Raw genomic sequence first — 57671 nt, 5'->3', positions numbered from 1 at the left:
ACAAACTGCTGCTGGCCTTCATCCAGGCGCCAGACCATCCCCTGTTCTCCGGTGATGTATAGACCGTCTTTCCCCGAGTTGATGGAATAGAAATGCAATTCGTACGGGTTGTCTATTCGATGCGCCCAAGGCTGCCAGGTGTTACCGCCATCCACTGTCTTCAATAAACGATTGAAAATACCTACGACGTAACCCACTTGATCGCTTTCAAAATATACGTCCATCAGCGATTGCGTACCGCCGAACTCGATCAGCAACTCTTCTCGCGCCACAAACATCTCAGCGTCCGGATCGGCTTCGGCCTGCCGCGAGTAGTAATCGAGAACGAGCTTCGAAGCCTGATGACCATCCAGCTGCAAAATCCAATTCATACCACCATCTTCAGTTTTCAGTACCACACCGCCATGCCCTACTGCCCAGCCACGCTCGGCACTGGCAAAAGAGACTGCAACGAGATCGCTACTGACTGGAACATTGGCCTGCGTCCAGCTGACGCCAGAATCGTCAGACACCAGAATGTGGCCCCGCTGCCCTACCGCAACCAGCCGCCCATCACCGGCCTTGGTAACTGCGGTAAGCGGACTCTTGGTTGCTTTCACGCTCTTTATTGCAGGTGTCGACAGAGGGCTTTCAAAAGCAAAGCTTGAAAGACTCATTAGAAAAATGGCCAGCAACAAGCAGCACCGCAACCAGACAGCGACGCCCGTTTTCTGAAGGGAGCAGAGGGAGAAAGCACTGGCTCGGGTGGCCGGGCGTTCCAGACCCGAGGAAAGCATGGATAGCAGCTCGCGACTCATCATTAGGGACCCTGTTTATTTTTGTTGTGCGATTATTAAAAAACCAACCTGACGGTTTTTAATAAAGTACTAGCTCTTAGATATCCGTGCAAGCCCTGATCATCCAATCAGTCGCCTCATGAATGCAATGGGAACCATGGACGAAATCTGGTGACGCAGGCGAAATGTAGCAGCGGTTCCCCGGTTCGACGTACAGTGCTGAAAACCGAACCCGAATGTATTCCAGATCACCATTGGCCAGTCCAGCACTCGTCGCGACCTTTGGATGGGCGCGCATACAACCTGGTTTCGGTGAAACGTCCTCCTCCTTCAATCAGGTGTCACGAGCAATGCTGGCTCAACCCGCCTCCTGCAAACGCCGGCAGGTTTGATTCAACCCTTTGAACATAAGAGCATAGGCGGCACGCAGAAAGGCTTCAGCCTCTTCGGCATGGCCTGGCTTGGCAGTAAATTCACCGCGGTAATTGAGGCGACAACGGTTACCGGGCAAAACGTCTATCCAGCCATTCGCCTGGTAATAAAGCAAACCAGCGGGACGATCCCCCACGATAGAGAGCTTGTAGTTAAGGCTATCCGGGTCCAGATAATCCAGGCGCTCGCTAACCGCTAACGGAAAGCCCTGGTTGTAAATATGACGGATCTGACCGATACCCTCCCCTTCGATCTCAACCCGTTCAATCATTACGGTCTCGTCGTCGGTGGGCCACCAGCCCTCGATGTTTGCGAAGTCAGCCAGCAACGCCCAGACCATGGCGGCGGGCGCGTCTAGATCGTGATGTGTTTCTACCTGCTGCATGAAATTCTCCGTGAGTGAAAAAAAGCAAAGCAAAATGGATAATCGATGTCGTGGACCCGTTCGGACCCGTCTGATGCCCGACATGGAGCAACTATCCCCCCACGTCGCGGCACATAGCTTTTATGTGTCGGCTCAGGCCGGGCCGCCTACCATCGAGCCAGCGTTGTCGATGACGAACTGTGCACCCGATACATGTTTTGATTCCTCCGAGGCGAGAAACAGAACCATCTGCGCGACGTCCTCAGGCTTGCCCATACCGCTGGCGTCTTCGATCACGGTGAGCGCCAAAGGCGTGGCGATTGGTCCAGGCAACACAGCGTTGCACCGGATTGGGTATCCCTTCTGTCGACAATGCACGGCTACAGTATGGGTCAGTGCCAGCACGGCGCCCTTGGCTGCCGCATAGGACGGCACCAGAGGATAGCCGCGAATAGCCGTTAACGAAGACATGTTGACAATCGAGCCGCCTCGCTCACGCATGGCCTCGATCGCGTAGCGGCAACCAAGAAAAGTACCGTCGTTATGCACCGCATTCGTTCGCTGATAGAGCTCCAACGAAGTAGACTCAATGTCCGCGACCTGTACAGTACCGGCGTTATTCACCAGAACATCCAACCCGCCATAGTGTTCTGTAATGGCGTGCATCACTCGCTTCCAGTCGCTCTCGGAGGTCACGTCGTGGTGCAGAAACAGACCATGCAAGGTATCCGCCAGTATCTGGCCAGGCTCGTCGTCGATGTCGGTTATTATTACTCGGGCGCCCTCAGCGGCAAACAGTTCGGCATCAGCACGCCCCAGCCCAGAGGCGCCGCCTGTAATCAACACAACCCTATCTTTCATACGCATAAGAACCTCATCTTCAAAGGTATTGCATGAAAGGGCGAAGCGCCCGTAAGCGCCTCGCCCGGCATTCAGCGAACTCCGCTGCCTGCCATGGATTGCGGATTGAAATGGGCATCGGGCCGACCGTCGGTAATGACCCAGCCAGTACCCATGGTGGGATTTTGCGAGCGGTGATAGGCACCGCTAGAGAGATCGTAGGTCACGGTTTCGTCAGTGGCGTGGCCGGTAGCTTCATAGAAAGTGATCGGCAAGTTGTGCGTTACCCGATACACGCTGCCCGTGGCGTCATAGTTGTCGCTGATGCCAGTGCCATAAAGATCCTCGTCGAGATAAAGCATACGCCGTGGGTAGATGTGACGGTTCCCTTCCTTGAGAGTGGCCTCCACAACCCAAACGCGATGTGTTTCCCAACGCATGCAGTCGGGGTTGAGGTGGTTGGGCGTTTCGGCAACCTCGTCCGGGCAGATGTTGCGGTCATGCAGCTTGTAGGTGTTATAGGGAATGAACATCTCCTTCTTGCCCTTGAGCTCGAAGTTGTAGCGATCCAGCGCGCCATAGAAGATGGCCATCTCGTCGACTACGGCCACTCCCGCCCCGGTGGGGCTGGGGGTATCGTATGCAATATCGGGAGCCAGCTTCACGCGGCGCTGACCAGGCAAGTACTGCCAGGCCCGCCGGCCGGTATCAACCATGTCAATGGAGTCGCGCACAACGATCTTCTCGCCGTTCTTGCGCGCCGGATCGTGGAAGTCGTTGCGGATCATCTCGTAAACATCTGATTCACCGATCGGCTCGGTACGCTCGGGATCGAAGATAGGGTACTGGATTTCCATGCTGGCAACGCCGGTCACATTCCGGCGACCGCTGGAGTCCACCACACTGCCGGTAAACAGCGGCGTTTCGAAGGAGAACTGATCGAACTTCAACAAGCGGTTCCACATCACTTCGTTGCCGGTCTTCGGGAAGGGAAACGGCGTGCCGCCATAACAACCCGAAAGGCCCAGTTCATCGTTGACCGTCTTGCACTCAGTCAGGTTCTTTTGAGCATTTTCCAGATAGTAATCCGGATACGCGGCCGAGCGGTGGGTAGGGTAAATGTCCATGCGAAAGGAGGGATACTTGCGCAGCATTTCTTTCATGCCTTCGCTCAGCTGGTCAGCGTACTCATCCATGTTGTCGGCGCTAACCGAAAACAACGGTTCTTCCTCCGCGAAGGGATCGGGGCGGTAGCCTGGTTTCTCCGGATCGTAGGTAGATGGCGGAGAGATTGAGCCGGTATATGCCGGGATGCTGCCGTCAGCATTGGCTTGCTTCTCCGCCCCCCAAGGGGTGAACTTGGTGCCGATCTGGTCAATCTCTTCCTGGGTAGCCGCGGCTTGGGCGGAGAGCGCAAAGCTCCCCGAAATAACGATAGCGGTGACGCTGCGCGCAAGACATTTCATTGGTTAAACTCCACTCTTGTTGTTGTATTCACGGGACTATCCGCGTGTGCTTCAGACTTGAAAGATCAGGACGCAACCCTGATCATCAACTTGCCCTCATTGCGACCTTCGAACAGCAAATTGAAAGCATCCAGGGTGCTTTCCAACCCGTCGATGATCTGCTCTTTGAAATGCAGTCGCCCCTCTCCGACCCACTCACGCATTTGCGCAATGCCCTGGGGAAACTGATCGAGATAATCGGAAACCAGGTAGCCTTCGATCGTCGCGCTGCGTGCCAGGATCTGCCAGAAGTTATAGGGCCCCGGTACCGGTTCGGCGGTGTTGTAGCTGGAAATGGCGCCACAAAAAACGATGCGAGCATCCTTGTTCAGGTTCAGCAGCGTAGCGTCGAGTATTTCACCGCCAACATTGTCGAAGTACACGTCCACACCCTCGGGGCAGGCCCGGCCAATCGAGGCCACCATATCGGGATCCGTGCGGTAATTGATCGCCGCATCGAAACCCAGCTCCTCGACAATCCAGCTACATTTTTCATCGCTACCGGCGATGCCAACCGCACGGCAACCCTTAATCTTGGCGATCTGCCCCACCAGTGAGCCCACCGCTCCGGCCGCGGCACTGACCAGCACGGTTTCACCCGGTTTTGGCTTACCGACTTCCAGCAAACCAAAATAGGGCGTCAAACCAACCGCTCCGTAGATGCTGAGGTAGTAGTGCTCCTCGTCGCCAGGCTGCAGCTCCACCGGAGAAAAGTAACCAGCGTCAGCGACCGAGTACTCTTCCCAACCGCCGACACCTACTGCAATTTGGCCAGGCCGGAAACTGGGGGAGCGGCTTTCCACCACCTCGCCAATCACAGTGCTGCGTACCGGGTCGCCGATGCGAATGGGTGGCAGATAGCTGGGCCGTTCCGACATCCAGTCCCGGATCGCCGGATCGATGGAAAAGAAGTGGTTGCGCACCATGATTTGTCCGTCAGCGAGGTCGCCAAGCGGCTGTTCGCGCAGGACTACATCCTCATGCGTTGCGATTCCCTGAGGACGGCGCTCAAGGATCAGTCGCCGCTGGGTAGTGGGTTGAGACATGACAAATTTCTCTTGTTATTGTAATGAATGAGGCTCGGACACTGGATACCGGGCCATCGCTCTGGCTGACGACGGATCCACTCGAGCACGGTCTCGTCGCGATATTGTTCTGAAGCCGCATGAGCTTCAGACGTTAATTAAAAACCAACAGGACCGTTTTTAATTAACCTATACCTGTATTGCGGTTCCTTCAAGTATCTTTCTTGTTATTCCATATTTATCGGCAGACAAACGGTGCCTATGCCGTTCCTATCCAGCCCTGCTAGCCAACTGAAGCCGACGCCGCCTGCGGTTGGTTGCTGTGCTGCTGCGCCGTCGCTTGCCCGAGAATGAGGTCCGCTGCGCGCCAACCCAGCGCCATGGCCGGCCCGTTGGTGTTGGCCGAAACCAGGTCCGGCATTACTGAACAGTCTGCAGCCCGCAGCCCCTGGACACCGCGGACGCGCAGTTGCTCGTCTACAGCGGACCCAGGATCCCGCCCCATGCGGCAGCTTCCCACGGCATGGGTGCCACACAACGAGGCGGTGCGAAAGTAATGCAGGATCTCTTCATCAGACTGGCACTGCGCGCCTGGCACCAGCTCTTCGCCGACGTATTTCGACAGTGCCGGCTGGCGCATGTAGCGACGCATATAATGCACCAGCGCAACTGCGGCCCGACGGTCCACTTCGGTGGACAGCCAGTTCGGCGCGATCGCCAGAGGTGCATCAGGATCGGCGGACTGAATCAAGACCGTTCCCTCACTTTCAAGATTCAGCAGTTGTCCGTAGATGGTGATGCCGGGCTTGTCCTCGACTCCGTCCGGCACCGGGAAGTTGTCTTCGCTGCGGGGATAGGTAAAGGCGCTGAGATACAACTGTGCATCGGGCCGCGCCAGGTTGGGCTGAGTACGGAAGAAGGCGCCGACCTCGAAGGGTCCGGTCGCCATCGGCCCCCTGTGGGTGGTGTAGTACTGAAGCAGGCTCCCAGCCAGGCCGACGCCTTGGAAGCGGTGGTTCAACCCCTTCGTCTCCAGCAGACGATACGGCAGCAGGAATCCCAGATGATCGCGGAGATGCTGACCAACGGCACGATTGGTCGCCACCGTGGTGATACCTAGGGGGCCGAGATGATCGGGATCCCCGATACCTGACAGCTGCAGAATTTTAGGCGTCAGGATAGTCCCGGCGCAGAGAATAACCTCACCACGGCAAGCGAACTCGCGTGGCTGTCCGCTCACCTTTGCCCGCACGCCCGAGGCTCGCGAGCCCTCGAACAGCACCTGCTCAACCTTCGCGCCTGTCTGCACCAGCAAATTCTTGCGTGACAGCACTGGATGCAGAAAGGCGGTGGCGGCGCTGACCCGACGGCCATCCTTGATCGTGTGGCTGTAGTAGCCAACCCCTTCCTGGCTCTCGCGATTGAAGTCTTCTACTCGCGGCAACCCCATCTGCTCTCCAGCACTCACCATGGCTTCGCTGGCCGCATACCGGAATTTTCCCGTACTGATATGTACTGGCCCACCCGCGCCGCGCAACTCGTCAGCGCCCAGCTCATGGTCCTCGATGGCCCGAAAAGCTTCTTTCATGGCCGTCCAGCCCCATTCCGGCCCGGCCTTTTGCTCCCAGCGCTGATAATCCTCAGGCTGGCCGCGCACGTAAATCATGCCATTGATGGAACTGGAGCCGCCGATCACCTTGCCGCGCACCCACATTTCGGCAGATTCGGTGTCGGGAAAGCGCGACTGCTGCACAGGAAAATGCCAAGCGTGCCTGGGGTCGCTTACCAGTTTGGCGATGCCCTTGGGCATCTTGATCAGTGGGCTTTTGTCCCAATCACCAGCCTCCAGAAGCAACACTCGCTTCGATGGATCCGTCGACAATCGGTTGGCCAGTACACAACCGGTGGAGCCGGCTCCCACAATGATGTAGTCGTAAGTGTTCATGATCGTGTCCCTAAAAGGGGCTCATGCCGCCGTCGGCGGTGTAGAGAGAGCCAGTGACGTATGAAGCCTGCGGCGAGAGCAGGAAGGCGATCACACTAGCGATCTCCTCCGGCTCGGCATAACGGCCCAGCGGAGTGGCTGCCCGATTGGCCGCCTCAGTGGCTGCAGCGTTGCCAGAGTCGCGTTCGATGCGCCGCATCATCTCGGTATTGATCGCCCCCGGCAGTACGGCATTGACCCGCACGCCAACGCCGGCGGCTTCCGCTGCTGCTGTGCGGGTCAGGCCAATAACGGCGTGTTTGGACATGACGTAGGCGCCGTGGGTTGGCGCACCCATGACTCCAGCCAGGGACGACAAATTAACGATTGCCCCACTGCCCTGCTGACGCATCACCTGCAATACGTGTTTAAGACCCAGAAAAACACCGCGAACATTCACCGCGTAAACTCGGTCGAGCACCTCTACCGATTGCTCCTCGATCAGCGCGGGAGCGCCCTCAATACCGGCGTTATTGGCAAAGCCATCGATTTTCCCGAAACGCTCGAGCGTCGCAGCGACATAGCGTTTCACCTCCTCCTCGCGGGACACATCCGCGGCGACCAGGAGCGTGCGAGCCGGGTCCAGCTCTGCGCTCATTGCGGCCTTTTCCAGGTCGGCCTGCTCCAGATCCACCAGTACAATCCGATGCCCCAACCCGTACAAGTGCCGTACCAGGGCCAGACCTATCCCTCCAGCTGCGCCGGTTATCACCGTTACAGGAGCATCAGACATGAGCGGGTTCTTGCGCGGCAGCCCGAATTTCGTCAATCGTCGGTGCCGGCTCCGAGGCGTCCCGCACCATGACCATCAACTTCCCCTTGTTGGCACCGGTGAACAGACGGGAAAATGCATCCAGGGTATTTTCCAGTCCTTCGACAATATCCTCGACAAACACCAGGCGGCCGTCAGCAATCCAACCGCTCATTTCCTCGATGCCTTCGCCAAACCGATCCTTGAACTCAGGAGAAATAAAGCCCCGCACAGTGAGACTGCGAGCAAGTACCTGCCAGTAGTTGAACGGCCCAGGCACAGGCTGCTCGGTATTGTATTGAGCGATAGCGCCACAAAACACGACCCGACCGAAGGTGTTCATGTTCAGCAAGGCAGCGTCGAGAATCTCGCCGCCGACGTTATCGAAATAGCTGTCGACACCGTCCGGACAGGCTTCTGCAATCGCGGTGGTCAGGTCTCCGCAGTTTTTGTAATTGATCGCGCAGTCGTAACCCAGCTCCTCCACGATCCAGCGGCATTTCTCGTCGCTTCCGACCAGACCCACGGTACGACAGCCCTTGATCCGTGCGATCTGGCCAGCAAGAGAACCCACTGCGCCTGCTGCGGCACTGACTAACATCGTCTCCCCAGCCTTTGGTTTGCCAATATCCAGTACACCAAAGTAAGGCGTCAGACCCACCGCACTGAACACGCTCAAATAATGACTGAGCGGAAAACGCGGATCTGGCTCAATGCGATCCAGCTGTTCGCCATCGGTCAGACTGAAGTCCTCCCACCCATTGGCCGCAAGCCCGACGACAATATCCCCGATCTGGAAATCCGGGTGACAGCTTTCTACCACCCGGCCCAGGGTCGAACTGCGTACCGGCTCACCCAGGACGATCGGCGGCATATAGCTGGGTTTTTCGCTCATCCAGCCTCGGATTGCCGGATCCATCGACAAGTACAGGTTCTGCAGCAAAACCTGGCCCTGGCCAGGCCGGCGCAGGGGAGAACTGCGCAGACGGACATTATTTTCGCTGGGCACGCCCTCTGGGCGAGACTCCAGACAGAGCTGGCGATTGAGTAGCGTCATGGGGTAGTCCTTTTATTATTGAGTGGAAGACTTTGGTTTGCGAGGTCGTCGCGAAGCGAGAAGGGCCCGCCTGTGACCGGAACAGCCGCGCGCGCCCGCGGCAATAGCAACAGACAGGTAGCCCAGATGGTGACGACGAGTGATAACAGATAGCTCCACTGCCCCCAAGCCAGTACGGCCAGGAACAGCGGCGCTGCAACGGTGGCACCGAGGCCGGTGATCTGCCCGACGAGCCCTACCGCAGCGCCCGACATGCTCGGATCCGGCAATACGCGTGGTAGCAACGAGTAGGTCATGGCGATGAACCCACCCATGGCTACCTGTTGAGCGATAGCCCCGGCCAGCGCCACTGGCAGAACGCCCCATGGCACATAGAACGCGGTGCCACCGCACACCGCAATGGCCACAATAAGCGCGCCGACGGTGCGCCCCGCCGCGCCTCGCGCAAGCAGCATGCCGGTCACCACGCTTCCGGCAATGCCGGACAGGCTCGCCACGGCCATAATCTGCGCACTCAGGGCCGGCGACACTCCATGCACCTGATTGAGATACAGCGCACCGATAACATTGGTGCCAACCCCCGCAAGGGACGCCAGGCTAAGACCGAAGCCAAAACGCAAGACGCTGCCATTACGCAGAACCACGCGGAAATTACCGGCAACCGGCGTCATGCGGATAACTGGGAGCAGCAGGCTGGCCAGACTGAAAAGCATCAGCGCCACACCGTAAATCAGAAAACCGCTCTGCCAGCGCTCGCCACCAGCAAAAAAGGAAACCAGCACTGCGCCAACCGCGAAGCCTACCGGTGCAACTGTTGACCATAGCGTCAACGCCTGCACCTGTTGCCGCCCCGAGGTCATCATCATGAGCAGGCTTTGGCCCGCCGTGAGCAGCGCCACAAGCGCCAGCCCCTGCAGTAACAACGCGCCACGGAACAGAGCAAAGTGCGCGGTCCAGGCGTTGACCAGAGCACCGAACGCCATCAACACCGCGCCGATGGCCAGCAATCGCCGCGGCCCGAGCCGGCCGATCAGCCAGCCCATCAGTACTCCAGCGAACGCCAGTGGCAGAAGCTGACCGGCAAGCGCGATGCCGACCCCCTGACTATTCACTGCGAAGTGCCGCTGAATGTCGCTGACCAGCGGTCCCATCATCCCCAGGGGCGAAGTCGCCGCCAGGCCGAACAGATACACCAGGATAATTTTCAACCACATGCTGCGCATGCTCAGGCCCTCACCAAGATTCGGGAACCATCAGAAACCGACGCGAAAACAGCACGCGGATAGCCAGCCAACTCAGGCAGCCGTCCAGCCGCCATCCACCGTCATCAGGCTGCCATGCATGAACGAAGCGCCGTCCGACGCAAGCCATAGCACCGCATTGACCACCTCATCGATCTCTCCGAGCCGCCCAGCGGGATGTAGTGCTAGCAGCTTGGGCTCCATTTCATCCAGACGCGGGTGGCTATTGAGCATGGCGGTACGGATTACCCCCGGGCAGACGGCGTTGATGCGGATGTTCTGCGCACCGTATTCGGTGGCTGCCGTTTTGGTCAGGCCGGCGACCGCATGCTTTGTAGCAACATAGGGAGCCGAGCCAGGTATGGTCGTGAGCGACAACGCCGAAGCGGTATTGACTAACACTCCGCCGCCTTGTTTAAGCATCTGCTCGATCGAATACTTCATGCATAGCCAGACGGCCTTCAAGTTGACCGCAACGATTTGGTCAAACTCGGTCTCGGTGACATCGGCGGTGAAATGATTCCCGCCGCTGATGCCAGCGTTGTTATGGACAATATCCAATCTGCCAAAGCGCCGGACGGTCTCGTTGATCAGCGCTTGCATGTGCTCGGCAGAGGTCACATCAATGGGGAAAAAAGCGGCTTCACCGCCGGCAGATTCAATCTCAGCCAGTCGCTGCTTGCCTTGTTCAACGTTGATATCGGCCAGCATCACCTTTGCACCCTCTCGGGCAAAAGCTTTCGCCGTTCCAGCGCCTATGCCGCCACTGGCGCCCGTGACCAGTACCACTTTGTCTTTGAATTGCATGCTGTGATCCTTTTGTTGTTATTGCTACAGCGGTGTGACGCAAAGGAGCTCCATGGCTCGTCGATATACTTGGTTTGTCCTCCAGCCTGGCGGTTGCGTGCTTACGCAACCGCCCTTTTCTTCAGCCCTTGGCTTGTGCCGCCATGGCCTTTTCCACTGCGGCACCGACGTCAGCACCGGTGGGATTACTTCGAAGCAGCAAGCCGCCGTTAACCTGAAGATTCTCGCCGGTCATAAAGCATTCGTCGCTAGCCAGCCACACAGCAGCGGCGGCGATGTCTGCCGTGGTACCAATGCGTCCCAGCGGATAACGCGCAGTGAAGCATTCGCGAACCCCTGGCGTCGCCATGGCCTCAGCGGTCATCGGGGTTTCGGTCAAGCCTGGGGAGATGCAGTTGGCGCGTATTCCGCGGCTGCCGAACTCGTTGGCCACACAGCGCACCACGTGGTCGATGCCGCCTTTTGTGCCGATATACGCTGCGTAGTTCTCGATTACCGCGCGAGTTGTGGCGGAGCTGATCTGAATGATCGAACCGCCTTCCGCCATTCCTTCAATCGCCTCCTGGAGAAACAGGAACGGCCCTTTGAATTGCAGCGCAATCATCTTCTCCAACTCCTGCTCCCCAGTTTCCAGGAAGCCTTGAGTCAGACCCCAGCCGACGCAGTTGACCGCCACGTCCAGCCGCCCACCCCACTCTCTGGCATGGGCCATGGCTGCTTTCAGCTCGGACTTCGAAGTGATGTCGCAGGCGACATGGGTGCCGCCGATCTCATCGGCGAAGCGAGCCAGCTCCTCTGCATTACGCCCGGAAATCACCATTCGTGCCCCTTCGTCTGCGAAACGTCGGGCGATGTCCTGGCCCATATTGTCCCGGCTATCAGCACCGAGTATCAGGGCAACCTTGTTCTCAAGTCGTTTCATCACGTGTTCTCCGAGATAACAGAATGTGTTTTTCAAGTCAGCGGTAGCGCCTTGCGATCGTGCAGCAGCCTTGCGCGCGCCACTAACAAACCGGATTGATCGTTTTTTATAGACCACTACCTAGTTGTAATAGTCGCGAGTACCGGGAGATTCACGCGTCTATGGAAAGCATAAGAGCGCCGAACATCATCCGACTTAGCGACGAAAAAAAAGTTATTCGCGCACCCTATTGTCTAGAGTGCGCCCGCAAGGATTATCTGACGCCGCCAGCGCTCATCGCTTGTGGTGAAAAGAAACTCATTGGCTTGGGTTCAATGTCATACCACCCCGAACGGCCTGTGGAATACGCTTGGCGAGCGTAAGCTCCGCTTGCAAGGTCATGGGTAATAAACTGGCCACTAATGTGCCCGTAGCCCTCATATTTGGGAAAGCTTTCCGAATGCACCACTCGGTAAACAGCACCTGTGCTGTCATAAGAAGCGCTCATCCCGACTCCCAGATAGTCCTCATCCCAATAGAATGTACGCCGGGGATAAATATGGCGCTTTCCTTCTTTCAATGTCGCTTCGACTACCCATACACGGTGCAGCTCCCAGCGCACACAATCAGGGTTGGCAAAATTCTTGGTAAATACCTCGTCGCGGCCACATTGCTCAGTGTCGTACATCTTGAACATGTTGTATGGCAGGTAGACCTCTTTCTTGCCCATCAACTCGAAATCGTATCGGTCAAAGGCACCATAAAAGACCGATGAATCGTCGACCGTTCCTATTCCTGCCCCAGCCGGAGAAGGCGTGTCATAGGCTACATCAGGAGAAAGCTTGACTCTGCGCTGCCCGGGCAGATAACTCCATGCACGACGGGCGTTGGTCAACATATTTAGAGAATCATGGATTATCAGTTTTTCACCGGATTTGCGCGTCGGAGAGTCATAATCGGCACGGAGCATCTCATTGATTTCATCCCCTTCCAGAGGTTCGGTACGGCTGGGATCCCATAAAGGATACTGGTTCCACTGGGTTTGCCCTGCTGTATCAATCACCGATCCAGAGCCGTCAACGATAGTCGTCTTCAAGTCCTGACTCATGAAAGCATGTCCTTCATACTTCATGTAGCGATTCCACATCACCTCAATACCGCTTTGTGGAACAGGAAAAGGCGTGCCGGCCCAACAACCTTGGAGCTGCAACCCGTCCGCCACGAGTGTGCAGCTGGTTGCATTCTTTTTCGCTGCATCCAGGTAATGCTGCGGGTAGCGCGCTGTGCGATGGCTCGGGTAAACATTGATCTTGAATTCGGGGTACTTTTCAAACAGAGCCACCGCAGCCGAGGTCAACTGCTCCTGATGCTCCGTGTAATTGCTCGCATCGATGGTAAACAGAACCTGTTCATCGGCGAATGGGTCCGGGCGAATACCCGGTCTGCTCGGGTCATAACTGGCCGGCGGCTCGACCCCACCCGTGTAGGCCGGAATGGTTCCTTCCGCGTTTCCGGCCTTTTCTGCGCCCCACAGGGTAAGATTGTCGCCCAGTTGCTGAGCCTGCTCCTCGGATACAGCAGCAATTACTGAACCGCTGATTGCCAGGCCCATCGCGAGAGCCAAGGATGAGTATCTTGTTTTCATATTTGCTGCCTTTTTTTCTGAGAATCGGACAGTGGGGTCAGTGTGACATTCCATCCGTTATCCATTGCAATCACTGCCGCACCATAACCGGTCAGCAGCCTGGCGCCAGGTTCTGAGGCGCTGCCAACGATCCATGCGAGCTTCTGCAGGCGCATGATCCAGATCCAGATGCGCTGTGCGTTCTCACTCACTCCGCGTCTCGTCACACTCAAATAAAAACCAACCTGATCGTTTTTATAAAACTACTATCGATTTAAATGACGCGCAAGTCTGCCGTATCGATAACGTATTCTTTCTGTAGCGCTTAACTACCGCTCATTCGAACAACGGCAAAAGTCGGGATGGCGCGAAATGGACTGGCGCCTCGAAAAAATAGGCTGATCCTGGATCAACTCCATTTGCCAGTCAGAGGATTCACCACGGTTCGCGCTTCATATACCCCGGCGCTCACTGGGTACACGTCTGACAGCTCCAGCAACAGCGCAGCCATTGCCGACGCCCCCTTGTGGGCAGCCGTCAGGTTAGGCCAAAAGCCACTAACCACCACGCATTGAATATCAGGATCTGTAGCAGAAGCTGTTATGAGCAGATCCGGAGCCTGACCTTGATCGCACCAATCCAGGCATCCGACTATTTCGTCGATCTGCTTCTGTGAGTTTGTATGTAAAAGCAGCAGATGGCGTATACAGGGATTGGAAAGTGATATCTCTGTCAGCCCCGCTTCAGGGGAGTCTGCACTGATATACGAATCGACCGTGCCCGAAGTGAAGTTCGCCTCATCCCTGCCGGCCCCCTGCTGATATATCTCGGAGGCGGCGAGATCAGCCAGCGAGTCGATTGATGGTACCCATATTTCCGGGATGCCATCGGCTGCGGGCCACGTTGAGCCAGGCAGGCCAATGGTGAGATGGTTCTGGACATACCCGCTAAAGAAACCCGCTCGAGCCAAATCGAGTGCGTGATCCTTGTGTGTGGTTGCCCAATAATCACTGAATTCGGGCCAACTCCATCCTTCCCTACGTTGCAGCAGCGTGAACACCTTTGCCATTATCATCACAACCGGGGCCTTGCGGCCCCAGCCTCCGTTGATTCAACTCTGTTGAATGTATTTGTCGAGTACGTTGTGGAAACGGCGGATTCGGACTTCCTGGTAATTACCCAGGGTTTCGCCCTTTTTCTTCGCCGCCTTGAAGCCCTGTTGCTGAGCTCGCATGTTGGACGTGTCCTGATCGTAGACATGTGCCATGCCGGCATCCATGCCATCAGCGAGCGCATAGGACTCCTCCTCTTTGACGTAGGAAACCTCGGGAGCCTCGGGACGCTCTGCACCGGGCGCCAGCGGGCGCAAAAAGAGGATCTCGAACAGACTACGATCCGGATCGCAGCCCAGCGGTCTGAAGCGATACACCATGGGCAATGACAAGCCCGGAAAGAGGATCATATTGGGGAATAGATGATATTCGATGGTATCGATGATCTCTGAGTCGGACACGTCTTCCAGATTGACCTTGTACTTCTCGCCCAACGTCTTGCGCAGGAATCGCGCCATGACGACTCGTGCCGTTTCGCCTTCCTTCACCTCCAGCTCATCAGTGACAAGCGAGCGATCACCCACCAGCATTGCGTCAACCAGCTCCTGCTCGCTTAGCGGAGTGTCCAGGTGCGGGCTGCTGACGCCGCTTGCCGCATAGAAGCGCGTCACATGATCGCTATACACGTCATATTGGACGTTGGCATCGCCAGTGCCCGGAAGTAGTTGAGGATGGGTCTCCACGACATGATAGGCCTCGAGGAACGCTTCCGCGCCCGCTTTCCAGTTACACGGCAATTCCTTCGCCACGTGAAACTCGGTAAACCGGTTTTCCATGTCCCAACCACCGAAGTGCTCAGGAATTTCTCCCAGAAAACTCTCGAGATCTTCTGCGTCATCGTCCAGGTTAACGAATATAAAACCACCCCATTGCCCTACACGGACCTCTGGCAGCTTGAGACTCTCCGGCTTGGCATGCGGGAAATCCCAGGCACAGGGAATACTTTGTATTTCACCATCAAGGGACCAGGTCCAACCATGGAAAGGGCAGCGCAACTGGTCACTGGAGCCCATGCCCTCCTCTGGTTTGAGTTTGGTGCCGCGGTGCAGACACGAGTTGTGATAAGCCTTGATCCCTTTGGGGGTATGCACCACCAGAATCGAGTAGGCACCTATCTCATAGACGTAGTAGTCACCTACTTGAGGAATATGCTCCAGGCGGCACGCCCATTGCCACACCTTGGTCCAGACATGCTCCATCTCCTTAGCAAAGAAATCCGGGGAGGTGTAGCGGGAAAAAGCAATGTCATCACTTCCGGCGTAACGGTAACTCTCCTCCTTAAGGATATCTGGCGCCGGTTTCAAATCGCTGGCAAGGAACAGCACCAGGTCAGACCTGAGGAAATCACCAGGGATGCAATTCGCCGTTCCACTTGAAGAAGTCACCACTATTCTCCAACGTCAGATTTGCAACCACCGACCTGATGCCGGCGGCGCTCTCTTGCGGAGTGATGTCTGCGGTTGGCCCGCCCATGTCAGTCTGCACATAACCGGGATGGATGGTCGCAACGAAGACGCCCTGATCTCGCAAGTCGATAGCCAGGCTACGCATGACTCTGTTCACCCCGGCCTTTGCCGCACCATAGGCGTACATGCCGCCGTACGGCCAGGTTGAGGCGGCAAGCTGACTGCTCACCGTCATGGCCTTGCCCTTCGCTGCCAACAAGTTAGGCAGTAGCGCCTGGATCAGGCGAAACGGTCCGATAGTCATAACCTCAAAAGCGGTATGCCAGTCGGCAAAATCGTCCTCGGTAAAGGTTTTACTGGTTAACGGCCCTGTCTCGCCGCCCAATACCCCCGCCACGTTCAACAATACATGGACCGGCTCATCACTGACGGCAGCGTGTACAGCCCTGGCGACCGAGGGGCCGTCAGCCATATCTATCTGGTGCACCGTCAGCCGACCCTCCGAAGCCTGTGCAATGGTTGCGAGGTCTGACGCGCTGCCTGGAGAACGACAAAACGCGTATACGCGGTCCCCGCCCGCGAGATAGTCTTTGACCAGAGCTAGCCCGATACCACGGTTGGCACCGGTAATTACGATGTTAGCCATTCAAGTACTCCTCATTTGTTATCACGCATGGAGAGCGAGAGAGCGGATAACTGAATCACACCGGGTTTCGTGGAGGCCTCAACTCTTGAGAGAATGAGGCATGACAAAATCCAACAGCTACTCCCCTGAAGTCCGTGAACGTGCTGTGCGCATGGTTCTGGAGAACTTGAAGGACTACCCCTCCGAGTGGGCAGCCATCGAATCCATTGCACCCAAGATTGGTTGTGTCCCGCAGACGCTGCATGGCTGGGTGCGCAAACACCAGACCGACAACGGCCAGCGACCCGGTCAGACGACTGAGGAACGGGACCGTATCAAGGCTTTGGAGCGCGAGAATCGTGAGCTGCGTAAAGCGAACGAGATCCTCCGCCTGGCCAGTGCTTATTTTGCCCAGGCGGAGCTCGACCGCCGCAACAAACCCTGAACGCCTTCGTTGACGAGTACCGTGACCGTTACGGGGTCGAGTCGATCTGCCGCGTGGTGCAGATCGCTCCGTCCGGTTACTACCTGCATGCAGCACGTGCCCGACAGCCTGAACGGCGAAGCACTCGCGCCCAACAGGATGAGTTGCTGTGTGAGGACATCAAGCGTGTATGGGAGGACAACATGCGCTGCTATGGCGTCGTGAAGGTCTGGAAGCAACTCAGGCGCGACAAGGTGCACGTTGCCCGTTGTACCGTTGCGCGACTGATGCGCCACTTGGGGTTGCAGGGTGTTCGGCGCGGCCAGGTAGTTCGTACCACGGTGCCTGATGGCAACGCCGTCTGTCCTCTCGACAAGGTTCAACGCCAGTTCAAAGCTGACCGTCCCAATCAGTTATGGGTTTCAGACTTTACATACGTATCAACGTGGCAGGGTTGGCTCTACGTAGCCTTCGTTATCGATGTCTTTGCGCGACGTATCGTCGGCTGGCGTGTGAGCAACAGCATGAAAACGGACTTCGTGCTTGATGCCCTGGAGCAAGCACTCTACGCCCGGCAGCCAGGCCACACGGACGGTCTGATCCACCATAGCGATAGGGGTAGTCAGTACGTCTCTATTCGTTATACGGAGCGTCTCGCTGAGGCTGGAATAGAGCCCTCTGTTGGTAGCAAAGGAGACAGCTACGACAACGCCTTGGCGGAAACCATCAATGGCTTGTACAAAGCGGAACTGATTTACCGGCAGTCTTGGAGGAGCCGCGAAGCCGTCGAAATCGCCACCTTGAAGTGGGTTCACTGGTACAACTACCAGCGGTTACTGAGCTCGATTGGATATATACCGCCGGCAGAAGCTGAGGCAAACTTCTATCAGCAAAACACCGGTCAGGCCATGGCCGCCTGACTTAAACGAAATGGCCTCCATAAAACCCGGTGTGATTCAAACTTCATTTCCGTCCCAGTCTTGTGAAGCGGATCGGACCAAGGAATAGAAATCGGTTAGCTCTTCAGTAGGTTCATATAATTCGACGAAGTGGCCTAGGGCTCGCGTGCAATCAATCATTGCATAGGCCTGCCCTGACGTTAGCTCAGCGTAGAGGGCCGTTTCATAGCCTGCTTGCTCGTATCCACTGATGGCCAGCTGTAAATCCTCGACCATGATCGCCACATGATGGATAGCGCCGTTCCCGATCGGACAGTGGTCATAAAAGACGGAGGGTCCAGGGTTATTCTGCTGGCAAAACTCGACCATCACCTCACCCCATTGACCATAGGCAGAGGTATGGTCGAGCTTGCTCGGCTCGCCTCGGTGTAGACATACTGCCAGTTCGATGTTCTCGACCACGAAGTAAGGCCCTGAGCCGAACAGCAGGTGATGGTCGTACGCACTCCTGGCGACGTCGTCCACGAAATACGCTATCTGTCTGACCGGGTGATGCCTGGGCACCCTTGGCCCGGTCTTCTTCCTCATCTGTCTCATCGGGATTATTCGATCATGCCGGCGTAGGCTTCCATGAACTGCGGGTCTACAAAGGTTGTCTTTATTGTTACCGACTGAAATTTCCAACTTTGCGCCGTTCTCACATACTCATCCGAGTAAATATTGGACAGCCATATCGGTGACGGATTGTCGGTCGTGGTAAAGGCAAACAGTCCTGAGACTTTCCCTTCCGCCCGGTCCCCTTTCAGCTCGATAAGTGGGTTCAGCATATAATGCATGGCACAAGTCCACTGCGTGGTTGCGGAGGTCATCATTGCGACTATCTCGGCGTGGCCCGTTACCAATCCCATACCCAGATCCAGTGTTCCGGTAGGTGTAAACAAGGCGGCGAACTGCTCCGCATCGCCGGGCACACCATCAACGATATTGGCAAGATAGGCGTAACGGTGACGTAGTGTGCGTATCTCTTCCAGATCGTTCAAACGTGTCAACTGAGCCTGCATGGATTGTAGATCGGTCATTTCACGTTCCTTTTTCAGACTCGGCCTTCGAGATAATCATTCAGGACTTCATGGAAGAAGCGAACCCGCGTCTCCTGGTTGCACAAGACAGTATCCTTGTACCCCTGCGACCTGATGCCCCGCTGCTGACCGTCCGCCAACAACATGTCCTGATAGACGATCTGGTCCACGATCTCCGGCACCCCCGCGCCATTATCGAAGTCACGGACGTGCAGCTCTGCTTCCTCCAGCGGTTGCATGCCGGCCATGATCGATTCGACCTCGGTTTGCCCCTCGACGGGGTAGACCATGCACCACAGGTCGAACGTGCACTTGTTGGGATCATCCGGATGAGGTTCGGTACGGAAAAAGATCAATTGATCCGGCAGAAACGAAATCGTGACGTTGGGGAATATCACCGTATGCGGACTATCGGTAAGCTCCTCATCGTTCATGTGCTCGTAATGCTTGTACCCTTTCTCTTTCCATAGCCTGCGCTTGGCCGCCTTGAGGTCTAGCCAACCCTGAATCGCCTTGGATTCGAAATCGGGGTAGCTATCAGGATCAATGCCCCACTGACGTAGCAAATCATCAAAAGGCTGTGGAGTGCCCTCGGGCAATCGATCAGAAAGGGATGGCCGCATGGGTTGCACCGTTCGGCCATGTCCCCGGGGAAACATTTCATGGCGGGCACTATCAACATCCTGATCGATGAACGGCGGCACTTGGGGGTGTGCTGTGCGAGTGTGGTAGGACTCACTGAAGTTGTCAGTGGCAAACTTCCAGTTGGTATCGAGGTTGATCTTCATCCAGAAAACACGAACTCCCGTCTCCATTGGGTAGTTCTTGTACAGCTCGGGCATTGGCTCCAGGTATTCCAGCAGAGGCGGTGCGTCATCATCCATGGTGTACCAGATGAAGCCGCCCCAGGTGTCACACCTGAGCTCATTCAGTTTCAACTTCCCACAGGGGTTTCCGCCGGGAAAATCATCGGGATCTTGTGCTGACTTCAATACCCCGTCTCTACCCCAAAGCCAGCCATGATAAGGACAATGAAAACCCGCTCCCGCATGCGAGTTATCCCAGACCAAGCGCTGACCACGATGGCCACAGCTGTTATAAAACGCCTTGAAGCTGTCGTCTTCCTGCCGGATTACGATTACTGATTCATGCATGAAATCATGGACGAGATAGTCGCCCGCCTCCTCCAACTCCGCGACGCGGCCAGCGACGTGCCAGATCTTGGTCCACATATGATCCCATTCACGCTGGGCAAACTCGCGCGAATAATACCGGTCGCCAGTCATAGGATCCCCGCGTAGCAGGCTGGCATCACGACCGTCCATAGTGAGAGGGTGAACTTTTATCAGCTCCATGGTGTACTCCATAGTTTTATTTTTGGTCTCTAGTTTAAGTTCAAAAAATCAGTATTCGCGGGCCGCGTTTGTTACGAAACAACATAAACAAAAACCAGCCGAATTCATTAACCTGCTACAGCACATATCAGCTAACGCCACCACCCGACTGAGCTGATGGCCAATATAAGCAGCTAGAGTTACAGCAAGACGGATGCGCAGCTTGCAACCATTAAATCAGCCTTGACTGTTTTTTAGCTAGCGAAAACTATGCTTGCGCTTCGGCCGGCTCCGTTAATCGCACATGTACCTGGTCGCCAATCACCTGTACCGCAAAAGTGCGCAGCGGTACTTTGCCCAAAGGGCCTCGGCCGCAGCCGGTACGCAAATCGAACATGACCCCGTGCAAAGGGCAGGAAATCATACCGTTACGAATTCTGCCGCCTTCCAGTTCCGAGGCTTGGTGGGTGCAGCGGTTTTCTACCGCCAGGAACTCACCTTTAACATTGCAAACCAGGACGCTCAGCCCTTCCAGCTCTACCGCTTTGGACTGCCCTGGAGCCAGCTCTTCGACAGAGATAACCTGGTGAAATGCATTCTCCATAACTCTACTCCCCTTCAAAAAAGCCAGCATGTGGGAAACTGTATGCGATGTCATCTGTCGAGGGCTTGCCGTTGGTAGCGACCGCCGCAATTCCCGCCTGGTAGTCTGCGAGACTGACTTGCGCGTGGACCCAGTCAACGACGAAGTGGCGACGGCTGATCAGCCATTTGCCCTCTTCGCGTATATAGGTATCCAGGTAACGACCACCCACCAGTTGATTTTCTTGGGACCCGTCCCCCTGCGGCCTGACCGAACTACCAATAACGTAGCTCTGCCCTGTGGCTTTATCACCCTGAATTTCAAATAGTTCATTGGAAGCGAAATGATGCGCGATGCTGACGGCCGGATCGTCCAGAACAATCAATTGGCAAAATTCGCTGGCGCTTCCCCTGAATAAACCGAAATCAATGGTCGCAGATTCAGCCCATACTCTGGAAAGCAACGCATGATCCTTACGATCAACCCCAATGCAATAACGAACATTCAGTTCATGCAGTTGCTGTTTGTCAATGAGCAGCGCCACTTCGCTCAGCATGGATTGGGACATGTCCATTTTCTAGGCACCCTCCCCTGCTGGGTAGGGTTTACTCAAAACTCCACCGTCTACATACATTTGATGCCCTGTCATGAAACTTGCATCATCTGAAGCAAGAAACAGTACAGCTGAGGCTATCTCGCTGACTTCAGCAATGCGCCCGAGCGGCTGCATGCCGGCGTATATTTTTTCGAGTGCCACAGGATCTTCCGCGCCGTCCAGATACTGCTGCACCAGCGGGGTGCGCGTGGCGGCCGGGTGTACCGAGTTAACCCGGATGTTGTAGCCTCTTTCACCGCAATGCAAAGCAACTGTCTTGGTGACAGAATCCATAGCCGCCTTTGCTGCGCCATAAGCAACAAAAAGTGGACCGGGACGAATGCTCTCCACACTCGATATATTGATGATGGAGCCCTTCCCTACCTTTTTCATACTTTCGACAGTGACCTTGCAACCCAGCATCGTACCCAAACCATGTACATTCATGTGATTGTGCCAGGCCTCTTCATCGACTGTCTCGATATCTGCGGGGAAGGATATTCCAGCACTGTGGACCATGATATCTACCGGCCCGAGATTCGATTCCGCCCAGCCGATCGCGTCCCGCCAATCACTCATTTTTGAAACATCCAGATGATGATAATGACAATTGCCCGTCAGACTCTGGGCCAGGCGGCGTCCTGCCTCGTCGTGTATATCGGTCACCAGCACCTTGGCTCCCTCTGCGGCAAAGAGACGAGCAATCCCCTCGCCAATACCTGACGCGGCTCCGGTGATCAGTGCTACTTTATTATTCAGTCTCATGGTTCAAACCTCGACAACACGTTGTTATTTTTACCCTCATACTTCCCTTGAGAATCGAGGGTTGGTGTTAACCAACCCCACTGATCTGCTTAGCGAACGCCGCCGCGGGAAAGGCTTGAGGGTTGATAGAAGCGAGCCGGGTGAGCCTCCTCTGCGGAAGTCACCGTCATCATGTTGCCGTCGGCCGGTGTGTAAGCCTGCCGCACATAGCCACCGCTGGCGAGGTCATGGACTACAAACTCATGCGTATTATGCCCATGGGTTTCATAGAAGGGATAATAGTGGGTACGGGTAACTCGATATATATTCCCCGCATCATCGTAGTTATCAGCCATCCCCACTGCGTAAATATCTTCGTTCCAATAAAATGTTCGACGGGGATAGATATGCCGCTTACCCTCTTTCAGTGTAGCTTCGACCACCCAGACCCTGTGCAACTCCCAGCGAACACAATCGGGATTCATATGGTTAGGTGTATAAACCTGTTCAGCCGAGCACTGGGATTCATCATGTAACTTGAATGTATTATACGGAATGAACATTTCTTTCCGGCCCATGAGCTCAAAGTTGTAGCGATCCTGGGAACCGTAAAACACTTGTGTTTCATCGGTAGTACCGATTCCTCCGCCCGCTGGACTAGGTGTGTCATAGGCAACATCAGGCGAGAGCTTGACTCTACGCTGGCCCGGCAGATAGGACCAGGCGCGTCGGCCAATATTGAGCATATCCACGTTATCGTGAATCACCAGCTTTTCACCAGCCTTACGCGCCGGCCCAGTCCAGTCGACCCTGCCATACTCCAGCATTTCCTCACTGTCGATTGGCGCTGTGCGACCCGGCTCGTAATGAGGGAAGGTTTGCCAGTATTCGAAAGCGCCCGTTTCGATAACTCGTCCTTTCGCGTCTACCAGGGTCGACGTCTGGGCTGGAGATTCGTATGCATATTGATCGTATTTCAGCGTCCGGTTCCACATAACCTCGGAACCATTTTTTGGAATCGGGAAGGGTACACCTCCATAACATTCCCCTGACAATTGCAGGAGGTTATCAGCCAACTCGCAGGTTTTAGCGTTCTTCAATGTATTATCAAGGACGTATTCTGGATAACTAGCCGTTCGATGGGTGGGATATACATCCAGGCGAAAGCTCGGGTACTGCTGCAACATCTTTTGCGTGCCTGCCGAAAGCTGATCCGCGTATTCGTCCATATTGTCAGCGGTTATGCTGAACATTGGCTTTTCGTCTGCGAAAGGATCAGGCCGTTTACCTGGTTTGGAAGGATCGTAGTCCGCTGGCGGCTCAACAGGTCCGGTATACGCAGGGATGGTTCCCGCTTCATTGCCTGCCTGAATCGCACCCCAGACAGTCAGATCGTCTCCCAACCGGGCAATTTCATCGGCATTCAATGCTGCCATTGCTCCCTGACTCAGGCCCAGGGCACCTAGTACCGCCACGCATGTCATTTTCAATTTCATAAACCAATCACCTGTAATTGTTATTTTTCATTCAAGGGTTTTAAAGCTGAAATGGCGTCGCGCTCAGTTGTTCAGCGCTCCCTGATCGATCCATTTTTCTATTACGGAGATGACGTCGTCCGCTAGCGGCCGCTGACCGAAGGGCATGCGCCCCCCTGTGCCGCCGTGCTCAAGATGGGTACCCTTGATCTTGTGCAAGAGGTAGCTGCTGTCGGGGTCCCCCGGGGCAACCAGCGTCGCTCCCGTGCCCGGCAATTCCACTCCCACAATGCTGTCATAAGCGGCCGAGGGGTAGAGCTTGAGGTTTCCTGGTTCTGTCCCCGTCATGTGACAGGTAGCGCATTGGGTCCGCAGCACTGGAATGACGGCCTGGGTAAAGCTGATCGAACCATCCTCTACCGCAGCAGACGCAGACACAGCCCCGGCCTGCAGCGTACCGATCGCCATTACAGACAACGAGATCAACAGGCCATCCATCAAACGCTTCATGCCTCTGCTCCGACCACATGGGTACCAGCCAACCAGGCAAAGGTCATAGCCACACCAATGGTGCCGCCTGCGCCAACGTAGGCTGGGCCGACCGGGGAAGCCACGCAGTTACCCGCTCCGTAGAGCCCTTCGATCGGCTTACCGTCTGCGCCCAGAACCTGGCCATGCTCATTGATCTCCGGACCACCGCTGGTATCCAGCGCACCCGGCGCAAGAATGACGGCATACAGCCTATCGTCATCGATCGGATGCATGGTGGAGTTCGGGTGATTGTTATCGGGAAAATCACTGTCCTCACGGACTGGCGAGAAGACTTTCTGCCATATCTGGTCATACTCATGCAGACCACGGTCAAAGTCCTCATCCCTGCCCGTTCTGGCAAACCCGTTATAACGGGTGATGGTCGCGCTGAGATTTTCTTCGAACGCGTCATCCAGCTTGTAGATACCGAGTTTGCCGTTAAGAGACTGCAGACGCTGACGTATCTGCTGCCCCAGGTCCTTGGTACCTCTACCCTCAATCAACCAGGCAGATTCGCGCTTGTCCATGGGAATGGGCAAGGCGCCGCCGTTGCGCTGCAGGGTCCGCTCATCAAATACCATGAACATGAACAGGTTCGGGTATTCGGCATTAACCGGATCAAAGGTGAAGTGCGCCTGGGTCCTGTCGTTGTAGTTGCGCTTTTCGTTGACGCAACGCCGGCCGTACTTGTTGACATGAATCATGGAGTCGCCCGGAGCGAATACGACGCCGTGAGCCACAGCCCGGTTCTGCAACGCCTCTTCGAGTACCACAGGTGTCCGCCATGCCGTATCCAGACGCCCCATACGGGCACCCGCCTGCTGGGCCATGCCGATGAAGTCTCCGGTGGAGCCGACCGCAGCGCACGAACCATACAGGCCCGGACTCTGGTGACGCTCGATCAGGTCGGTGTTGTGGGCATACCCACCAGTACCGAAGATGACGCCTTTATTGGCCTTGATGTTGATGCGCTTGCCTGCATGACTGACCACCAGACCCGTTGCTCGCTCACCGTCGAAGATGATCTCTTCTGCCTTGTGCTCAAGCATCACGGGGACTTCCGCATTACGCAGCCAGGTTTCAAGTTGGTAGGCCAGACTGCTACCGCCACTGTATGGACCGGCTCCCACAGCCGGCTCCAATGCCCGCCCCTTGTTCAGCTTGTTCTCGGCCAAGTGGTCGCCGTAATCCGGAGGGGTGATCTCCAGCTCCCACAATTGGAAGGGCTGGAAGGACATGGCCTCCACCTTCGCCATCCAATCCACCATACGCGTGCCATTATCGTAAAAGGTCTCGATCATTCGATAATCGTGCTCGCTCAGCCCCAGTGTCGGACCGTTGGCGTTGTAACGTTCGGGGTAGGCATAGCGGGCTATGTATTTCAGGCAATCCGTCTTGTCATCATTCAGGCCGGCTTCCGCCAGGAACTGATTGTTCGGAATCCAGGTGATGCCGCCCGATTTGCCGGTGGTGCCGCCTGCCATGGGCATCTTCTCCAGTACGATCACTTTTGCGCCGCGTGAGACGGCTGTCACCGCTGCTGTACACGCGGCGGATCCCGTACCAACGCAGATCACATCGGTTTCCAGATCCCACTGCACTTTTCTACCAGCCGAGCTTGCTGCCATGGCAACACCCGGAACGCCCAAGGCCGCTGCCGCGCCTACCGCTATACCCGCACTGGCGAGCAAACTGCGGCGAGAAAGAGACGTTTCGGTCTTATCTTTTTTATTGTTCATCACGCTCTACCTGTAACCATGAGGGCGTAGAAATATATACGCGTGGGTCGCACCAACATTGAGCATCACTTACTCAAAGTGCGGAATGACCTTGGTGGGAGGTAACAAATAGGGCTCTGAAAAATGCTTTATTTTCCAACCCATGGCAGTTCTGACGCAGCGATATTGGTGCTTGGCATATACCAGAATGTCGCTACCGTCCTTGGCGGTGCCGACCGCATGCACATAGCTCTGGCACTCCGCCTCGTCCTGCTCCAACCGATTAACTTTAAAATTGCTGCTGAAATGGGCGTTGCACTCGGTGCCAGCCAGCACACTGATAAAAAACTCGCGAATGTCCTGGTGTCCCGTCACCACCGGCAGACCCAGGCCGGACAAATCCAGAACCGCATCGTCTACAAAACAATCAACGATCGCATCCGCGTTTTTTGCTTCGTCGATATGAATGCAATACGAATGAATAAGTTCTTGCAGCGCCAGATGGTCTTCAACGCGCTGAATCCTGGCTTCAAGGCTCAACATATGACTGCTCCCCTATTTCACCTCATCGGACTGACAGCGCCAGCTAATCTGTTGGCACTATCAGTCCGAGCGGCGTTTCGCTAATGGTTATCTTGGTCCGAGAGCCTGGATCAGAACGCGGTCTTGAAGGTCAGAGACAACCAACCGCGGTCGTGCATGATCCCGCTGCCGCTGTTGTTCTCCCACACCACGTCCTCCACGCCCGGTACGGCTGCGAGTGGATTCGCTCCCTTGGTGTAGTCGCCAAAATAATCGTTGTAGGCCAGATCCACTTCGTACTTGGCATGGATATCCAGGCCTACGCCAACGCTCCAGGAACCGCCGTTTTCTGCAGTGCCGAGGGGAGTAGGCGAGTTACCAGTGATGCCTTGGCCGTAGTTGATTGGTGCAGTCATGTCTATGCCCGGGTATACCTGATACCAGGTCGGGACAAATGACACCTGAAAGCCCAGCGAATCATCGGTTGCGCATCCGCCCTTCCGTCCGGCGTCACACCCCCCATACCGCCCGCTCTCGTGGTTAAAGAACTGGCGAGTCGAGCCGTCAACGCTATCGAGCCGGCTATAAGATAGCTCTGCAGACAAACTGGCTGAATCGAACACGGACGTTTGGCCAATGAAAGCCACCATGTTGAGCAAGCCATGCCACGTATCACCTGTAGCGAGACCAGCGCTATTGGACGCCAGCGATGTGCCTTCCCGGCGGGATAACTCGGCGCCTACCGAGATAGCACCCAATAGCCGCGCATAGCTGATACCGTAAAGTTTCACATCTTCTGCGTAGGCGTTGTACATATAGGAAGAGTCGGGCGCCATCACCATGGCCGGATTGCGGTCGTCAAAATTCCGGTAGTAGAGACCGATGGTTCCGCCCAGCAATTCTGAGCGAATATGTGTGTTAATACCCCAGCTGCCTCGATCATCAGGTTTTTCACCTGGACCATGATCCAGATCGCCCACTACGGGTAGTCCAAGATAATCGGTCCCGCCAAGAAAGCTGAGGTCAGAGCCACCGAGGTAGGTCCCACCTTCCGGGAGGCGGTGCGCATCCCACTCAAGATAGTAATTGGCGGACACCGAAACATTATCCGTCAGCTGTGCCGAGGCCGAGATCTGAGTCTGTGGCAGGAACAACTCTTTCGCTTCGACGCCCGGCGTAGAAGTCGCTTTGCGCAGGTCGAGTGGACCTTGGCCATAGGCGATACTGTTGCCGAAGGTAAACATCGACTCGCCCCAGTACACATTGTGACGACCCGCACGCACATTTATCGGCACCGTACCCACATCAAGGCGAGTAAAGACGAAGGCATCCAATATCTCACCTGAGCGCTTGTAGTAGCGTTCCACGTCACTGGTAAAACGATTATTTGGGTACGCCGTGCCCAGACCGGCCGCCTGGTAGGCTGGGTTACCTTCAACATCATCGAACGCAAAGTCGTTCCAGGCTGCAGCAGAGACCCGGAAGCCATGATTCATTTTATGAACCATGTCGAATTCGCTGAGAATATCGACCCGATTGGTCACGATATCGCCCTTGTCCCAACCGTGGTTGGTCGCCTGTGAGACCCAGTTGTCTCCCAGACGGTCATCCCGACCTTCCATACGCCAGCCAATATTGTATTTAACCGTATTGTCCCAGCGCACCCGCAGATCCGGGTTCTCGGTGTCAATACTGAACGCCATCACCTGCCCGCTGGTTGATGCGAGCCCGGCGGCTAGCACTCCGGCGGCCAGACGTGACAGGGCAATTTTGTTACAGCGGTTGTTATTCTTGTTTACGCTCATTTGCATGCTCCAAGGGTTATTAATGAGTCCTTCCTGGTCCGGCTAAATAAAACCGACCAGATCGTTTTATTTAGCCGGAACGGAATTCGCCATCTGCTACAGCAGTTGCCAACTGTTTTGAATTAATGATGAATCTCTACTTCTTAGCCGGTGTCCTTACCTCGCCTATCGCCGTGAATTTTGGGCAGCCTGCTCCACAGCATCATTGATATCGGCCTGCATAGGATTTGCCCGTAACGTTAAACCTCCATTGACCTGAAGGTTTTGTCCCGTCATGAAACATGGATCGCTGGCCAGCCAGACGGCCGCGGCCGCAATATCCTCAGAGGTGCCTATTCGGCCGAGCGGATAACCCTTAAGGAAGGCGTCAAACACACCGGGAACTTCCTTTGCTGCAGCCGTCATCGGTGTATCGGTCAGACCGGGAGAAATGCTGTTGGCGCGGATACCCCGTTCACCAAATTCGTTCGCTACGCACCGCACTACATGATCGATCCCGGCCTTCGTGCCCATATAGGCCGCATGATTCTCGAACATGATAGACGCGGTTGCAGAGCTGATCTGTATGATGGACCCACCTGACTCCATCGATCTGACCGCCTGCTGAAGAAACATGAATGGACCTTTGAACTGCAGATCCTGCATGCGCTCAAGTTCCTCTTCAGTTGTCTCCAGGAAAGGTTTCAGCAAACCCCACCCGGTGGCATTTATCGCAATATCCACCTTTCCATAGCGTTCAATGGTCGTGCCGAACAGCTCTGCCAACTGTTGACTGTTCGTGATATCACATACAGCCGAAGAGCCCTCTATCGAAGCGGCGAAGCGTTCAAGCTCATCAGCATGTCGACCAGCTACCACCACATTAGCGCCAGCTTCAGACATATAACGAGCTATTACCTGCCCCATATTTCCTGGTCCAGCCGCGCCCAGCACTATGGCGACCTTACCTTTCAAAACTGCATCTGCACTCATTATTGATACTCCAAACGTAACAGTTAGCGAAGGCCACTGGGAGACAAGGCTTCAAAGCGAAAAACCAGGTCGGTACTGGCTTCAATACAATTGGGGTTTAGATGGTTCGCGAACGTAGCTGGGGTAGCCAGCGCCGCCGTGAGCGGGGTAAAACCCCGTGCTGTAACGGAGAGACAGTTCAGGTCTGGATGTAACATCTGTGCTGGGCAGTTTGGCGTGGGCCTGGAATGGCTTCGGTGGATAACAAGACAAGTGGGTGCGTCTGCGACAGAATCCGGAGCACCATCTGGGCCAGCAGGATCACGGTTCGACGAACCGCTTGGATCCAGGGTATAGGCAGCAACGCTACAATTGTCATCGACCGCTGCTTGCGCTTCCCACGGAGACAGCTTCGCACCGGATATATCAGCGGACACACTTTCGCCATTGGCGCCAGCCCCACGCGAAGCGGAGGTGAGCGACGGAGGAAACAGCTGCGTAGGAGGCATATTGATCATCTCTCCTGATTCTTGTTTTTGTAAGGAACCTGCTCGACATTTAAAAACCAACAGACTCGTTTTTTATTAAGCTACATGCTGTTTCATGAAATGACAACCTTCGTCTGGTATAAAAATTACAGCGCTACGCCAATGAAATCGCTTGTCAGTCCTCAAGCAGGTGTTATCGCTGGCTGTTCTTCGTTCCGCATAGCCACCAGTATTATCTTGCGCCCATCAGCCTGTCCTTCTCGAGCTCCGCCATCTCTCGCAAAAAATCCCAGGTCACCCGCATCCGGGCAATATCTTTCAGTTCGATGGGCATCAACATCCAGAATGTTCTGATGAAACGAATCTGTTCAGGCATGACGAGGCTCAGGCGCGGGTCGGAATCAGCAGAGAAAGCGGGCAGGATGCCGAGTCCGGCGCCGGCGGCTATGGCTTCCTGCTGCGCCAGCAAACTTGTGCTGCGTAGCCCGACCGCGCCCGAACCTGCAATTTCGTTGAGAAACAGCAGCTCCTTGCTGAATACCAGATCGTCCACATAGCTGACAAAGCGATGTGTACTCAGATCATCGCGGTTGCGAATGGGCCCATGCTTTTCCAGATAGTCCTTGCAGACATACAGGCGCAGGACGTAATCGGTCAGCTTGGTAATGATGAAAGGTCCCCGTTCGGGCCGCTCCAGGGTGATGACGATATCTGCCTCATGCCGTGATAAGCGCACCGCCCGGGGCAGCGCCAGCAAATCCAGGTGAAGGTGCGGATGGCGCTGGCTCAACTCACTGAGCTGACCGCCCAGAATCAGCGTCCCATAGCCTTCGGTTGCGCCGATACGCACCTGCCCCGAAAGGCTTTCACCCGGGTTCGGCAGGGCCTGCTCAATCCGCACGCTCGCCCCCTCCATCTGTTCAACCTGAGGCAGCAGGCTGCGTCCCGCCTCGGTCAGCGAATAACCGGTGGTGTCCCGGATGAAGAGCGCCACGCCAAGACTTTTTTCCAGCGCCTGGACGCGCCGGGACACCGTGGTGTGGTCTACCCCGAGACGACGCGCCGCAGTAGTCAGGCGCCCGGCTCTACTCAATTCGAGAAAAAAACGCAGATTATCCCAGTCCACTTTTCGTCCTGTGCAAAAACGCAGATCCATGTTGCGGATGAGCCAATTGTTTAATGTAAAAACGCACTGCTACTATCCAGTACGACCTTCCAAACGACAAGGCCCATACGGCCCAAGGCAGAAACACATGACCACCACGAATGTCCCTACCGTCAAGCTGTTGATCAACGGCGAATTTGTCGAATCGAGAACCGACCAGTGGCGCGAAGTGATCAACCCCGCGACCCAGCAAGTGCTGGCCCGTGTGCCCTTCGCCACCGCGGACGAAATCAATGCCGCAGTCGCCGGCGCCAAGGAAGCATTCAAGACCTGGCGCAAGACACCCATCGGTGCCCGGGCGCGGAGCTTCCTCAAATATCAGCAGCTGATCCGCGAGAACATGAAAGAGCTGGCCGCCATTCTCACCGCCGAGCAGGGCAAGACGTTGGCCGATGCTGAAGGCGATGTGTTCCGTGGCCTGGAAGTGGTCGAGCACGCTTCAGCCGTGGGTAATCTGCAGCTTGGTGAACTGGCCAACAACGTGGCTGGCGGTGTGGATACCTATACCCTGCTGCAACCGCTGGGCGTCTGTGCCGGCATCACGCCGTTCAACTTCCCGGCGATGATCCCGCTGTGGATGTTTCCCATGGCTATCGCCACCGGAAATACCTTTGTGCTCAAGCCCTCCGAGCAGGATCCGATGGTCACCATGCGCCTGGCAGAACTGGCGTTGGAAGCGGGCATACCGCCGGGCGTGCTGAACGTGATCCATGGCGGCGTCGACGCAGTGAACGCAGTCTGTGATCACCCGGACATCAAGGCCGTCTCCTTTGTCGGCTCAACCCATGTCGGCACTCACGTATATAACCGTTCCAGCCAGGCCGGCAAGCGCGTGCAGTGCATGATGGGCGCCAAGAACCACGCCATCGTCATGCCCGATGCCAACAAGGAGCAGACCCTGAACAATCTGGTCGGCGCTGCCTTCGGTGCTGCCGGTCAGCGCTGTATGGCCCTGCCGGTCATCATCCTGGTGGGCGAAGCCCGTAACTGGTTGCCTGAACTGGCGCGCAAGGCGCAGACGCTGAAGGTCAGTGCCGGCGTGGAGCCAGGCACAGATGTCGGCCCGGTGATTTCCACCGCGGCACTGGAGCGGGTTAACGGTCTGATTCAGAAAGGTGTGGATCAGGGTGCTGAACTGGTGCTGGATGGACGCAACCCTACCGTGCCGGGTTATGAAGACGGCAACTTTGTCGGTCCGACCATCCTCGCTGGCGTCAAGCCGGGCATGGCCGTGTATGACGAGGAAATCTTCGGGCCAGTGCTAAACGTGATGCAGGCCGATAGCCTGGACGAGGCCATCGAGATCATCAATGCCAATCCCAATGGCAACGGCACCGCTATCTTTACGCGCTCCGGCGGCATCGCCCGCCGCTTCCAGGAGGATATCGACGTTGGCCAGGTAGGCATCAACGTGCCGATCCCCGTGCCGGTCCCGCTGTTCTCCTTCAGCGGTTCACGTGGCTCCAAGCTGGGAGATCTCGGTCCTTACGGCAAGCAGGTGATCATGTTCTACACCCAGACCAAGACCGTCACCGCACGCTGGTTCGATGATGACGAGCAGGCAGCTGCGGTCAACACCACCATCACCCTGAAATGATCCATGCGGGCCGGCAGCAATGTCGGCCCGCATTGTTGGAGTAGTCCTATGAGTTTTGAAACCTTGCTGGTTGAAGTTCGTGACCGCGTCGGCCTGATAACCCTGAACCGCCCCCAGGCATTGAATGCCTTGAATACGCAAGTACTGGACGAGCTTAACCAGGCGCTGGACCAGTTCGAGAATGATCCGATGATTGGCTGCATGGTATTGACTGGGTCCAGCAAGGCCTTCGCCGCCGGTGCCGACATCAAGCAGATGGTCGATCTGCAATATCCCCAGGTATACCTGGACGACTTCTTCTCCCCCGCCGACCGCATCGCCAATCGGCGCAAGCCGCTGATCGCTGCGGTGGCCGGTTATGCCCTGGGTGGCGGCTGCGAACTGGCAATGATCTGTGACTTCATCTACGCAGCGGACAATGCACGATTTGGCCAGCCGGAGATCAACCTGGGCGTATTACCCGGCATCGGCGGAACCCAGCGCCTGACCCGTGCCCTGGGCAAGGCCAAGGCGATGGAGATGTGCATGACCGGTCGCCAGATGGACGCCGAAGAGGCCGAGCGTGCCGGTCTGGTGGCGCGGATCATTCCAGCTGATCAACTTCTGGAAGAAACGCTGAAGACCGCGCAGGTTATCGCAGCCAAATCCTTGCCTAGCGTGATGATGACCAAGGAATGCGTCAACCGCGTGTTCGAGACCAGCCTCAGCGAAGGTGTGCGTTTCGAGCGCCGGGTATTCCACTCCATCTTCGCCACGGCCGACCAGACGGAAGGCATGCAGGCCTTTGTCGAGAAGCGCAAACCGAACTTTAAGAACAATTGAGGAAACGCCGGGCAACATTGGCGGGCCGACAACAATAACGAGGTAACGTGCATGAAAATCGGATTTCTTGGTCTAGGTAATATGGGCGGGCCAATGGCTCACAATCTCATCAAGGCCGGCCATCAGCTGACCGTGTTCGATCTGTCCCAGACGGCAGTCAGCAGTCTTGTGGACGCTGGGGCCAGCGCTGCGCAAAGTATCGCCACGCTGGCCCAGAGCGATGTCGAACTCATTATCACCATGCTCCCCGCAGCCCAGCACGTGAAATCCGTTTACCTGGGTGAGGAAGGCTTGCTGGCCAACGTTGCGCCGGCGGTACGCCTGATCGACAGCTCAACCATCGATCCGATGAGCGCCCGCGAAGTTGCCACCGCCGCAGAAAAAAATGGCAACCGCATGATTGATGCACCAGTGTCCGGCGGTACTGGTGGTGCTACGGCAGGTACCCTGACCTTCATGGTGGGCGGCGAGCAGACTGATTTCGATGCAGCCCTGCCGGTATTGCAGGCAATGGGCAAGAACATCGTTCACTGTGGCCCGGCGGGCAACGGACAGGTGGCCAAGGTCGCCAATAACATGTTGCTGGCGATCTCCATGATCGGGACCGCCGAGGCCATGAATCTGGGCGTATCCCTGGGCATGGATCCCAAGGTGCTGGCGGGCATCATCAATACTTCAAGCGGTCGCTGCTGGAGCTCTGATACCTATAACCCCTACCCGGGTGTACTGGATAGCGCGCCGGCATCGCGGGGCTATACCGGCGGTTTTGGTAGCGATCTGATGCTCAAGGACCTCGGCCTGGCCACCGAGGCGGCCAAGCAGGCGCGCCAACCAGTCATCCTCGGCGGTCTGGCCCAGCAGCTTTACCAGACGTTCAGCAGCCAGGGTAATGGCGGGTTGGACTTCTCCGCGATCATCAAGCTGTATGGAGCCCGGAATGACTGATCTGCAGCAAACTGTATTGGCCGAGGTGCAGAACCAGGTCGGCCATCTGATACTCAATCGCCCTGCGGGCCTCAATGCGCTGACGCTCGAGATGATTCGGCTCCTGCAGCAGCAGCTGGACGCATGGCGCGAGGATGACAGTATCAAGGCCGTGGTTTTGCGGGCGAATGGCGAGAAAGCCTTTTGCGCCGGTGGTGACATTCGCGCCCTATACGACAGCTTCAAGGCCGGTGACGGCATGTATACCACCTTCTTCGAAGAGGAATACGCGCTGGATCAGAGTATTCACGGTTACTCGAAACCTATCCTGGCACTGATGGACGGTTTCGTTCTCGGTGGCGGCATGGGTCTGGTGCAGGGCGCTTCACACCGGGTCATAACTGAAAGCGTACGCATGGGTATGCCTGAAACCGGCATAGGCTATTTCCCTGATGTGGGCGGAAGCTATTTTCTGTCCCGCCTGCCCGGAGAGCTGGGAGCCTACCTGGGCGTCACCGGCACGCAGATTCGGGCGGCTGATGCGCTCTTCACCGGACTTGCGGATTTCTGTCTGGGTAAGGATCTGATATCTGAACTGCATTCTTCGCTGAACGGCACCACCTGGTCAGATAACCCAGGGCAAGACCTGACGGATATCCTCAAGACCCTGGCTTCCAGCGCGATGATCGGATCTGAACTCAAGGCCATCCAGCACACTATTGATCGTCACTTTGCTCATGATTCACTGGCAGACATCCGCCAGTCGCTGACGACGGAAGAATGTGAGGCCTATCAGGATTGGGCGGAAAAGACTGCTGCAGTGATTGATAGCCGCTCACCGCTGGCGATGAGCGTCACGCTGGAGATGATCCGCCGTGGTCGCGAACTGGATCTGGCAGACTGCTTCGCCATGGAGCTGCATCTGGATCGCCAATGGTTTGCCAAGGGCGACATCATGGAAGGTGTGCGAGCGCTGATCATCGATAAGGACAAGTCTCCACGCTGGAATCCGCCGACTCTCGCGGGAGTCAGCGCTGAACAGGTAGACGAATTCTTTGAAGGGTTTGCGCCTAGCTCCACCGCCAGTCGCCGCCAGGCCTGAGCCGGCCGCACAAGGGAATCGATACAATGCATGACATTGAACTGAATGAAGACCAGCGCATGGTCCGTGACATGGCCCGCCAGTTTGCGCAAAGCGAACTGGCGCCGCGTGCCGCCGAATGGGACAAGGCCGGCTGGATCGATGACGCTGTGGTGCGTCAGATGGGTGAGCTGGGGCTACTGGGGATGGTGGTGCCGGAAGAATGGGGCGGGAGCTACACTGATTACGCCGCTTACGCCCTGGCCGTGGAAGAAATTTCAGCAGGCTGCGGCGCAACGGGCGCCATTATGAGCATTCATAACTCCGTGGGGTGTGGACCGCTTCTCAAGTTCGGTACGCCGGATCAGCAGCAAACCTGGCTGCCTTCTCTCGCGGCGGGTCAGACGATTGGTTGTTTCTGTTTGACCGAACCCCAGGCCGGCTCCGAAGCGCACAACTTACGGACCCGAGCGGTCCTGGAAAATGGCGAATGGGTGATCAACGGCGCCAAGCAGTTTGTCAGCAATGCCAAGCGCGCGGGTCTGGCGATCGTTTTTGCCGTGACTGACCCTGAACTCGGCAAGAAAGGCCTCTCCGCCTTCCTGGTGCCCACCGACAACCCTGGTTTCAGGATCGAGCGCATGGAACACAAGATGGGCATCCGCGGTTCGGATACCTGCGCCGTGAGCCTGGATAATTGTCGTATCCCCGAAGCCAACATGTTGGGCCAGCGCGGCAAAGGGCTGGCCATTGCCTTGTCCAATCTGGAGGGAGGCCGCATCGGCATTGCTGCGCAGGCCCTGGGCATTGCCCGTGCCGCCTTTGAGGCCGCACTGACCTACGCGCGGGAGCGCAGCCAGTTCGGCGTGGCGCTGACAGAGCATCAAAGCATCGCCAATATGCTTGCGGACATGCATATGAAGCTGAATGCAGCGCGGCTGATGATCCTGCATGCGGCACGTTTGCGCAGCGCCGGTGAGCCCTGTCTGTCCGAAGCCTCCCAGGCCAAGCTGTTTGCCAGCGAAATGGCGGAAGAGGTGTGCTCCAAAGCGATACAGATTCATGGCGGTTACGGTTATCTGGAGGACTACCCCGTCGAGCGGCTTTATCGTGATGCACGGATTACGCAGATTTATGAAGGCACCAGCGAGATACAGCGCTTGCTGATTGCACGGGAGCTGCGCCAGTATTCCCTTTAGTCTCAAAGCTGCTCGGACGTTCGGGCAGCAACCTTTTGAAAAGTAAAAAAGACAAATTTGTTTGGTTTTGTGTGGATTTTGTACGCTGCCCGTACTAATGTATTCACATACCAATATGCCTCGCACGCGATACGCGAAAGGCAAATACAAAAACAACAATGTAGGGCTTGCTCATGAAATCTGATCTGATGAGTTCGTTTTCAGTAGCTGTGTTATCTGGCGTTCTTCTTGTCGCACTCAGCGTCGGCGCGCTGCACAGCAGTGCAAAAATGAATCCTGAAAATTCGATAGCATATACATGCAGCATCTCCTGCACATTGAACCCTGCTCATTGGTTTTAGTTTGCAATGTGTCGCAGCTTAGTGAAAATCCCGGCTGCGCACATCCAGGCCATCCAGCATCGGGGTGAGATCCGTCAGATGATGGGCGATGACGTGAATCACCCCCTTTTCCGTTTCCAGTCGGCCTTTGACCTGCATCAGCCTTGAACCAACCAGTTCCCTGCGTTGCCGCTCGCCCAGATCATGCCAGACCACTACATTGATCATGCCGTACTCATCTTCCAGGGTAACGAAGATCACGCCGCTGGCCGTGCCCGGCTTTTGCCTGCCGGTTACCAACCCTGCAACGACTACGGGCCGCCCATGCTCCATCTTTTTCATCTCCCTCGAGGAACGGCATCGCCTGTTTTTCAACTGTCTGCGCAGCAAGCTCAAGGGATGTGGGCCCAGGGTCGTACCTGTGGTGGCGTAATCGGCATGAATGTCTTCACCGACCTGAGGCAATGGCAATACGACCCCCTTCTCTTCTGTGGCGGGCTGCCCTGCAAACAGGGGTAATTGCGGCTCAACGCCGGCAACCGCCCAGCGTGCCTTGTGTCTGTGACCAGCCAGGCCGCGCAGCGCGCCCGCGTCAGCCAGCAATTCACGTGCGCGATTGTCGAGACGGCAGCGCTGGATCAGATCCGTGGTATCCGTGAAGACTCTAGCAGTGCGAGCGCAGGTAATGCGCTGAGCATCCTCTTCGCGAAAACCGCGCACCATACGCAGCCCCAGTCGTATCGCCAGTTCACCTCCCCGCCCCGGTTCGAGGGTGCAGTCCCATTCGCTGAAACGGGCATCCACAGGGAGAGTCTCGATGTCATGACGCCGCGCATCCTGGAGCAGCTGATCCGGACTGTAAAAACCCATGGGCCAGCTGTTGATCAGTGCGCAGATAAAGGCCGCCGGCTCATGGCACTTCAACCAGCAGCTGGCATAGGTCAACAGGGCAAAGCTGGCTGCATGGGATTCCGGGAAGCCGTAGTTTCCGAATCCTTTGATCTGCTCAAAGATGCGCTCGGCGAACTCCCGCGTATAACCGCGCGCAAGCATGCCTTCGGTCAGGCGTTTCTGATGCGGTTCCAGACCACCCAGGCGTTTCCAGGCTGCCATGGAACGGCGCAGCTGGTCTGCCTCGCCGGGGGTATATCCCGCCGCCACGATAGCCAGCTCCATCACCTGTTCCTGAAACAGCGGCACGCCGAGTGTGCGTTCGAATACCTGGCGCAACGCCTCGGAGGGATAGGTTACCGGTTCCTCGCCGTTTCGCCGGCGCAGATAGGGATGCACCATATCGCCGACGATCGGGCCGGGGCGAACAATTGCCACTTCAATGACCAGATCGTAAAAGGTTCTGGGTTTGAGTCGCGGCAGCATGGCCATCTGGGCCCGCGATTCGATCTGGAATACCCCGACGGTATCGGCCCGGCTGATCATCTCGTAGGTAGCCGTATCCTCGGCAGGGATGGTCGCCAGGGTCAGATCCCGTCCGCGATGCAGGCGTAGCAGATCGAAGGCCCTTCGCAGCGCGCTGAGCATGCCCAGGGCCAGAATATCCACCTTGAGCAAACCAACCGCATCCAGATCGTCCTTGTCCCACTGGATGATGGTGCGGTCATCCATGGCGGCATTTTCAACCGGTACCAGTGTTTCCAGCGGCTGTTCGGAAATAACGAAACCGCCAGGATGCTGGGACAGATGCCGTGGGAAGCCGACAAGCTCGCGCGTCAGAGTCAGCACTCTGTGCAACACAGGATTAGCCGGATCAAAACCGGCCTCGCGCAGCCGCTCCCCGGAGGGCACCTTACTGCTCCACTTGCCGCAACAATCAGCCAATGCGCTTATCTGATCGGGCGGTAGACCCAGTGCCTTGGCTACATCCCGTATAGCCCCGGCGCCGCGATAGGAGGAGGCCACCGCCGTGAGTGCAGCGCGGCGGCGCCCATAGCGATTGAATACGTACTGGATGACTTCTTCGCGCCGATCGTGCTCGAAATCCACGTCGATATCCGGCGGCTCGTTGCGTTCCCTGGATATGAACCGCTCGAACAACATGTTCATGCGAGACGGATCGATTTCTGTAATACCCAGCGCAAAACAGACGGCCGAGTTGGCAGCGGAGCCGCGACCCTGACAGAGAATATGGCGACTACGGGCGAAACGAACGATGTCGTGCACCGTCAGGAAATAACTTTCGTAGTGCATTTCAGTAATCAGTTCGAGCTCTGCCTCGATCTGTTGCAGTACCTTATCCGGCGCCCCCGCGGGCCAGCGCCAACGTATGCCCTCCTCGGTCAACGTGCGCAACCAGGAGGCGGCGGTCTGGCCCTCCGGGACTAGCTCACGTGGATACTGATAACGCAGCTGACCAAGGTCGAAGGTGCAGCGCTCGGCAATCCGCAGCGTCTCGGCTAACAACGCAGCGGGATACAGCTCGGATAACACCGGTGGCGAGCGCAGATGCCGCTCGCCATTGGGAAACAGATGTTGCCCGGCGTCGGCGACGGTGCAGTGATGACGGATGGCAGTCATGGTGTCCTGCAGTGCGCGACGCCCGCGGGCGTGCATATGCACATCCCCTGTTGCCACGGCAGGTATATTCAGAGACTCGGCGAGAGCCAGCAATTGATCCAGCCGCCTGGCATCATCCGGACCGCGATGCAATTCAACGGCTAGCCACAACCGATCGGCAAAGTGCTGTTTCAGCCAGCGTCCCATTTCCGGGTCCGGTTGTTGTTCAGGTATCCAAAGCGCCAGCAGCCCGGTAAGCGATTCATCAAAATCACTTCTCTGGAGCCTGTATTCGCCCTTGGCCGCGCGCCGCCGGGCAACAGTGACAAGCCGGCAGAGGTTCTGGTAGCCGATCAGGTTTTCCGCCAAGAGCACCAGTTTGGGGCCTGCTTCGACACGCATCTCACTGCCGACTATGAGCGGGACGCCCGTCTGCCGTGCGGCCTGCCAGGCACGAACGATGCCAGCCAGCGTGCATTCATCAGTAATCGCCAGCGCTCGATAGCCATGCGCCCTGGCCCGTTCGAATAACTCCAGCGCACTGGAGGCCCCGCGCTGGAAGCTGAAGTTGGACAGGCAGTGCAGCTCTGCATATCCAGTCATGCGAACCACCCATGCAGCATCAATGGTCCAGAATCGCCCACCGGCCGGTAGGCCCAGGCCAGTTGACCGGATTGAGTCCTCAGAAGGTAATAATCCCTGCGGATATCCCCGCCATCCCACCATCCGGACTCGATGCGCTCAGGCCCGGCCAGAATCTGGCTTCCAGCGAATTCTGATATAACCGGCTCGTCCAAGAGCCAGGCGGGACGCAGCCGCTGGTTTGTTGGGGAAGCAACCTGAGCAATTTCATTACTGGTTTGCCATGCCCGTTCAGGTCGGTGGTCAGCCTGTATATGCAGCCCCGTTACAGCGTCATCCCCAAGCCGGGCGCGCAGGCGTTCACGCAGCTGCTCCCAGGGCAGTGATTGGTGCGCTCGTTCGGAGAAAAGCTCACGGCGCTCAGGTACAAACACCGGGAGATCCCGCGCAATCAGCCGCAGCGCCAGAACCGGTTCTGGCAACTGCACCTGTTCCAGCCGACCGCGTACCAGTTCAAACAACATGGTCGCTTCACGTTCGGTGTTCAGCAGTCCGATGGGTAGCAGTGTGTCCTCGCGATCACGATGCTCCATGTGCAGGGTAAAACGCTGCACGCCACTGTCTCGCCCCGCCAGATAGGCGGCCAGATCGGCCGTCAAGCGACGCAAGGGAAATAACAAGGCCTGGTGGGATTCCACCTCAAAATTCAATTCGATACGGCTGTCGAAGTAATCCGGGGGTGCATAACATGCAAGCGCTAGCTGCCGGGCCCCCAGCAAGGTATCGATATGCATGAGCACTTCCTTGCTGAAGCGCCGTGCGATGCTGTCCCGCGGCAATCGCAAAATCTGCTCCAGATTTCTTATGCCCATACGCGAGAAAGCGATGGCAGCGCTGCGCTCCAACCCGAGACGATCGACCGGATGCTGAGCAAGCATTTTTTGTAGCTGCGCCTCATCCACAGCCAGGCCATCATGGCAATTAACCAACGCCCGCGCCGCCGCGGCATTGGGCGCAACCACAATCCGGTGTTGGAAGCCCAGCTCCGTCAACTCCTTGCGCAGCAGCGACTCAAAGCGTGGCCAGGGACCAAACAGGCTGTAACTGGATTGCACCTCCATCAACACAGCGCGCGGATAATGCAGACTCACATGCGAACTGAAGCGATAGGCCCATGCGGCAAGGAATTGATGCCAGCGTTCAATCTCGGCCGGCTCGTATTCCGCCATGGCAAACGTGTTGGTTATGGCCTGGGCTGCGGTCAAAGATTGACCGGGGCGCAAGCCAAGCTCGCGGGCGGCAGAGTTCATGGTTTGCAGCACGCGGCGCTGGGTCGGGCCGCTCAACAATACCAGCGGCGCGTCCGAATCAGCGCGTGTCCGAAGAACAGCGTCTAAAGCCAGTTGCGGGAAGAGAATACAAGCCCAGCGCATAATGAATTTTCAATGCCACGCGACGAAGGGAAGCGGGGCCGCTGGCGCGATACCGCCCCGGCACTTGAGAACGCGTAGTTGGCTGGTCGCCGATTCAAGCAACAGACGCAGCGCGGCGGGGGAAGGATTCACCGCTTCTTCGGCCGGACGGTAGGCAAAGGCAAGGGTTTGCCCTGTTTCAGCAGCAACCTGTAACCGCCGCATGGATCGATCATCTGCACGTTGCGGCCAACACAACACTGCGCCATTGCATCCTGTTCGCAGACACTGCTCGGCTGCCCAAAGCGCTTCGGCACCCTGTGCATTCACGATCATCAAATGGCGCAGATCTATTCCTGCGGCGTGCCAGGCCGGTGCAAAGGGCACATGGGGTGGCGCCACCAGCACCACTGTTTCCCCCGCCTGGGTCAATCGCGCCAGTGTCGGCCACAACAGCCGCAACTCACCTGTCCCCTCAGCCTGAAGCAGGATTTCACTCAACGCAGCCAGGGGCCAGCCGCCGGAGGGCAACATTGCATCCAGCCCGGCATTGCCGGTCGGATACCCGCTACGGGGCGTGCTGGTGTGCCGGCCTTTCCATATCCGGCGTTGATCCAGCAGGGCATCCAGTGCAACGACAGCGCCCATCAGTCCGCTCCGCGCATCGTATGAGAGCGCATCAGGTCAGGAATGAAATGAGGAATCAAGCGAAGCATACAGGCCACCTTTTTACTGTATAGATATACAGCATATTCAGATCAAAACGACTGGTCAATTTGTATTCGTGGAAGTGGATGAGTGGTCCAGAAACTAGTAACTATGGGCCATCTTGGAGACGCTGACGGATTCGCTGTGTCGAGTTCGAACGCAGTCCGAGGCGCTCGAAAACTCCAGGAAAACCGTAAATTGACGACCCTGACTCCACTCTGAGAGCGCCATCTGGGGGTGTCGTGCGCCTGAGCGACGCATTGATGTTAGAGATCAACGCGCAGAAGACGTCACGAATCGTTGTCGTCGAGTAGGCGCGGCCCCAGGACTCGACAACTCCAGGGGCAGACCCGGTCTATCCCGTAGCGGCGCTACCTGGGGGTGTCGTGCGCCTGCGCGACGCATTGATGTTAGAGATCAACGCAGAAGTCGTGACGAATCGTTCGTCGTCGAGTCCGAACACGGCCCGAGGCGCTCGACAACCCCGGGAATTAGTCAGTGGCTGGCATACTTCCAGCAAGCCAATCCAGGTCTTCGGGGCGGGTGACCTTGATATTGTCAGCACGGCCCTCGACCAGCAGCGGTGCCTGACCCGCCCACTCCATTGCAGACGCCTCATCGGTGATGGAGGCACCGGCACCCAGCGCACCGGACAAAGCGTTACGCAGCGCTTCAAGACGAAACATTTGCGGCGTATAGGCCTGCCAGAACAGTGCGCGATCCGGCGTGGCGGTTACCCGTCCATCTGCGCCAGCCAGCTTGAGGGTATCTCGTACCGGCACGGCCAACAGACCGCCCACCGCATCGTCCGCAAGCGTTTCCAATAGCTTGTACAAGTCACTGTCGGCCAGATTGGGGCGGGCCGCATCATGCACCAGCACCCAATCCTCCGACTTTGCACCCTGGGCAACCAAGGCTTCCAATCCATTCAATACCGAATCGGCGCGCTCCCGCCCGCCAGCAGCGGTACGAATCCGCACGTCTTGGGCGCAGGGCAGTTCAGGCCAGTAAGGATCATTTTCAGCCAGGCTGACGACCAGACCTCGCAAACCGGGCTGATTCAGGAAGCAATCAAGGGTATGTTCAATCAGGCTGCGACCAGCCAGGGGAAGATACTGCTTGGGGCGGTCCGCCTGCATACGCGATCCGATACCGGCAGCGGGGATGACGACCCAGAAGGGTAAAACATTCATTTATTCGGAGCTCAGCTGATACAGCGTCTCACCGTCGCGAATCATGCCAAGCTCTTTCCTGGCACGTTCCTCAATGGTTTCCAGACCCTGTTTGAGCTCGATTACCTCGGCGGTCAGCACGCGATTGCGCTCCAGCAGCTGCTCGTTCTCACGTTTCTGCTCGGCGATCTGTTGGCTGAGCTGAGTCACATGCGCCAGGCTGCCCTCGCCTACCCACAAGCGATATTGCAGGCCAGCCAGCATTACCAGAGCAATTACCCAGAGCCACTTCACGTGTTATCGCCTCCAATGGCGTTACCTATTCTGCGCCGATTGCCAGCCTATCAACCGGCCAGCACCAGCACCAGTCCCTACTCCATGTACCAGAGCCAGAAACGACGAGGCGCTGAACAATGCCAGCGCCTGTCAGGTTTCGTCAATAATCAGCAATCAGCCACGAAACTCGGCACGGCCCTTATACGGAGCAGAACCGTCCAGCTGCTCTTCAATACGCAGCAACTGGTTGTACTTGGAAACGCGATCGGAGCGGCACAACGAACCGGTCTTGATCTGGCCAGCCGCAGTACCCACTGCCAGATCGGCAATGGTGTGATCTTCCGTCTCACCGCTACGGTGAGAGATGACCGCGGTGTAACCGGCAGCCTTGGCCATCTGGATGGCTTCCAGCGTTTCGGTCAGCGAGCCGATCTGGTTGAACTTGATCAAAATCGAGTTACCGATGCTTTTGTCGATGCCTTCCTTGAGGATCTTGGTGTTGGTTACGAACAGATCGTCACCGACCAGCTGAACCTTGGCACCGATCTTGTCGGTCAGGACTTTCCAGCCGTCCCAATCGGACTCATCCATGCCATCTTCAATGGAGATGATCGGATAACGTTCAGTCAGGCCTGCCAGATAATCAGCAAAACCGGCGGCATCAAACACCTGGCCTTCGCCAGCCAGATCGTATTTGCCGTCCTTGTAGAATTCGCTTGAAGCGCAGTCCAGCGCCAGAGTGACGTCGTCACCCAGTGTGTATCCGGCATTCGCGACTGCTTCGGCGATTGCGCCGAGCGCGTCTTCGTTGGAACTCAGGTTCGGTGCGAAACCGCCCTCATCACCCACCGAGGTGCTCAGTCCGCGCGCCTTCAGAACGGCTTTCAGGTGATGGAAAATCTCTGCGCCCATACGCAGGGCGTCAGCAAAGGTCTTGGCGCCAACCGGCTGGACCATGAATTCCTGAATGTCGACGTTGTTGTCAGCATGCTCACCGCCATTGATGATGTTCATCATCGGGACCGGCATGCTGTACTGACCGGGGGTGCCGTTCAGGTCTGCGATATGTGCATACAGCGGCACGCCCTTGGACTGTGCTGCTGCCTTGGCGGCCGCCAGGGACACAGCGAGAATGGCGTTGGCGCCCAGGTTGGCCTTGTTCTCGGTTCCATCAAGGTCAATCATGGCTCGGTCCAGACCCGCTTGATCTTCAACGTCGCGACCGACCAGTAACTCACGAATAGGGCCATTGATATTGGCAACTGCCTTGAGCACGCCCTTGCCCATATAGCGGCTCTTGTCGCCATCACGCAGTTCCAGCGCTTCACGGGAACCGGTCGAAGCTCCGGAAGGCGCACAGGCGCTACCGATGATATTTCCGTCCAGGATGACATCTGCTTCTACAGTCGGGTTGCCGCGCGAATCCAGAACTTCACGACCCTTGATATCAATGATTTTCGCCATCTTTGCTACGTGCTCCATTTAATCGTCCGAGAATAGATCAGCTACTACGCGACAAGTTCAAGCGGTCTCCAGCACCGCAAAGCTTTTGACCAGATCATCAAGCTGCTTGAGTTGCGAAAGGAAAGGTTCGAGCTTGTCCAGGCGCAGAGCGCATGGGCCATCGCACTTGGCGTTATCGGGATCCGGATGGGCTTCCAGAAACAGCCCAGCCAGGCCCTGGCTCATGCCCGCCTTGGCCAGATCAGTCACCTGACCGCGCCGTCCGCCGGCAGAATCACTACGTCCGCCTGGCATCTGCAACGCATGGGTCACATCGAAAAACACCGGGTAGCCCATCTGCTTCATGATGCCGAAGCCGAGCATATCCACGACCAGATTGTTGTAACCGAAGCTGGAGCCCCGCTCACATAGAATCAACCGATCGTTGCCGGCCTCCTCACACTTGGTGAGGATGTGCTTCATTTCCGCCGGCGCGAGGAACTGCGCTTTCTTGATATTGATAACGGCTTTGGTCTCAGCCATAGCCACCACCAGATCAGTTTGCCGCGACAGGAAAGCCGGCAGCTGGATGATGTCGCAGACTTCAGCCACCGGTGCAGCCTGATGCGGCTCATGAACGTCAGTAATCACCGGCACGTTGAAGGTATGCTTGATCTCCTCGAAGATCTTCAGCCCCTCTTCCATGCCCGGGCCGCGGAAGGAGTTGATCGAGGAGCGGTTGGCCTTGTCGAAGCTGGCCTTGAATACGTAGGGAATGCCCAGCTTGCTGGTCACCTCTACGTAGGTCTCGCAAATTCGCATCGCCAGATCGCGGGACTCGAGAACATTCATGCCCCCGAACAGCACGAAAGGTTTGTCGTTGGCGATATCGATGTTGCCGACCTGGATTGTCTTCTGGGTCATCGGTATTCCTCAGGCGTTAGCCTTGCTCGCCTTCTGTGCCAGGGCTGCATTGACGAAGCCGCTGAACAAGGGGTGACCATAACGGGGAGTGGAAGTGAATTCCGGGTGGAACTGGCATGCCACGAACCACGGATGATCGCCCACCTCGATAACTTCAACCAGCGCGCCATCGACTGACCGACCGGTAACTTTCAGACCGCCCGCCTGCAAATCGGGCAACAGGTTGTTGTTGACCTCATAACGGTGGCGGTGGCGTTCGACAATCACATCCTTGCCATAGCATTCATGGGCACGCGAGCCAGGCTCCAGCGCACAATCCTGACCGCCGAGGCGCATGGTACCGCCCAGATCAGAGCCTTCATCCCGCAACTGTTTGTCACCGCTAGCGGTCTGCCACTCGGTAATCAGACCCACCACCGGATGGGTGCTGGTCTTGTCAAATTCGGTCGAGTTGGCGTCGTTCCAGCCAAGAATATGCCGCGCATACTCGATGACCGCCACCTGCATGCCCAGGCAAATGCCGAGATACGGAATCTTGTTCTCACGGGCGTAGCGCACGGTCTCGATCTTGCCCTCAACGCCGCGCTGACCGAAGCCGCCCGGCACCAGAATGGCATCCACATCCTCGAGCAGCGAAGTGCCCTTGAGTTCGATGTCTTCTGAGTCGATGTAGCGCAGGTTGACCTTGGTCCTGCTTTGGATGCCGGCGTGGCTGATGGCTTCTATCAGCGACTTGTAGGCTTCCAGCAGTTCCATGTACTTGCCGACCATGGCGATGGTAACTTCCTGATCCGGATACAGCTTGGCATCGACCACGCGGTCCCATTCGGACAGATCAGCCTGCCCACATTCCAGGCCAAAGCGTTCCACAACAAAATCGTCCAGGCCCTGCGCATGCAGGGCGGAAGGAATACGGTAAATACTGTCCAGATCTTCCAGACCAATAACCGCACGCTCTTCCACATTGGTGAACAGCGCAATCTTGCGGCGAGAGGACAGATCGATCGGGTGATCGGAGCGGCAGATCAGCACATCCGGTTGCAAGCCAATGGAGCGCAATTCCTTTACCGAGTGCTGGGTGGGCTTGGTCTTGGTCTCACCGGCGGTAGCGATATAAGGGACCAGCGTCAGGTGCATGAGCATGGCGCGCTTGGCACCCACCTCGATACGCAGCTGGCGGATCGCCTCAAGGAACGGCTGGGACTCGATATCACCCACGGTACCGCCGATTTCCACCATGGCTACATCGGCATCGCCGGCGCCCTTGATGATGCGGTCCTTGATCTCGTCAGTAATATGCGGAATAACCTGAATCGTCGCGCCCAGATAATCACCGCGGCGCTCCTTGCGCAGCACGTGCTCATATACACGGCCAGCGGTAAAGTTGTTGGCGCGGGTCATGGTCGCATTGATGAAGCGCTCATAATGGCCCAGGTCGAGATCAGTCTCGGCGCCATCATGGGTGACAAAAACCTCACCGTGCTGGAAGGGGCTCATGGTGCCCGGATCCACGTTGATATAGGGATCGAGCTTGAGCATGGTGACCTTCAGTCCCCGCGCTTCAAGGATCGCCGCCAGCGATGCCGAGGCGATGCCCTTACCCAATGAAGATACAACACCACCCGTGACGAAGATGTAGCGCGTCATGAAAAACCCGTAGATTGAACAGTTAGGCGGTCGCGACCGCAGGGAATCGAAGGGAGACCAAAGTCTCGTCAAGATGGGAAGTCAGGATACCAGACGCCCCCGGTTTGCTCAATCCGAAAGCGCCTGCACTGGCCAGGTCCGGACCTTCGCAAAGCCGTACTTCAAGGTAGCAAGGATTGCGCGCCTGGCTGCCACTCGATCCGCCAGCCAGGCTGCTCGTTGCCAGCGCTGAACGCCTCGGCATTCCAGCGCCCGGCCACCGATACCAGCTCGCCGTCGCAAAACAGTAGCGGCACAGCGGGCCGCAACCAGCCGGGAATGCCCGCCTCCTGAAACAACCGCTTGAGCGTCCGGTGAGGCCGTCCCGCCAGCTTGAGCCGTTCCCCGCCCTGGCGATAACCGATCTGCCAATTACCCGGACGGTAGCTGATTCCGCCCTGGGCCTGCCGCATGCATAACACACCGTTACCACCGGCGAGTACCGTATTGCCGAACGCCACCAACGGCTGCGGCACGCCAGCGGCGATACCCTTTGCTGATTGCAGCCACAGGTGTCCGGCGGAGCGACACAGCTGATAGTCGTCGATCTGCACGACCGGCTGGCTGTCCTCTGCTGCACCCAACTGATCCAGCACGACCTCGGATTGTCGGTGATCCGGCATGCGTCTGCCCTGTTGGTGCAACCAATAACGCAGCAGATTGTTCTGCCGGGCAGCGGACAGCGTGAGCAGCACTGCAACCCGTAATGCCGGCCAGGGCTGTAGCCATGGATCCTGACTGACTGCCTCAGCTCGCTCAAAATCCTGCGCGGCCCGTTCGTCAAGCAGGCTGGTGGCCTCCTCCACATGCTCAATCAAACGCAGCAGACTGCTGTCTACCATCGGCCAGTGCTGACGCAGTACGGGCAATATCTGATGACGTAAGGTAGTGCGGGCAAACCGCGCGTCGGCATTGGCCGGGTCTTCAATCCAGCGCAGCCCTTGCTCCTCGGCCCAAGTCTCGAGTTCGTTCCGGCGCCAGCCAAGCAGCGGCCGGAACAGTTGACCGCTACCTAACTGGCGGCTGGCGGGCATACCGGATAGCCCGCGCAGACCCGTGCCACGTACGAGACGGAATAAGAGTGTTTCCAGCTGATCATCGAGATGATGCGCCAGCAACAGCACATCTTCCGGCCCGATAAGCGATGCGAAAGCCTGATAGCGCGCATCTCGCGCAGCAGCTTCAATACTCGCGCCCGGCTCGAGCTGTACGTGTTTGATGTGCAGTGGGATATTGCGCAATACGCACTGCTGCTCACAATGCTCGGCCCATTTGTCTGCAAGCGGATGCAGACCATGGTGCACGTGAACGGCAACCACAGGCGGCAGCTGGCAGGTCTTGCCGAGCTGCGCCAGCGCCTCAAGCAACACCATCGAGTCCAGACCGCCAGAAAGCCCCAGCCACCAGACCGGAGCTTGCGCGCAGTGCGCCAGGTGTTCGTGCAGCGCCTGCGGGGTGAACATGATTACTTGATGCCGAAGGCCATCAGACGATCATATCGGCTATCCAGCAACGCCTCAGCGGAATAGTTGTCCAGTGCAGCCAGTTCAGACAGCAGTTGCGCCTTGATCCGCGTTGCCATTTCCTCCGGCTGGCGATGCGCGCCACCCAACGGCTCAGGGATCAGATTATCAACCAGACCCAGCTCCTTCAGACGCGCAGCGGTGATGCCCATCGCTTCGGCGGCCTCAGCAGCCTTCTCGGACTTCTTCCACAGAATCGATGCACAACCCTCGGGCGAAATCACCGAATACGTCGAATACTGCAGCATCATCAGCCGATCACAGACGCCAATCGCCAATGCGCCGCCTGATCCGCCTTCGCCAATCACCGTGGAGATGATGGGCGTCTTCAGACGAGACATGATCTGCAGGTTCCAGGCGATCGCCTCACTTTGGCCGCGCTCTTCTGCATCGATCCCCGGATAGGCACCGGGCGTATCGATAAATGTGAGAATCGGCATCTTGAAGCGTTCTGCCAGCTGCATCAGACGGCACGCCTTGCGATAGCCTTCGGGCTTGGGCATGCCGAAGTTGCGTCGAACCTTCTCTTTTACGGCGCGGCCTTTCTGGTGTCCGATAACCATGACCGGACGGCCTTCCAGACGCGCCATACCGCCGACAATTGCTGCATCATCAGCGAAATGACGGTCGCCGTGCATTTCTTCGAAATCGGTAAAGATGTGCTGAATATAATCCAGCGTATAAGGACGCTGCGGGTGCCGCGCCATCTGCGCGACCTGCCAGCTGGACAGATTGGAGAAGATGCTCTCGGTGAGAGACTTGCTCTTGTCCTGGAGCCGGGTAATTTCATCGGTGATATTCAGCGAATTATCGCTGCCCACCAATCTCAATTCTTCGATCTTTGCCTGCAGATCGGCGATGGGATGTTCAAATTCAAGGTAATTCTGACTTTTGCTCATAGGCGTACATCATCCGCGTGGCCCATGCTGGGCATTCGATTTTTTGCGTTACCTTACGGGAATGCCTGACCTGCGTCGAGCAGGCCGGCGGCCGAGGTCGCGGTTATCTGTAGTGCAAGGAGACGCTGTCTTTTCCGAGCTGGTCACGCAGGCTCTGGACCAAGTCGTCTGCGGGTTCAACTTTCCACTCGTCCCCGAGTTTGAGCAGCGCCGCAGCGTCGGGACGCTGAAAATCAATCGTGACCGCGCAACCGCCCTTGTGCTTTTGTAACAACCCTGCCAGCTGCGACAAGCAGTCAGGGCCGTGTCGCTGGGTGTTCATCCTGATCCGGACGCTGTCCAGCAGACTCGTGCGCGCGTCTTCCAGACTCATCACCCGCTTGGCGCGCATGCGCAGGCCACCGGAGAAATCATCCTGGGCGACCTCCCCCTCCACTACCAGCAAGGCATCCTTCTGCAACAAGGACTGGGCCGCCTGGAAGGCGTCCGCAAACAGCGACACCTCGATACGCGCGGAACGGTCGTCCAGCGTCACGAAGCCGACCTTATCGCCGCGCTTGCTTTTCATTACCCGCAGATCAAATACCAGCCCTGCAATGGTCTGACTCTCCCGGGAGGGTTTAAGGTCAATAATCCGTTGCCGGGCAAAGCGACGTACTTCCTTTTCATACTCGTCGATCGGGTGCCCGGTCAGATACAGACCGAGTGTTTCCTTTTCCCCGCGCAGGCGCTCCTTGAAACTCCACTCGCGAACACGGCGGTAATTCTCGAACACGTCACGCTCAGCGGAAGGCCCGAGCAATTCGCCGAACAGGTCGTCATGACCGCTGTCCGCGCTCTTGGCGGTCTGTTCCGCTGCGGCCATCGCCTCTTCCATGGCCGCAGACAGCGCGGCCCGGTTGCGATCCACCTGCTTGAGATAGGCAGCCTGTTCGGTATCGAAGAAGGGGCCCATCGAATCCAGCGCGCCACTGCGCACCAGCGCTTCCATTACGCGTTTGTTGATCCGTTTCAGATCCACCCGCGCACAGAAGTCGAACAGATCGGTGAAGGGACCGCCGGCGCGGCGCGTCTGGACGATGGTTTCCACCGGCCCTTCGCCCACGCCCTTGATCGCGCCGAGCCCGTAAACCACAGCGCCGGATTCATCGACGGTGAATTTGTAGTCGGAGAGGTTCACATCCGGCGCCTTAACCTGCAGCCTCATGCTGCGGCACTCTTCAATCAGCGTGACGACCTTGTCGGTGTTGTGCATATCCGCCGACAACACTGCTGCCATGAAGGCCGCCGGATGATGCGCCTTGAGCCAGGCGGTCTGATAAGAGACCAGACCATAAGCCGCCGAATGCGACTTGTTGAACCCGTAGCCGGCAAACTTCTCTACCAGGTCAAAGATGTTGCCCGCAAGGTCCGCATCGATACCGTTGTTCTCGCAGCCTTCAAGGAAGATAGCCCGCTGCTTGGCCATCTCCTCGGGCTTTTTCTTGCCCATGGCACGGCGCAGCATGTCGGCGCCGCCAAGGGTATAACCCGCCATCACCTGGGCAATCTGCATCACCTGTTCCTGATACAGGATGATGCCGTAGGTAGGCTTCAGTACCGGCTCGAGGCCCGCATACTGATAATTCGGGTGTGGGTAGGAGACGATTTCGCGTCCGTGCTTGCGGTTGATGAAGTCATCAACCATGCCCGATTGCAGCGGACCGGGGCGGAACAACGCCACCAGGGCGATCAGGTCTTCCAGACAGTCCGGCTTGAGCTTCTTGATCAGCTCCTTCATGCCGCGCGATTCAAGCTGGAAGACCGCCGTCGTCTCGGCCTTCTGCAGCATGTGGTAGGTCGGCGCATCATCCAGCGGGATGAAGTCGATATTGAGCGGCTCCAGCCCGTTCTTCGCCTGCTCGCGGTTGATGGTTTCCATCGCCCAGTCGATGATCGTCAGGGTACGCAGGCCGAGGAAGTCGAACTTCACCAGACCAGCGGCTTCCACGTCATCCTTGTCGAACTGGGTGACCAGACCCGCACCGGCTTCATCACAATACAAGGGCGCGAAATCGGTCAGCTTGGTCGGTGCGATTACCACGCCCCCGGCGTGCTTGCCGACGTTACGGGTAATACCCTCCAGTTTGCGCGCCATGTCCCAGATTTCCTGGGCTTCCTCATCGGCCGCCAGAAACTCGCGCAGAATCTCTTCCTGATCGAAGGCCTTGGCCAGGGTCATCCCGACTTCGAAGGGGATCATCTTCGACAACTTATCGGCCAGCCCGTAGGACTTGCCCTGCACCCGCGCCACGTCCCGCACCACGGCTTTGGCCGCCATGGTGCCGAATGTGATGATCTGGGATACCGCGTCCCGGCCATAGGTCTCTGCCACATAGTCGATGACGCGGTCGCGTCCCTCCATGCAGAAGTCGATATCGAAGTCGGGCATGGACACCCGCTCGGGATTCAGGAAGCGTTCGAACAGCAGGTCATAGGCGAGCGGGTCAAGATCGGTGATCAACAGCGCGTAAGCCACCAGCGAGCCCGCCCCCGACCCCCGGCCAGGCCCAACCGGCACGCCATTGCCCTTGGCCCACTTGATGAAGTCCATCACGATCAGGAAGTAACCGGGAAAGCCCATCTGGTTGATGATGTCGAGCTCGAAATTCAGTCGATCCACGTACACCTGGCGGCGCGCATCATAATCAGGCGTGTCCGGCGGGAGGATGACCTTGAGGCGTTCATCCAGTCCTTCGAAGGACACCTGACGAAAGTATTCTTCGATGGTCAGGCCTTCGGGAATCGGGAATTCCGGAAGAAAGTAGGTGCCCAGCTGGACGTCGATGTTGCAGCGCTTGGCGATTTCAACACTGTTTTCCAGGGCTTCCGGAATATCCGAGAACAACTCGGCCATTTCTTCCGGCGTCTTCAGGTACTGCTCTTCGCTGTACTGGCGGACCCGGCGCGGATCATCCAGCGCCCGCCCTTCACCGATACACACCCGCGTTTCGTGGGCTTCGTAATCCTCGCGCTTGAGGAAGCGCACGTCATTGGTGGCAACGACCGGACAGTCCAGCCGCGTGGCCAGCGCAACGGCGGCGTGCACATGCTCTTCGTCATTGCGACGACTGGTGCGCTGCAGTTCAAGATAGAAACGCCCGGGAAACACGTCCATCCAGTAGCTGAGCAACTCATCGGCTTCATGGGGATTGTTGGATAACAAGGCCTGTCCGATCTCGCCTTCCTTTGCACCTGACAGCGCAATAACGCCTTCACTGGCTTCGGCTATCCATTCCCGGCGAATGGTAACCAGACCGTTTTTCTGCCCTTCGGTATAGCCACGGGAGATCAGTTCGGTGAGATTGCGGTAGCCAGGGCGGTCCATTGACAGCAGGGTCATCCGGGTCAGGCTGCTTTCGTCATCCCGGCCAACCAACCAGATATCCACGCCCGAGATCGGCTTGATGCCCGCGCCCATGGAAGCCTTGTAGAATTTCACCAGGCTGCACATGTTGTTCTGGTCGGTAACCGCCACAGCCGGCATACCACCCTCGCCCACCGCCTTGATTAACGGTTTGATCTTGACCAGGCCGTCCACGAGGGAATATTCACTGTGGACACGCAGATGGACGAAGGAGAAGCTCATTGATGATCCTGTTTCAGATGCGAACGGCAAGGAAGCGATTGTAACGGCGGGGGGCGAATCGAGCCAGCGACCTTGGGTTTGGTTTGTCGATCGATGTTCTGAAGGAGTGCTTGGGGAGCCAGTGGCAAATCGCCCGCGTCAGCTCACCCCGGATTTGCAACAGAACCAGACTCACCTGTTTTGCGGTCGCGTGAAGATGCGCACTGATATCGGGAGCGAGCCGCCCACCGGCTGCCAGGATTGCGCAAGACACCGTAAACCCATCCATGGGGGCTTGGTGAAAACATCCCTGTTTTCAACACTTGCTCCATCCTGACAGCCAGCAGGCTCGGTCGAGCATCGACGTGATGCAGAAAAGATAAAAGCTGATTTGTATGTGTCATCAGACGACTCGCATTCTTACTGCGGAGCGAGGCGACAGGGCCGCGATGACCGTGCGATGACAGGGATGTCATTGACGAGCTTACAGGGACGTACTTGCAGCGTGTCAGCGCGGCCTTGTCACTCCGCGGATGCAAACCCCTGATTTGCACATATCATCTGTTTGCGGTCGCGCGAAGAGGTGCACTGGTATTAGGAGCGAGCCGCCCACCGGCTGCCAGGATTGCGCAAGACGCCGTAAACCCATCCATGGGGGCTTGGTGAAAACATCCCTGTTTTCAAACACTTGCTCCATCCTGACAGCCAGCAGGCTCGGTCGAGCATCGGCGTGATGCGGAGAATAAACCTGGTTTGGGGTGTGCCATCCGGCAATTCAAATGTTAATGCGAAGCGAGGTGACAGGGCTGAGTCGACCGTCCGATGGCAGGGATGCCATCGACGAGCTTACAGGGACGTACTTGCAGCGTGTCGGCGCAGCCCTGTCGGCTCGCGACAGCTGACTCCGACTTACTCAACCAAACATTGAAACGGTGACGAGAGACAACGAAATCAGGAGCGTTCTGTAGCTTCGGCCTCGGGGGATAATAGCTCGACAGACACACTCGGCAGCGACGGCGTGACCAAACCCAGCGCCTCACGGACCGGTGCAAACGAGCGGCGATGTATCACGGTGGCGCCTCGTTCCTTCAACGCCGCAAGATGCTGCACAGTGGGGTAGCCCTTGTTCTGCGCGAGGCCGTAACCGGGATATCGCAGATCCATTTCGACTAGCTCGCGATCGCGGGCGACTTTCGCCAGGATCGACGCTGCGGCGATCGCCGGAACGCGGCTGTCACCCTTGATCACCGGCTCGCTAGGCATGGGCAGGATCGGGCAGCGGTTACCGTCTACCAGCACGCGGTCCGGGCGGACCGACAAACCTGCTACGGCGCGCTGCATGGCGAGCATGGTCGCGTGCAGGATGTTGAGCTCGTCGATTTCCTCAACTTCCGCGCGGGCAATGCACCAGGCCAGCGCGCGCTCCTGGATCAGCGGAAAGAGCTCTTCGCGGCGGGCTTCGGTAAGTTTTTTGGAATCGTTCAGGCCTTCGATCGGGTTGAGCGGATCGAGGATGACGGCGGCAGTCACCACGGCGCCGCAGAGTGGTCCGCGTCCGACCTCGTCAACGCCCGCAACGGTCACTCCGTCGGGAACAATCCAGTCCATCACGATCTGGTTCATGCCAACCTGCCCTTCTGTTTCAACAGCTCTATCACTGCGTCGGCCGCGGAATGATCTGCATCGCGGCGCAGAATCTGATGCAGCTTCATGAATTCTGCCTGGGTTGCTTCACGCTCGGGCGTTGGCCCCAGGCGCTCAAGCAGTGCAGCACCCATGGCGTCGGGTGTGGCATCGTCCTGTAGAAATTCGGGAACCACCTCCCTTTTCGCCAACAGGTTGGGAAGCGACACATGCCCAACCCGCACCAGGCGTTTGAGTATACGAAAGGTTAACCCGGCCATGCGGTAGGCGACCACCATGGGCCGCTTGAACAGCATGGCTTCGAGCGTTGCGGTACCTGAGGCGATCAATACTGCGTCGCAGGCGGCGAGTACATCGTGAGCCTGGCCGTCGAGCAACGTAAGCGGTAAGTCCAGACCGCTCTCGGCGATGATGTTCTGCATCTGGATTTTACGTTCACGACTCGCGCAGGGCATGATAAAACGCAATTGGGGTTGGCGCTCAAGACACCAGGCGGCGGTCTGCAAAAACAACAGGCCCAGCTTGCGCAATTCGCCGTTACGACTGCCCGGCATCAGCGCAACGACTCGCATGTTCTCGTCCAGACCCAGTGTGCTGCGCGCGGCGGCTCTGTCCGGCTCCAGCGGGATCTGATCGGCCAATGTGTGGCCTACGCAACGTACCGCCACGCCATGACGTCGGTAAACTTCTTCTTCGAACGGAAACAGGGTGAGCATCAGGTCGGTGGATTTCTGAATACCCAGCACACGTTTTTCGCGCCAGGCCCATACCGAAGGACTGACATAGTGCACGGTGGGGATGCCCGCTTCGCGCAGGCGAAGCTCGACACCCAAGGCAAAGTCCGGCGCGTCGATGCCAATGAATACATCCGGTTTCTGCTGTTTCAGCCATTCGACGAGCTCCTTGCGAATACGCAGTAACTCGCGCAGCCTGCCCAGCACTTCGACCAGCCCCATGACGGAAAGCCGCTCCATCGGCACCCGGCTGTGCATGCCTTCGGCGAGCATGCGCGGCCCGCCGATGCCAATGAACTGCGCATCGGGGTATTGCGCCTTGAGCGCGCGGATCAACCCTGCGCCCAGGGTATCGCCGGAGGCCTCACCGGCGACCAGAGCAATACGTAAAGGCGTGTTTTCAGAAAGGGCTGAGCCAAGCATGATCAGCGGGTAATGCCGCGGGTCGACGCCAGGATGGAGTCGCGGTAGAGCGCGACCTCAGGGAAGGTATTGGCGCTTTCTTCTATGTTTTTTAACGCGTCCTGCAAAGTCAGGCCCTGCCGATATACCTGCTTGTAGGCGCGTCGCAATGCCGTGACCACCTCCGGCTGATAGCCGCGCCGACGCATACCTTCGAAATTCATGCCATGCGCATTCGCCGGATTGCCACCCACCATTACGAACGCAGGAATATCCTTGAATACGGCGCTGTTGGCGGCGCTCATCGACCAGGCGCCGATCTGGCAGAACTGGTGAACGGTCGTGTAGCCGCCGAGTATCACCCCGTCACCCACATGCACATGGCCCGCGATAGTCGCATTGTTGGCCATGATGATGTTATTGCCGACTACACAATCGTGCGCCACGTGCACATAGGCCATCAGCAGATTATGACTGCCGATGCGCGTAACACCTTGGTCCTGCACGGTGCCACGATGCAATGTACACCCCTCACGGATGACGTTGTGGTCGCCGATTTCCAGACGGGTTGGTTCACCGTTGTATTTCTTGTCCTGACAGTCTTCACCCACAGAGGCGAACTGGAATATCCGGTTCGCCTTGCCGATGGTCGTTGGGCCCTTGATCACAACGTGTGGACCAATAACCGTGCCGGCGCCTATTTCGACGTCTGGTCCGATATAGGTCCAGGGTCCGACCTCAACGTCATCAGCGAGCCTGGCAGCAGGATCGACGATGGCCTGGGGGTGAATACCTGTCATACCTTGTGTTCCGCGCAAATGATTTCACCTGAACAGGCTTCCTTGCCGTCCACCGTCGCACGGCAGGCAAACTTCCAGATGCCGCGGCGATTGCTCAGGTGCTGTGCTTCGAGCACCAGCTGGTCGCCCGGTACAACAGGCTGACGGAAGCGCAGCTTGTCAGAACCGACGAAGTAATACAGGGTTCCCTCGTCGCTCTTTACGTTCATCATCTTGAACCCGAGCAGGCCGGCTGCCTGAGCCATGGCCTCGATAATCAGCACGCCGGGCATGATCGGGTGCTGCGGAAAATGACCATTGAAGAAGGGTTCATTGACCGAGACATTCTTGTACGCACGGATTTTTTTCGCCTCGAGATCCAGCTCCACCACCCGGTCTACCAGCAAAAACGGGTAGCGGTGGGGCAGGTATTCTCGTATTTCTTTGATATCCATTGGTTTGCATGCCTTGCAGTGAAAATTGAGCGCGTCCGCGCTGATCAGGATTCAGATGAACCCGAAGCGCCTGGGGTCACTGCAGACAGCTCTTTTTCAAGCTGCTGCACACGCTTGAACATGGTATCCAGCTGACGGAAGCGTGCGGCGCACTTTCTCCATTCAGCTGCTGGCTGGATTGCAGTGCCGGAGGAATAGGCACCCGGCT

General features: G+C 57.2%; 52 protein-coding genes and 1 other annotated feature (2 of these 53 running past the window's edge). Of the genes, 6 read left to right on the top strand and 46 right to left on the bottom strand.

Going from position 1 to position 57671, the window contains the following annotated elements; all coding sequences use genetic code 11:
- The 16 genes from G3M63_RS09120 to G3M63_RS09045 all read right to left on the bottom strand — a co-directional run.
- Positions 1-800, bottom strand: the 5' portion of a protein-coding gene (locus G3M63_RS09120) for a YCF48-related protein (protein WP_218573675.1). Its footprint begins 442 nt before the window's first position; the window shows 800 of its 1242 coding nt (coding positions 1-800); its start codon is at positions 798-800; the stop codon falls past the left edge of the window.
- Positions 801-1134: 334 nt separating this feature from the next.
- Positions 1135-1593, bottom strand: coding sequence for an SRPBCC family protein (locus G3M63_RS09115; RefSeq protein ID WP_150300739.1), 459 nt, complete (start codon positions 1591-1593; stop codon positions 1135-1137).
- A gap of 132 nt (positions 1594-1725) precedes the next feature.
- Positions 1726-2439: an SDR family oxidoreductase gene (locus G3M63_RS09110; protein ID WP_150300738.1), complete on the bottom strand. Its 714-nt coding sequence runs from the start codon at positions 2437-2439 to the stop codon at positions 1726-1728.
- 65 nt (positions 2440-2504) lie between these two features.
- On the bottom strand, positions 2505-3878 hold the full coding sequence (locus G3M63_RS09105) for a DUF1329 domain-containing protein (RefSeq protein WP_163982759.1): 1374 nt from the start codon (positions 3876-3878) through the stop codon (positions 2505-2507).
- 65 nt (positions 3879-3943) lie between these two features.
- Positions 3944-4963 carry an NADP-dependent oxidoreductase gene (locus tag G3M63_RS09100; RefSeq protein WP_163982757.1) on the bottom strand — a complete coding sequence of 340 codons (1020 nt, stop codon included), beginning with the start codon at positions 4961-4963 and terminating at the stop codon, positions 3944-3946.
- Between the two features lie 262 nt (positions 4964-5225).
- Positions 5226-6887, bottom strand: coding sequence for a GMC family oxidoreductase (locus G3M63_RS09095; protein WP_163982755.1), 1662 nt, complete (start codon positions 6885-6887; stop codon positions 5226-5228).
- 10 nt (positions 6888-6897) lie between these two features.
- A complete protein-coding gene (locus tag G3M63_RS09090; RefSeq protein ID WP_163982753.1) occupies positions 6898-7659 on the bottom strand; it encodes an SDR family NAD(P)-dependent oxidoreductase in 762 nt (253 codons plus the stop codon).
- Positions 7652-8734, bottom strand: a complete 1083-nt coding sequence (locus tag G3M63_RS09085; protein WP_163982751.1) for an NADP-dependent oxidoreductase — start codon at positions 8732-8734, stop codon at positions 7652-7654. The genes G3M63_RS09090 and G3M63_RS09085 overlap by 8 nt, the downstream gene beginning before the upstream one ends.
- Positions 8731-9948 (bottom strand): nitrate/nitrite transporter, encoded by a 1218-nt coding sequence (locus tag G3M63_RS09080; protein WP_163982749.1) that lies wholly within the window; start codon positions 9946-9948, stop codon positions 8731-8733. Before G3M63_RS09080 ends, G3M63_RS09085 begins: the two co-directional genes overlap by 4 nt.
- Before the next feature lie 81 nt (positions 9949-10029).
- The gene (locus G3M63_RS09075) at positions 10030-10782 is read right to left on the bottom strand and encodes a glucose 1-dehydrogenase (RefSeq protein ID WP_150300731.1); all 753 of its coding nucleotides are present in this window, start codon (positions 10780-10782) and stop codon (positions 10030-10032) included.
- 121 nt (positions 10783-10903) lie between these two features.
- A complete protein-coding gene (locus tag G3M63_RS09070; protein ID WP_150300730.1) occupies positions 10904-11704 on the bottom strand; it encodes an SDR family NAD(P)-dependent oxidoreductase in 801 nt (266 codons plus the stop codon).
- 253 nt (positions 11705-11957) lie between these two features.
- The gene (locus G3M63_RS09065) at positions 11958-13328 is read right to left on the bottom strand and encodes a DUF1329 domain-containing protein (protein ID WP_163982747.1); all 1371 of its coding nucleotides are present in this window, start codon (positions 13326-13328) and stop codon (positions 11958-11960) included.
- Complete coding sequence (locus tag G3M63_RS09060; protein ID WP_163982745.1) at positions 13325-13483, bottom strand: hypothetical protein; 159 nt, start codon at positions 13481-13483, stop codon at positions 13325-13327. Before G3M63_RS09060 ends, G3M63_RS09065 begins: the two co-directional genes overlap by 4 nt.
- A 233-nt stretch (positions 13484-13716) precedes the next feature.
- Complete coding sequence (locus G3M63_RS09055; protein WP_163982743.1) at positions 13717-14376, bottom strand: EthD domain-containing protein; 660 nt, start codon at positions 14374-14376, stop codon at positions 13717-13719.
- A gap of 42 nt (positions 14377-14418) precedes the next feature.
- On the bottom strand, positions 14419-15804 hold the full coding sequence (locus tag G3M63_RS09050) for an SRPBCC family protein (protein WP_218573673.1): 1386 nt from the start codon (positions 15802-15804) through the stop codon (positions 14419-14421).
- Positions 15764-16471, bottom strand: coding sequence for an SDR family oxidoreductase (locus tag G3M63_RS09045; RefSeq protein WP_163982741.1), 708 nt, complete (start codon positions 16469-16471; stop codon positions 15764-15766). Before G3M63_RS09045 ends, G3M63_RS09050 begins: the two co-directional genes overlap by 41 nt.
- 100 nt (positions 16472-16571) lie before the next feature.
- On the opposite strand from G3M63_RS09045, the gene G3M63_RS09040 reads away from it, so the two are divergent.
- Positions 16572-17794, top strand: a protein-coding gene (locus G3M63_RS09040; protein WP_163981804.1) for an IS3 family transposase whose coding sequence is annotated in 2 segments (ribosomal slippage) — positions 16572-16857 and positions 16857-17794 — 1224 coding nt in all. Because the reading frame shifts where the segments join, the coding sequence is not laid out codon by codon here.
- Positions 16850-16966: a sequence feature (AL1L pseudoknot), on the top strand. (Overlaps the previous gene by 117 nt.)
- 36 nt (positions 17795-17830) lie before the next feature.
- Here G3M63_RS09040 and G3M63_RS09035 read toward each other — a convergent pair.
- From G3M63_RS09035 to G3M63_RS08975, 13 genes are all read right to left on the bottom strand, one after another.
- Positions 17831-18298 carry a hypothetical protein gene (locus tag G3M63_RS09035; RefSeq protein WP_218573672.1) on the bottom strand — a complete coding sequence of 156 codons (468 nt, stop codon included), beginning with the start codon at positions 18296-18298 and terminating at the stop codon, positions 17831-17833.
- Positions 18299-18375: 77 nt separating this feature from the next.
- Positions 18376-18852 carry a nuclear transport factor 2 family protein gene (locus tag G3M63_RS09030; protein WP_163982737.1) on the bottom strand — a complete coding sequence of 159 codons (477 nt, stop codon included), beginning with the start codon at positions 18850-18852 and terminating at the stop codon, positions 18376-18378.
- A gap of 14 nt (positions 18853-18866) precedes the next feature.
- A complete protein-coding gene (locus tag G3M63_RS09025; protein WP_150300724.1) occupies positions 18867-20207 on the bottom strand; it encodes an SRPBCC family protein in 1341 nt (446 codons plus the stop codon).
- Positions 20208-20454: 247 nt separating this feature from the next.
- On the bottom strand, positions 20455-20790 hold the full coding sequence (locus tag G3M63_RS09020; RefSeq protein ID WP_150300723.1) for a Rieske 2Fe-2S domain-containing protein: 336 nt from the start codon (positions 20788-20790) through the stop codon (positions 20455-20457).
- 4 nt (positions 20791-20794) lie between these two features.
- Positions 20795-21337: a nuclear transport factor 2 family protein gene (locus G3M63_RS09015; RefSeq protein ID WP_163982735.1), complete on the bottom strand. Its 543-nt coding sequence runs from the start codon at positions 21335-21337 to the stop codon at positions 20795-20797.
- A 9-nt stretch (positions 21338-21346) separates the two neighbouring features.
- Positions 21347-22129, bottom strand: a complete 783-nt coding sequence (locus tag G3M63_RS09010; RefSeq protein WP_150300721.1) for a glucose 1-dehydrogenase — start codon at positions 22127-22129, stop codon at positions 21347-21349.
- An 89-nt stretch (positions 22130-22218) separates the two neighbouring features.
- Entirely contained in the window at positions 22219-23604 is a 1386-nt protein-coding gene (locus tag G3M63_RS09005) for a DUF1329 domain-containing protein (RefSeq protein ID WP_163982733.1), read from the bottom strand.
- A 63-nt stretch (positions 23605-23667) separates the two neighbouring features.
- On the bottom strand, positions 23668-24093 hold the full coding sequence (locus G3M63_RS09000; RefSeq protein WP_163981503.1) for a hypothetical protein: 426 nt from the start codon (positions 24091-24093) through the stop codon (positions 23668-23670).
- Positions 24090-25853 (bottom strand): FAD-binding protein, encoded by a 1764-nt coding sequence (locus tag G3M63_RS08995; protein ID WP_163982731.1) that lies wholly within the window; start codon positions 25851-25853, stop codon positions 24090-24092. The genes G3M63_RS09000 and G3M63_RS08995 overlap by 4 nt, the downstream gene beginning before the upstream one ends.
- A gap of 69 nt (positions 25854-25922) precedes the next feature.
- Entirely contained in the window at positions 25923-26372 is a 450-nt protein-coding gene (locus tag G3M63_RS08990) for a nuclear transport factor 2 family protein (RefSeq protein ID WP_163982729.1), read from the bottom strand.
- Between the two features lie 113 nt (positions 26373-26485).
- Positions 26486-28159: a DUF1302 domain-containing protein gene (locus G3M63_RS08985; protein WP_163982727.1), complete on the bottom strand. Its 1674-nt coding sequence runs from the start codon at positions 28157-28159 to the stop codon at positions 26486-26488.
- 165 nt (positions 28160-28324) lie between these two features.
- The gene (locus tag G3M63_RS08980) at positions 28325-29131 is read right to left on the bottom strand and encodes an SDR family oxidoreductase (RefSeq protein ID WP_163982725.1); all 807 of its coding nucleotides are present in this window, start codon (positions 29129-29131) and stop codon (positions 28325-28327) included.
- A gap of 699 nt (positions 29132-29830) precedes the next feature.
- The gene (locus G3M63_RS08975; RefSeq protein ID WP_163982723.1) at positions 29831-30724 is read right to left on the bottom strand and encodes a LysR family transcriptional regulator; all 894 of its coding nucleotides are present in this window, start codon (positions 30722-30724) and stop codon (positions 29831-29833) included.
- A gap of 127 nt (positions 30725-30851) precedes the next feature.
- Between G3M63_RS08975 and G3M63_RS08970 the strand changes: the two genes are divergently transcribed.
- From G3M63_RS08970 to G3M63_RS08950, 5 genes are read left to right on the top strand one after another with little or no spacing between them, the layout of a single operon-like run.
- Entirely contained in the window at positions 30852-32360 is a 1509-nt protein-coding gene (locus tag G3M63_RS08970) for a CoA-acylating methylmalonate-semialdehyde dehydrogenase (RefSeq protein WP_163982721.1), read from the top strand.
- A 48-nt stretch (positions 32361-32408) separates the two neighbouring features.
- Positions 32409-33182 (top strand): enoyl-CoA hydratase, encoded by a 774-nt coding sequence (locus G3M63_RS08965; protein WP_163982719.1) that lies wholly within the window; start codon positions 32409-32411, stop codon positions 33180-33182.
- Positions 33183-33233: 51 nt separating this feature from the next.
- The gene (mmsB, locus tag G3M63_RS08960) at positions 33234-34127 is read left to right on the top strand and encodes a 3-hydroxyisobutyrate dehydrogenase (RefSeq protein WP_163982717.1); all 894 of its coding nucleotides are present in this window, start codon (positions 33234-33236) and stop codon (positions 34125-34127) included.
- Positions 34120-35208 (top strand): enoyl-CoA hydratase/isomerase family protein, encoded by a 1089-nt coding sequence (locus G3M63_RS08955; protein WP_163982715.1) that lies wholly within the window; start codon positions 34120-34122, stop codon positions 35206-35208. Before mmsB ends, G3M63_RS08955 begins: the two co-directional genes overlap by 8 nt.
- Positions 35209-35234: 26 nt before the next feature.
- Complete coding sequence (locus G3M63_RS08950; RefSeq protein ID WP_163982713.1) at positions 35235-36386, top strand: acyl-CoA dehydrogenase family protein; 1152 nt, start codon at positions 35235-35237, stop codon at positions 36384-36386.
- A 103-nt stretch (positions 36387-36489) separates the two neighbouring features.
- On the opposite strand, the gene G3M63_RS08945 is transcribed toward G3M63_RS08950, so the two are convergent.
- The 17 genes from G3M63_RS08945 to lpxD all read right to left on the bottom strand — a co-directional run.
- Positions 36490-36702: a hypothetical protein gene (locus tag G3M63_RS08945; protein ID WP_150300708.1), complete on the bottom strand. Its 213-nt coding sequence runs from the start codon at positions 36700-36702 to the stop codon at positions 36490-36492.
- A 43-nt stretch (positions 36703-36745) separates the two neighbouring features.
- Positions 36746-39820 carry an error-prone DNA polymerase gene (locus G3M63_RS08940; RefSeq protein ID WP_163982711.1) on the bottom strand — a complete coding sequence of 1025 codons (3075 nt, stop codon included), beginning with the start codon at positions 39818-39820 and terminating at the stop codon, positions 36746-36748.
- Positions 39817-41232: a DNA polymerase Y family protein gene (locus G3M63_RS08935; protein WP_163982710.1), complete on the bottom strand. Its 1416-nt coding sequence runs from the start codon at positions 41230-41232 to the stop codon at positions 39817-39819. The genes G3M63_RS08940 and G3M63_RS08935 overlap by 4 nt, the downstream gene beginning before the upstream one ends.
- A gap of 9 nt (positions 41233-41241) precedes the next feature.
- Positions 41242-41859 (bottom strand): translesion DNA synthesis-associated protein ImuA, encoded by a 618-nt coding sequence (gene imuA, locus G3M63_RS08930; protein ID WP_150300705.1) that lies wholly within the window; start codon positions 41857-41859, stop codon positions 41242-41244.
- Positions 41860-42410: 551 nt separating this feature from the next.
- Positions 42411-43112 carry a 2-C-methyl-D-erythritol 4-phosphate cytidylyltransferase gene (gene ispD, locus G3M63_RS08925; protein ID WP_163982708.1) on the bottom strand — a complete coding sequence of 234 codons (702 nt, stop codon included), beginning with the start codon at positions 43110-43112 and terminating at the stop codon, positions 42411-42413.
- Positions 43113-43385 (bottom strand): cell division protein FtsB, encoded by a 273-nt coding sequence (gene ftsB / locus G3M63_RS08920; RefSeq protein WP_223825022.1) that lies wholly within the window; start codon positions 43383-43385, stop codon positions 43113-43115.
- Between the two features lie 156 nt (positions 43386-43541).
- Positions 43542-44831: a phosphopyruvate hydratase gene (gene eno, locus G3M63_RS08915; RefSeq protein WP_150300853.1), complete on the bottom strand. Its 1290-nt coding sequence runs from the start codon at positions 44829-44831 to the stop codon at positions 43542-43544.
- Positions 44832-44888: 57 nt separating this feature from the next.
- A complete protein-coding gene (kdsA, locus tag G3M63_RS08910; RefSeq protein WP_163982707.1) occupies positions 44889-45734 on the bottom strand; it encodes a 3-deoxy-8-phosphooctulonate synthase in 846 nt (281 codons plus the stop codon).
- Between the two features lie 9 nt (positions 45735-45743).
- Positions 45744-47381 (bottom strand): CTP synthase, encoded by a 1638-nt coding sequence (locus G3M63_RS08905; protein WP_150300702.1) that lies wholly within the window; start codon positions 47379-47381, stop codon positions 45744-45746.
- A gap of 161 nt (positions 47382-47542) precedes the next feature.
- Complete coding sequence (tilS, locus tag G3M63_RS08900; RefSeq protein WP_163982705.1) at positions 47543-48883, bottom strand: tRNA lysidine(34) synthetase TilS; 1341 nt, start codon at positions 48881-48883, stop codon at positions 47543-47545.
- Between the two features lie 2 nt (positions 48884-48885).
- A complete protein-coding gene (gene accA, locus G3M63_RS08895; protein ID WP_163982703.1) occupies positions 48886-49842 on the bottom strand; it encodes an acetyl-CoA carboxylase carboxyl transferase subunit alpha in 957 nt (318 codons plus the stop codon).
- A gap of 103 nt (positions 49843-49945) precedes the next feature.
- Positions 49946-53470, bottom strand: a complete 3525-nt coding sequence (gene dnaE, locus G3M63_RS08890) for a DNA polymerase III subunit alpha (RefSeq protein WP_163982701.1) — start codon at positions 53468-53470, stop codon at positions 49946-49948.
- Positions 53471-54400: 930 nt separating this feature from the next.
- The gene (rnhB, locus tag G3M63_RS08885; RefSeq protein WP_371923579.1) at positions 54401-55057 is read right to left on the bottom strand and encodes a ribonuclease HII; all 657 of its coding nucleotides are present in this window, start codon (positions 55055-55057) and stop codon (positions 54401-54403) included.
- Positions 55058-55068: 11 nt separating this feature from the next.
- Positions 55069-56250 (bottom strand): lipid-A-disaccharide synthase, encoded by a 1182-nt coding sequence (gene lpxB, locus G3M63_RS08880; protein ID WP_163982696.1) that lies wholly within the window; start codon positions 56248-56250, stop codon positions 55069-55071.
- A gap of 2 nt (positions 56251-56252) precedes the next feature.
- Positions 56253-57029 (bottom strand): acyl-ACP--UDP-N-acetylglucosamine O-acyltransferase, encoded by a 777-nt coding sequence (lpxA, locus tag G3M63_RS08875; protein WP_163982695.1) that lies wholly within the window; start codon positions 57027-57029, stop codon positions 56253-56255.
- On the bottom strand, positions 57026-57463 hold the full coding sequence (fabZ, locus tag G3M63_RS08870; RefSeq protein WP_150300695.1) for a 3-hydroxyacyl-ACP dehydratase FabZ: 438 nt from the start codon (positions 57461-57463) through the stop codon (positions 57026-57028). Before fabZ ends, lpxA begins: the two co-directional genes overlap by 4 nt.
- Positions 57464-57507: 44 nt before the next feature.
- A protein-coding gene (gene lpxD, locus G3M63_RS08865; protein ID WP_371923561.1) for a UDP-3-O-(3-hydroxymyristoyl)glucosamine N-acyltransferase crosses the window boundary here: on the bottom strand, positions 57508-57671 show its 3' end. The gene runs 889 nt beyond the window's last position; only the last 164 of its 1053 coding nucleotides appear in the window; the start codon falls outside the window, past its right edge; the stop codon is at positions 57508-57510.

This window comes from Pseudomonas sp. OIL-1 (assembly GCF_010669185.1).
GTDB lineage: Bacteria > Pseudomonadota > Gammaproteobacteria > Pseudomonadales > Pseudomonadaceae > Halopseudomonas > Halopseudomonas profundi.
The sequence above is the reverse complement of the archived record's forward strand: the minus strand, read 5'-3'. Positions and strand labels throughout refer to the sequence as shown.

What these genes read in the sequence shown, in the direction of transcription:
- G3M63_RS09080 (WP_163982749.1), bottom strand. Translation starts at nt 9,948, where the DNA reads ATGTGGTTGAAAATTATCCTGGTGTATCTGTTCGGCCTGGCGGCGACT.
- G3M63_RS08965 (WP_163982719.1), top strand. Translation starts at nt 32,409, where the DNA reads ATGAGTTTTGAAACCTTGCTGGTTGAAGTTCGTGACCGCGTCGGCCTG.
- G3M63_RS08950 (WP_163982713.1), top strand. Translation starts at nt 35,235, where the DNA reads ATGCATGACATTGAACTGAATGAAGACCAGCGCATGGTCCGTGACATG.
- G3M63_RS09075 (WP_150300731.1), bottom strand. Translation starts at nt 10,782, where the DNA reads ATGCAATTCAAAGACAAAGTGGTACTGGTCACGGGCGCCAGTGGCGGC.
- G3M63_RS08955 (WP_163982715.1), top strand. Translation starts at nt 34,120, where the DNA reads ATGACTGATCTGCAGCAAACTGTATTGGCCGAGGTGCAGAACCAGGTC.
- G3M63_RS09060 (WP_163982745.1), bottom strand. Translation starts at nt 13,483, where the DNA reads ATGCGCCTGCAGAAGCTCGCATGGATCGTTGGCAGCGCCTCAGAACCT.
- G3M63_RS09055 (WP_163982743.1), bottom strand. Translation starts at nt 14,376, where the DNA reads ATGGCAAAGGTGTTCACGCTGCTGCAACGTAGGGAAGGATGGAGTTGG.
- G3M63_RS08970 (WP_163982721.1), top strand. Translation starts at nt 30,852, where the DNA reads ATGACCACCACGAATGTCCCTACCGTCAAGCTGTTGATCAACGGCGAA.
- G3M63_RS08980 (WP_163982725.1), bottom strand. Translation starts at nt 29,131, where the DNA reads ATGAGTGCAGATGCAGTTTTGAAAGGTAAGGTCGCCATAGTGCTGGGC.
- G3M63_RS08905 (WP_150300702.1), bottom strand. Translation starts at nt 47,381, where the DNA reads ATGACGCGCTACATCTTCGTCACGGGTGGTGTTGTATCTTCATTGGGT.
- mmsB (WP_163982717.1), top strand. Translation starts at nt 33,234, where the DNA reads ATGAAAATCGGATTTCTTGGTCTAGGTAATATGGGCGGGCCAATGGCT.
- G3M63_RS09015 (WP_163982735.1), bottom strand. Translation starts at nt 21,337, where the DNA reads ATGTCCCAATCCATGCTGAGCGAAGTGGCGCTGCTCATTGACAAACAG.
- accA (WP_163982703.1), bottom strand. Translation starts at nt 49,842, where the DNA reads ATGAGCAAAAGTCAGAATTACCTTGAATTTGAACATCCCATCGCCGAT.
- G3M63_RS08985 (WP_163982727.1), bottom strand. Translation starts at nt 28,159, where the DNA reads ATGAGCGTAAACAAGAATAACAACCGCTGTAACAAAATTGCCCTGTCA.
- G3M63_RS09025 (WP_150300724.1), bottom strand. Translation starts at nt 20,207, where the DNA reads ATGGAGCTGATAAAAGTTCACCCTCTCACTATGGACGGTCGTGATGCC.
- G3M63_RS08995 (WP_163982731.1), bottom strand. Translation starts at nt 25,853, where the DNA reads ATGAACAATAAAAAAGATAAGACCGAAACGTCTCTTTCTCGCCGCAGT.
- G3M63_RS09005 (WP_163982733.1), bottom strand. Translation starts at nt 23,604, where the DNA reads ATGAAATTGAAAATGACATGCGTGGCGGTACTAGGTGCCCTGGGCCTG.
- G3M63_RS09065 (WP_163982747.1), bottom strand. Translation starts at nt 13,328, where the DNA reads ATGAAAACAAGATACTCATCCTTGGCTCTCGCGATGGGCCTGGCAATC.
- lpxA (WP_163982695.1), bottom strand. Translation starts at nt 57,029, where the DNA reads ATGACAGGTATTCACCCCCAGGCCATCGTCGATCCTGCTGCCAGGCTC.
- G3M63_RS09000 (WP_163981503.1), bottom strand. Translation starts at nt 24,093, where the DNA reads ATGAAGCGTTTGATGGATGGCCTGTTGATCTCGTTGTCTGTAATGGCG.
- imuA (WP_150300705.1), bottom strand. Translation starts at nt 41,859, where the DNA reads ATGGGCGCTGTCGTTGCACTGGATGCCCTGCTGGATCAACGCCGGATA.
- G3M63_RS09100 (WP_163982757.1), bottom strand. Translation starts at nt 4,963, where the DNA reads ATGTCTCAACCCACTACCCAGCGGCGACTGATCCTTGAGCGCCGTCCT.
- G3M63_RS08940 (WP_163982711.1), bottom strand. Translation starts at nt 39,820, where the DNA reads ATGACTGGATATGCAGAGCTGCACTGCCTGTCCAACTTCAGCTTCCAG.
- G3M63_RS09070 (WP_150300730.1), bottom strand. Translation starts at nt 11,704, where the DNA reads ATGAAACGACTTGAGAACAAGGTTGCCCTGATACTCGGTGCTGATAGC.
- dnaE (WP_163982701.1), bottom strand. Translation starts at nt 53,470, where the DNA reads ATGAGCTTCTCCTTCGTCCATCTGCGTGTCCACAGTGAATATTCCCTC.
- G3M63_RS09115 (WP_150300739.1), bottom strand. Translation starts at nt 1,593, where the DNA reads ATGCAGCAGGTAGAAACACATCACGATCTAGACGCGCCCGCCGCCATG.
- kdsA (WP_163982707.1), bottom strand. Translation starts at nt 45,734, where the DNA reads ATGACCCAGAAGACAATCCAGGTCGGCAACATCGATATCGCCAACGAC.
- G3M63_RS09090 (WP_163982753.1), bottom strand. Translation starts at nt 7,659, where the DNA reads ATGTCTGATGCTCCTGTAACGGTGATAACCGGCGCAGCTGGAGGGATA.
- G3M63_RS09095 (WP_163982755.1), bottom strand. Translation starts at nt 6,887, where the DNA reads ATGAACACTTACGACTACATCATTGTGGGAGCCGGCTCCACCGGTTGT.
- G3M63_RS09020 (WP_150300723.1), bottom strand. Translation starts at nt 20,790, where the DNA reads ATGGAGAATGCATTTCACCAGGTTATCTCTGTCGAAGAGCTGGCTCCA.
- fabZ (WP_150300695.1), bottom strand. Translation starts at nt 57,463, where the DNA reads ATGGATATCAAAGAAATACGAGAATACCTGCCCCACCGCTACCCGTTT.
- tilS (WP_163982705.1), bottom strand. Translation starts at nt 48,883, where the DNA reads ATGTTCACCCCGCAGGCGCTGCACGAACACCTGGCGCACTGCGCGCAA.
- rnhB (WP_371923579.1), bottom strand. Translation starts at nt 55,057, where the DNA reads ATGGACTGGATTGTTCCCGACGGAGTGACCGTTGCGGGCGTTGACGAG.
- G3M63_RS09085 (WP_163982751.1), bottom strand. Translation starts at nt 8,734, where the DNA reads ATGACGCTACTCAATCGCCAGCTCTGTCTGGAGTCTCGCCCAGAGGGC.
- G3M63_RS09010 (WP_150300721.1), bottom strand. Translation starts at nt 22,129, where the DNA reads ATGAGACTGAATAATAAAGTAGCACTGATCACCGGAGCCGCGTCAGGT.
- G3M63_RS09105 (WP_163982759.1), bottom strand. Translation starts at nt 3,878, where the DNA reads ATGAAATGTCTTGCGCGCAGCGTCACCGCTATCGTTATTTCGGGGAGC.
- ispD (WP_163982708.1), bottom strand. Translation starts at nt 43,112, where the DNA reads ATGAATGTTTTACCCTTCTGGGTCGTCATCCCCGCTGCCGGTATCGGA.
- lpxB (WP_163982696.1), bottom strand. Translation starts at nt 56,250, where the DNA reads ATGCTTGGCTCAGCCCTTTCTGAAAACACGCCTTTACGTATTGCTCTG.
- G3M63_RS08935 (WP_163982710.1), bottom strand. Translation starts at nt 41,232, where the DNA reads ATGCGCTGGGCTTGTATTCTCTTCCCGCAACTGGCTTTAGACGCTGTT.
- G3M63_RS09045 (WP_163982741.1), bottom strand. Translation starts at nt 16,471, where the DNA reads ATGGCTAACATCGTAATTACCGGTGCCAACCGTGGTATCGGGCTAGCT.
- G3M63_RS09030 (WP_163982737.1), bottom strand. Translation starts at nt 18,852, where the DNA reads ATGACCGATCTACAATCCATGCAGGCTCAGTTGACACGTTTGAACGAT.
- G3M63_RS09110 (WP_150300738.1), bottom strand. Translation starts at nt 2,439, where the DNA reads ATGCGTATGAAAGATAGGGTTGTGTTGATTACAGGCGGCGCCTCTGGG.
- eno (WP_150300853.1), bottom strand. Translation starts at nt 44,831, where the DNA reads ATGGCGAAAATCATTGATATCAAGGGTCGTGAAGTTCTGGATTCGCGC.